We start from the raw sequence: 57,671 nt of genomic DNA on the forward strand, positions 1-57,671 counted from the left end.
TATCATTATATGGAATTGGAGAAACTGCAACTTTTAAGTCGAATGGAATTTCTTGTCCAAACATAAATCTTTTACTTATATCAATCATAGTTTCAACACCAATTTTTTGAACTTGATCGGCAAAATAAGCATTTGAAGATTTTACTAATGCTTTTCTTAAATCTATATTTCCATTAGCTTCTTTAGCATAGTTATTAATCTTATAGTGGTCAATTGTTGTTGAACCTTTATCATTGTATTTTAATTCGCTTGGGCTTAATTTTTCTAATAATGCTGTACCAGTTATTAGTTTATAAACAGATCCTGGTGGAAAAAGCCCAGCAATGCTTCTAGCAATAAGCGGTGCATTTTCTTCATCAGCAATAATATTTGCCCAGTTTGATTCAATTTTATTTGGATCAAATGTAGGTCTATCAGCCATTGCAATTATTGATCCCGTTTGTGGATTCATTAAAATCATTGAGCCTTTATGTCCTTCTAAAAGAGAAAGAGCATATTTTTGTAATTCTGTATTTGTTGTCAATTTTACAGAATTACCCTCTTTTTGTTCAATTAATATTTTCTTTAACTCTCCTATTGGAGTTTTATCTTGTTTGTTTAAAAGAGTTGCATTGAATTTTTTCTCAATTCCAGTTTTTCCATATTTTTTACTGTTGTATCCAACTATATGAGCATAAACTTCTCCATATGGAAAAAATCTATATTTTTCGCCACTATCGTCAGTTTTAGTTTCAGCTAAAATATTTCCCTTAGAATCTAAAATGTTTCCTCTTTTTAATTTATTGTCATCAACCCAATTTCTTTTATTATCTTCAGAGTTTTTAAGTTTATCTGCTTTTACAACTTGAAAATAAGTCATATATGCAAGTATTAAAATAAATAATAAACTTATAAATGTTAAAACTCTTTTATATCTTTTAGTTTCAACCATATTACCCTCCTAAATATTTTCTTCAGAGGCATACTGTAAAATTCCCAAAGCAATGAAACTTGAAAGAATTGAAGAACCTCCATAACTTACAAATGGAATTGTAATTCCTGTAAGTGGAATAAGTTTTAAAATTCCTCCAAACATTATCAATGATTGGAAAGCGAAAATTAATGATAGGCAAAAAGCTACATATTTATAGAATCTGTTATGTTGTTCCATAGATGTTTTTATCCCTCTATATGTTAGAATTAAGAACAGCATAACAACGCCCATTCCCATTAAAATTCCCATTTCTTCACAAATGCTTGCAAATATATAGTCACTTTCTGCAAAAGGAATATAATCAGGTCTTCCAAGTCCAAGTCCTTTGCCGAAAAATCCACCACTTGCTATTGCATAGAAGCCTTGAATTATTTGATAACCCATTCCATCAGCATACTTAAATGGATCTAACCAAATTTTAACTCTGACTTTAACGTGAGTAAACAAAATATATCCTAAAACAGCTCCACATGAAAGAACCAAAAGATTAATAAACATATATTTTCTATGAGGTTCATACATATATTGTGCAAACATAAATACACCTGAGAAAACAAGTACTGTTCCTAAATCTTTTTGTAAAAATAGAAAACCTAAAAAAGTATAGAAAAAGAAATGTAAACTATATTTTTTAAAAATATCTTTTTCAAACTTTTCTCTATTTTTATAATAAGCTGCAATAAGAAAAACAAAAGCAATCTTAATAAGCTCAGATGGTTGGAAAGCAAAATTTGAACCTAATCTTATCCAGTTTTTTGCACCATTAATTCTTTTACCAAATAGAAAAGTTGCAATAAATAGTAGATAAGATATTGCTGCATAAAAATAATACATTTTGCTCCATATTTTTATATATTTTAAAACTAAATATATTAGCCAAAAAGCTATAATCCCTATACAAAACCATATAATTTGTCTAAATGCTAACTTGTCATTAAGTCTATAAATTTCTAAAATCCCAATAGAAAAAAGCATATTTGCAATAAGCATTATATAGTAATCGCCCCTTGTAAACTTTTGAACTAATTTCCCTGAAATATATACAAAGCTGATTAAGGCAATCATAAAAATTAACTTTGTTCTATTAAAATTCGCAAAATCTCTAGCCATAATTAGAAATAAGCCTAATATTTGAAAGAATAGCAAAAGACCTTGAATACTCTTTGTGCTAACATAGGAATTTACGCTTAAAGTTCTAAATCTTGACTTTAAAATTTTACTAATCATCATCAACTTCCTCATTTACAAATAAGAATTCAATTCGACCAACGTCAATTAAATCTTTATCTTTAAGTTCAATAGCCTCTGTAATAGGTTCTCCATTTAATAGAGTTCCATTAGCAGAACCTAAGTCTTCAATATAATAAATTCCGTCATCCTTTATAATCCTCATATGATTTTTAGAAATGAATTTATCATTAATAACAATATCATTAGAATCTCCACGACCTAATGTAGTTTCGTCATTTATATAATAATGTTCATGAACCTTAAAAGGTAGACTCTCTTTTCTGTTAATAAGTTTCAAATAAGTATTTGAAACTTCACTCATTTCACTTGTTGTGCTAATATCAAAGTATATCATTTTAATTATATTATAAATAAAATAATAGATAATAATAACAAAAATATATTTAAAAATAATAGCCATTAAATCATATAGCTTTAAATTTCCAAATGTTTCAACGGAAAAAATACCTTCCAATATGTCGAAAATTTTATCCATATATCCTCCTAAGTTTATGTTAAAATCCTAATTTATCAACTTTTATTTTACCATAAATACTAAAAGTAGTCAAAATTTAGACATAAAAAAATGGCAATCATTAAATTGCCATTCTAAAATTATTTTTTAGGAAGTTCAATTGTTGATGAAGATTTGATTGTCTTAATAGCTTGTTTTGCTATTTCAATCATATCTTGTTCAGTTAAATGTCTAGTTTTTCCTGATTTTGCAAATGGACCAGTAGACTTAACACTATAATCAAAATTTATTTCTAAAATTGCTTTATCACTAATTTCGTAAGTCAATCTAAATTCAGTATCCGGTTTTTCCTTTGGATTTTTTTTGTCAAAAGATGTATATGATATTGAAGCTCTATGTTCTCCACTATCTACAATAGGAATTGTAACATATTGTTCGAATTGTTTTTGAATTTCTTGAGCTTCTCCAAGATGATAATCATAGGCACTTTTATCTTTTGTTCTGTGAATTGAAATACCGTGAGTAATATGAGCATTAACTTCTTTATTTCCTATATCAAAATATCCTTCTCCGCCACCGCCGGGACTAGAAAATATATATTCATTTTCTTTAATTAAAGGTGCAACATCTTTAATTAGAAGATCAGCATTTTTATCTTTACTTGGATCAATTTGTTTTCTAACTGTCATAGCATCACTTGTATTTTGTACAATAAATCTATTATTAGTATAAGTGTCATTAGGTAGTTCAATTTCTACAGTTGCTACAAAATCTCCAGGTATAACATTTCCTGCAATATTGCCATGATAACCTATTCTAACAACTGATGTTTCTGTTTGATTAAAAGGCCATTCTTTTTCATTTTTTTCAAATGTTGAGCCTTCTTTTTGAACTTTAGCAGCATTATTAGAATTATCACTTTCTTTTCCCTTGTTATCATCTTTTTTTGTTTCTTCTTGTTTTGTAGATGTTTCAGCAGGTTTTTCTTTTGATTTTGAACAACCGGCAAATGCTAATAAAGCTAAACTACAAATAAGAAATTGTTTTAAATTTTTCATAATATCCTCCGTTTTTTTATTTTAAAAAATCTAAATTTACTTTTATTTATTTTACCACAACTACAAAAAGAAGTCAAAATTTAAGCAACAATACATTCAATTTTAAATTACAAGTTCCAATCCGTTTTTGTTAAGTTTATATACCTTATCACAAACCTCATTAATATATTTTTTATCGTGAGAAACTGAAATTATTGCTCCTTTATATGATTTTAATAATTTTCTTATTTCCACTGACGAAAAAGGAGATAAATTCCTTGTAGGCTCATCTAAAATTAAAACTTCAGGATTTTCTAAAATCATTTTTAAAAAGTAAATTTTTGCCTTTTGTCCTCCTGAAAGTGATTTTAAATTGTGAAACATCTCATCTGCAGTAAACTTCATTGAACCCAAAAACGTTCTAATCTTAGTAGTTTCTTCCTTTTCGTAAGTCTTACTCAAATAATCTATAATGCTCATATCAACATTCATCTTATCATCATAATTTTGTGGCATATATGCAATCTTTACATTTTTCTTTATATTTTCCAAAATTTTCTTTAAAAGAGTTGTCTTTCCTATTCCATTTTCTCCAATTATACAGATTTTATCTGCACCAAATACCTTTAATTCTATATTTTCACTCAAAATTTTAGAACCAATAATTAGTTTTTCCAAACTCAAATCCAAAATTTCCTTTTTTGAAGAATAATTAACAGTTTCATCAAATTTTACAAAAATAGATTCTTCATAATCAGGAAAATCAAGTAAATTCTCCTTTTCTTTTTCGAGTCTTCTACCAATTGACTTTACAGAATGCATTTTATCTTTAAGGTTTTTTCCAGCATGATCATCTTTTGTACTCCTTATCTCATGTTGCACTCTTTCATAAACTCTCTGATATTTTTTTACTTTCTTATCAAATTCTTCTTTTTGTTTTTTTGCATTTTTTTCCTGTCTTTCAATAGCATTTCCCCTGTTTTCAACATAATTTTCATAATCCAACTTTTCAATTGAAATCTTTGGCTTTTGTTTTCTCATAAGCTGTTCAATATGAATAATTACATTTGCACAATTTTCAATTAAATCCTCATCATGAGAAATGAAAATTATTGGAACATCAATACTATTTATAAAATTCTTAAGCCATTCAATAGAATTTATATCCAAATCATTACTAGGCTCGTCCAATAAAAGACAAGTAGGCTCTTTCATAAGTTCACAAAGTAAAATAAATTTAATTCTTTCTCCACCTGATAATTCAATTATCCTTTGCTTTTCATTTATTAAATTTTCATCAAAATTTAACTCTTTTAATAATTTATAAAATAAATTATAGTCAAAAAATTCCTCTTTAATTTTATTTTCAAGATATTCCTTTGTTGAAAAATCTAAAATCTTTGCTTCCAAAATCTGTGGTAAATATCCAATAACTTCATTTTTCTTATTTATCTCTCCACTTATTTCAGCATACTCTTTTAAGCCCTCATCATCTACTATCGCTTTTAAAATGCTGGATTTTCCGTTTCCCTCTTCTCCAATTATACAAGCTTTCATTCCTCTTTCTAAAGAAAAGCTGAAATCATCAATTACTGTTCTTAAATCTTTCACTAAATATATCGTTAAATTTTTTATACTAAGCATATATCCTCCTAATTTAAGCCACAAAAAAATGGCAACCTACTTATTGCCATTTCAACATTCACTTTACAACTCAAAAAGGAGTCCTAAAAAGAACACAAAAAGGAATGCATAACTAAAATGGCAACAAAAAACTAAGCTCTAAAAAGCTATTAAATTTCTGTCTCATAATAGTTATCTTATTAACATTCCTTCCTCCTGAATTTCTAATTAATTTTTGATATCTCTATATCACTTAAATTCTAACACAAACAAATTAAAGTGTCAAATTTTAATTAAAGTAAATAAGTATTCCTACTATTATAATCAATAAAAGCATTACCAAAAGAATATTTTTTCTTTTTATTCTTTTATCTTCGTATTCATCTGCAGATTTTTCAAAATCTTTAAGTATATCTTTAGGAATTGAAACTCTATTTACTTCTTTTTTTTCTCCGTCTTTATAAATATAATAAAGTTGTTCTCCGTCACTCATTTTATACGAATAGTTTCCAATACTATAACCACTTTCAAAATTAGATGAATTAGAATTTGATGTAGAAATAATACTTTTTTCTGTAAACATCTCCGGCTCTAAAATATCAACCATAGCTTTTTCTTTTTCTAAATCAAAATTATATTTGTCTTTTACATATTTTACAGCTTCTTCTTTTCTATTTTCTCTTATCAGTGCATATAAATCATTATCATATATCCTAGAAATAATCGAATTTTTAAACATATCGGGAAAATCTTCTTTTGATAAACCACGGTTTTTTCCTTCAAAAAATTCCAATGTTTTTGTCATCTTATCAACTGTTTCTTTTGCGTCTTTGAAATCCATATCATATTTATTTTTAACATACTTTACAGCTTCTTCTTTTCTTTTTTGTTTTAATAAATCATATAATTCTTCATCCATCGCTTACTCCAATATAATATGTAGATTTCAATTTTTCTAGTTCGTATGAATTATTTTAGTTTTGACTTATCCCAAGTCAAAAATCCCATTTCTTTAAAATGTCAAACTTTAATTAAAGTAAAAATATATTCCTACTATTAATGCTACCAATACAATTCCCCAAAAGAAATTTTTTGTTCTGGATTCTTTATCTTCATATTCATCTGAAGCTTTTTCTCCAGCTTTTTCAAAATATTTAAGTATTTCACTAGGAATTGCCGTTCTACTTACTTCTCTTTTTTCTCCGTCTTTATATGCATAGTAATGTTGTTTTCCATCAATCATTTCATAAGAATAACTTTCGGTACTATAGCCACTTCCATATTTAGAAAAATTCGTTTTTGACGCAGAAATAATATTTTTCTCTGTAAACATCATAGGAGATTCAACATCTAGACTATCAACTATATTTTTTGATGTCTTTAAGTCAAAATTATATTTATCTCTAATGTACTTTACAGCTTCTATTTTTCTATTTTCTTTTATTAAAAGATATAAATTATCATCAGATATTTCTGATGTGCTAAAATCATTATTTATATTTGTATTGTTATTCATAAGTTCTCCTTCAAAGTAATCAAGCTTTTCAATCAGTCTATCTACTGTATCTTTTGAAGTTTTATAATCCATTTCATATTTATTTCCAACATACTTTATAGCTTCTACTTTTCTTTTTTGTTTTAATAAATCATATAATTCTTCGTCCATTATTTACTCCAATGTAATCTATGTAATTCTCCAAACTTTTCAAGTTCTGAAAAATCTTGTTGTCTTAATGCTTCATATAATATTATTGAAGCTGAATTTGAAAGATTAAGTGAACGAATTTCTCCCCACATAGGAATTCTTACACAATGTTCTTCGTTTTTAACTAAAATTTCTTCTGGAATTCCTTTACTCTCTTTTCCAAACATTATATAGTCATTTGGTGAATAATCTACCTTATCGTAAGTTTTTTTCGCCTTTGTTGTTGCAAAATAAATATTTGCATTCGGATTTTTTTCGTAGAAATCTTCAATGTTTTCATAGACAAAAAGTTTTAATTTATCCCAATAATCAAGTCCTGATCTCTTTACCATTTTATCATCAAGTGAAAAACCTAATGGCTTAATTAAATGTAGTTTAGTGTCTGTTGCTACACAAGTTCTTCCAATAGCTCCAGTATTGAAAGGAATTTCTGGTTCTAATAAAACTATATTAAACAAAATATCTCTCCTTTTTTTCTCTATCTATAAACATAATAAATACACAAATAATAAGCAAAAAAGCACTTAACAAAATAGTTTTTAATCCTAAAATATTGCTAAATTTACTTCCTATAATCGCTCCGATAATAAAACATAATATAATTCCAAAGTACATTAAACTATATTCTAAAAACTTTTTATTTTTTGTGTAAAAATACTCTGCCAAATTATGAGTTCCACCTCTTAAATTCCCGATACACATTGTTGTAGAAAAATCTATTCCACATACTTTTTTAAAACTTTGAACTTGTATTCCACAAGCGAAAGATGTCATTACATTTGCTGTTTCATTCATATTTTCAGGAATAAAAGCCACACAAATAAGTAAAAATATCTCAAAAATAACGGCATTTTGTCGCCAATGTAATTTATAATCTCCCTTTTTTCTAAATAAATCAGCTAAAAAAATTCCAAGAGTAAAAAATGATATTGGAAAAACATATTTCAAACACATTGCCCAATTTCCTTGAGAAGCGTGAACTCCAAGTAATAACATATTTCCGGTTTGAGCATTTGCAAAAACCTGCCCTCTTAAGAGATATGAATATGCATCCATAAGTCCACCACTTAATGCTAAAAATATTGCAAGTTCAATAGATTCGGACATTTGCATTGCCTTTTTCATATACAAAACTCCTTATTAAATCTTCACAAGATAGTATAAACCAAAAATCTCCATTTTACAAGTTTTACAGTATAATATTTTTACAAAAAAGATTAGACTTTCGTCTAATCTCAATTATTTTGACAAATCTTTTGTAATTCTGTAAATGTATCAAATAATTTATTTTCATTTACAAGAATATTTATTACATCACCATTTATTATTACAGTTTCACCATTTGGAATTATTTCTTCAACACCTCTATCGATATTTGTAATTAACATTCCCTTTGGAAATTCTACTTCCTTTATTTTTTTATTTTCAATTTCACTTCCAAGCTCGACAACAATACTCATAGTCATTTTTTCTCCACATTTTGAAGTAGAAATATGTTCTTTTTCCATTAATCTCTCTAGTAAATATTCGTAAATTGGTAGAGATTTTAGATAATTTGGTATTGTATAAGTAATTAGACAAACAATTGAAAGTGGCAATAGATATGAAAGATTTCCTGTCATTTCAAAGATTAGAATTATTGAAGTTATAGGCGCTCTAACAATCGCTGTTAAATATCCTGCCATTCCAAGAATAATAAAACTATTTATATAAATTGGATCTATGATTTTTCCAAAAATTGTTCCGATTGTAGCTCCTAAAACTAATATTGGAAAGAAAATTCCACCTGGAACTCCTGAACTAAAACAAATTATTGAGAATAGTAATTTTACTATAAAAAGTAAAATCAACATATAAATTGAAAAATCAACAGTTTGTAATTCTTTCATCAAGAAACCGCCACCACCTAATAAATTAGGCATAAAAGCTAATATAAATAAAGGTAGAACAAAATATGGAATAAGTTTAAACTCTTGTTTTAATTTAATTCTATCTTGAACTTTCATAAAAAATTCCATCAAAAATATATAGAAAACTCCTAAAAGTGATAATACCACTGCAAATAAAATTAAAGTCCAGTAATTTACTAATGGCAATTTTTCAGACAAATTAAAATTAAAGACAGTTTCTGTTCCATATAGTATTTTTGAAACTAAATCCGCAGTTATTGTAGAAGCCATACAAACTACTAAAAGTTTTTTACTAATATGCCTATGTACTTCTTCAACTGCAAATAAAATTCCTGCAACAGGTGCATTAAATGCAGCAGTAAGTCCTGCACTTGCTCCACAAGTTATCAAAAACTTTTCAATAGTTTTATTTTTCTTTAGTTTTCTTGAAACTAATTTTCCACTCATTGCTCCAATTTGTATTGAGGGACCTTCACGACCAACAGAAAAACCAGATAGAGCAGTTAAGCCTCCTCCAACAATTTTTGCAAATAAAAGTTTTTCTGGATTTGGATTGATATAACCTTTTATTTCTGCCTCAACTTGGGGTATTCCAGATCCCCCACAAAACTTTGACATCTTCTTTAATTTTGAAACTAAAAAAGAAATGAAAATAAGCGCAACAAAAAGTAGTGGATAAATATATAAATGCTCTCTACTATAATTAATTATTGCTGCTAAAATTCCTTCTATTCCGTGGATTATGTAACGATATAAACTTGAAAAACTACCAGCTACTATCCCTACTAAAACACCATAAAAAAGTAATTTTAAATCCTCATCTCTTTGAGTATTAGTAATATTTTCTAAATTTTTCATAAAAACTCCTAAAAATTAATATCTTATAATTATTTTATCACAAAAATTATAATAAAAAAAGTTTTGATTATAATCAAAACTTTATTTAAAAATCTCTTCTAATTCAGTATTTGTAATTTCTCGATATTCTCCAAGTTCAAGTTTTTCATCCAAACTTAGATTTCCAATACTAACTCTTTTTAGCTCTATAACTTCATTTCCAACATATTCTAACATTCTTTTTACTTGATGGAATTTTCCTTCAGAAATTGTAAGGTAAATTTCTCTTTTTGAAATTTCTTCAACCTTTGCATTTTCAGTTGTAAAATCTTCTTTTTCAAAATATATTCCGTTTTCGAGACTTTCTATTTGATTTGATGAAATATCATCTCTTAAAGTAACTAAATATTTTTTATTTACTTTTTTCTTAGGATTTGTAACATTGTATGAAAATTTTCCATCATTTGTTAAAATCAAAAATCCAGTTGTATCTATATCAAGTCTGCCAACAGGAAATAATTCCATGTTAGAGTATGGAAATTCTAATAATTCTAAAACTGTAGGAAGTTTTGGATCAAATGTTGCACTAATATAGTCCTTAGGTTTATTCAACATGAGATAAGTAAATTCCTTATATATTACTATTTCATCATCAAATAAAATTTCGTCTTTATCAATATCAACCTGTGTATTTGGACTTTTTTCAAACTTTCCATTTAGCTTAACTCTACAAGTTTTTAAAAACTTTTTTATTTCACTTCTTGAGCCAATTCCCATATGGCAAAGAAATCTATCAATTCTAATTTTCATTTTATCTAGTGATTAACTTATTGCTATCTGAAATATTCTTATATTTTAAAGCATATCTTTCAAATATACCATTAACAAATGCTTCTCTTATTTCATGATATAAAGAAACTTCTAAATTAAATTCATTGAAATATTGTTTGTGTATATCATTATAAAGAACAAATTCTAATTCATTTTCTTCTTCTCTAGCTACACTTATTGAAACATCACATGGAAGTCCATCAAGTAATATATCCATTAATAATTCATAAGCATCCTTTAAAGATGAAACTTCTTGTTCTGGGAAAGTTTTTCCATATTCAAAAGCAACTTTTTTTATTTCTTCAAGTGAAATTCCTTTATCTAAAAGAGTTTTTACAATATATGCAAATCTTATTTCAACATTTGAAACAGCTATATGTAACCAGCCATGAATATTACTTTGGTCTATTACTTCTTCTAAATCTTTAGAATATAAGCCTGGAAATAGACTTTCAACCTCTTCCCTTTCTTCTTTATTTAAAAACTTTTCTTCTAATTTAAAAGTTAATTCTTGTGCGATTAAAATTTTATCATACATCCAAAAATGTATTGGTGCTAAAAATGCGCTCATTATTTTTTTCTCCTTCTACCATCACTATTTATTGACAATAATAATACTGCCAATATTATTAAACCACAACCTATAACTTTAAAAATTGTCATAGATTCGTTAAGGAATATTATACCCAAAATTACACTTGTAATTGGTTCAAATGTGCATAATATTGAAGCTGTTGTTGCTCCACAGTATTTAACTCCAAGTTGTAAAAATGCATTACCAAAAATTGAAGTTAAAAATGATATTAAAATTGTAAGTATCCAAGCCATTGGTGTAAGTGCAAAAGTAAGTTGTCCCATTACTTTTCCTAATGCATAAAGACCAACTATGTTGAATAAACTTATATAGAGAGTACATTTAAATGGATCCATATGTTTAAATCCACTTTTATCTAAATATACTAGGAATAAACTGTAAGTTACACCTGATAATGCAGCTAAAAATATACCTAAAGCACTTCCTCCTGTAACTTCATCAACTAACAATACAATACCTATCATTGAAAAAATAAGAGCAGCCATCTTTTTAAAAGTAACTTGTTCTTTAAAAAATAAGATACAAATAAAATAAACTACACAAGGATAGATAAAATGTATAGTAGTTGCCATTCCAACAGAAATATAATTATATGATGCATAAAGTGCTGTTGTAGTAATTCCAATTCCTAAAAATGAAAGTGCTATAAAATGAAGAAATTCCCTTTTTGTTATCTTCATAGGAGTTTGGTTTTTTCTCATTCCCGCATATAAAAATGGCAATCCCAATAAAGCCCTTAAAAAAGTTAAGGTAATAGCATTATTTCCTCCGTCATAAGTAAGCTTTGCAAGTATTGGCGTAAAACCGAAAACAAAAGCAGAAATAATTGTATAAATAATACCTTTTATAAAATTCATAATTTCCTCCTATTTTTATTATTTTAAAAGAATTCTTCCAATTCTATTTCATCATTTTTATTCCATCTAATCATCAATTCACTATGCTCATCATTTAGATATAAATCAAGAATTTTATCTATGCTATAGCTCTTTCCTTCAGCTTTTTTAAAATCTTCAATATCCATCCAAAAGAGTTTTCCCTCAACATTATCTTCTATTAATTTTCCTGAAAAATCTTCTGTATAATATAAAAAACCTAGTTCTCTTGTATCATTACTCTCAGCGACCCATGTAACAGTTCCCTTTAATTTTAAATTTTTAACTTTTAATCCAGTTTCTTCAAAAACTTCTCTAACACATGAATCATATAGAACTTCACCATCTTCAACATGTCCACCAACAAAAGTAAGTCCTTCCCAACCATGTTTTTTTACTTTATCTAAAACTAAAATTTTATCTTTTTCTCTATCGTAAATCATACACATATTTACTAAAACTGTTTCCATAAATCCTCCGAATTTTTTGGCAAATAATTTTCCTTATATTATTATACCATTTAAGCCATTGAATTTTCAATACAAAACTTTATCGAATTATCTAAATTCTAGTAAAATGAGAAGATAAAAATTATACTTTGTCTTTGCTCTGAATTTATTGTAGATACACATAGAAATTATATTTTTTATTTCTTTCAGAAATACTATTGCTTGTTTACAAGCAATAGTTGAGATCTCTCCACTCCGTTTCGCTTGGCTCAACTCCGGTCGAGATGACGTGTTTAGGGGTACTTCTTTTCTAATTGCTATGACGTGAACTATTTTGTTTTATAGCCTATATTTTTAAATAAGTTATTATATTTTTTTATTATGCTTTTTCTACTACATTTATACAAATAATTTGAAGTATATTTGCTTTTAACGTCTGGCTCTTAAACAAAGGTACTTCCTTTATACGTCATCTCGACCAATGCGAATCTAGCCCTAACTTTGTTTACTTGTAAACAAAAGTAGGTCTGACGCAAAGATTGTTCAAATCTTTGATTTGAGTACAATCGACTGTGGAGATCTCATACTTTTGCTTTAGCAAAAGTAAATGTATCGTAGATACATTGAGTGCCCGCTACACAATAAAAAAATCCGATAATTTATCGGATTTTTAATACATTGTTTAAATTATGGTAAAACTGTTTCAACTACTTCAAAAATTGTTTTGATAAGTCTTACAGTTCTACTTAATAGTCCAGCTTTGGAATAGTCTTCTTTAGCTACTAAGTCAACTGTAGCGATTACTTCATTAGAGTTTTTAATTAGAATTTCTCCAACTTTATCACCTTTTTTCAAAGGTAATTTCACTTCTCCAACATTTACTTCAGTTGTATAGTTAATACCCTTCATTGAAACTCTTTCAAGATCTTCTTTAGGTACTAATTCTACATAACCATTACTTGCAGATTTCACATCTACTTTTTTAGTAAATTTTTCTATATCTATAAGTTTTCTAGTTTCTATATTTTGTTTCGCATAGTTAAGCATATCTTTCATATATTGTGCTCTATCTGCTTTAGTTTTAGCTCCCATTAGAACAGAAATAATTCTAAATTCACTTTCACCTTTTTTGATTTTCATTGTAGAAACTAAACAGTATCCAGCTTCGTCAGTATGTCCAGTTTTTAAACCGTCAACTCCTTCAACTTCTCCAACTAGAGGAATTGTACTCTCTTTTTTAAAATTTCTTGAAGGTTGTTCTAAAACCGTTGTTTTTGCATATTCTAAAACTTCTGGATATTTTTCTATAATAGTTTTTGAAAGTGTAAAAATATCTCTTGTTGACATTTTATTGTCTTGGCCATTTTTTGTAAGTCCTGAAGCATTTGTAAAAGTTGCATTTTTAAGTCCAAGTTCACTTGCCTTATCATTCATCATTGTTACAAATTTACTTTCAGTTTCTCCAACTAATTCAGCAAGTGCAACCGCTGCATCATTACCTGAAACAATCATAAGACCGTCAAGTAAATCTTTAACGCTAATTTCTTCTCCTGCTTTTAAATCCAAACTGGATCCTTCTTCTGAACTTGCAGTTACTGATACTTTAACTTTATCTTCTAATTTAAATTTACCTTCAGCAATCTTTTCTTTTACTAAAAAGAAAGTCATTAATTTTGAAATACTTGCTATTGGTAGCGCTTCATCTATATTTTCAGCAATAAATAAAGCTCCTGAGTTAGCATCTCCAATTAAAGATGCTGTTGTTTTTTTTTCAATTCCGAAAATTGCATAGGACTTTGCTGTTCCCACAAAACAAATCGAAAATATTAATGCTAAGCTAAGTAGCGTTTTTCTTAAATTCATAATATCCACCTACTTTCTTATTTCATCTAATCCCATATATTTTCTTAAAACATGTGGAATTTCAATACTTCCGTCTTCTCTTTGATAATTTTCTAAAACAGCTGCAAAAGTTCTTCCAACTGCTAAGCCTGATCCATTCAATGTATGAACAAATTTAACTTTTCCATCTTCATCTCTAAATCTTATATTAGCACGTCTAGCTTGGAAGTCTTCAAAATTTGAACAAGAAGAAATTTCAACATATCTTCCATAACTTGGCATCCAAACTTCTATATCATAAGTCTTTGCACTTGAAAAACCAATATCGCCAGTACATAAACAAACAACTCTATAAGGAATTTCTAAAAGTTTTAAAATTTCTTCAGCATCATTTGTAAGTTTTTCTAATTCATCATAACTATTTTCAGGATTTACAAATTTAACCATTTCAACCTTGTCAAATTGGTGATTTCTTATCAAACCTCTTGTATCTCTACCAGCTGATCCAGCTTCTTGTCTAAAACAATAAGTAAAAGCTGTATAATATGTTGGAACTTTTTCAAATTCTAAAATTTCATTTGATAAAAGATTTGTAACAGGTACTTCTGCTGTTGGAGCTAAAAACATATCCTTTGAAGGAACATAGAACATATCTTCTTCAAATTTTGGCAATTGTCCTGTTCCATACATTGAATTTCTATTAATTAAAACTGGAACAGAAACTTCATCATATCCTTGTTCACTATGTAAATCAAGCATGAAGTTTATTAATGCTCTTTCAAGTTTTGCTCCCTTGCCTTTAAAAACTGAAAATCTTGAACCAGAGATTTTTACTGCTCTTTCAAAATCTAATATGTCTAAATCAACACCTAAATCCCAATGCGCTTTAACTTCAAAATCGAATTTTTTAGGTTCTAAAAACTTTCTGATTTCTACATTGTCTTCATCACTTTTTCCAATAGGAATTTCTTTGTTTGGTGTGTTTGGAATACTTAAAAGTTCTTTTCTAATTTCTTCATCTAAGTCTTTTACTTTTACATCAAGTTCTTTAATTTCATCAGAAAGTAATTTCATTTCTTTAAATAGTTCGGAAACATCTACTCCTTCTTTTTTTAATTTTGGAACTTGTTTTGAAACCTCGTTTTGTCTAGCTTTTTTATTTTCAACTTCAAAGATTATTTCTCTTCTTTTTTCGTCAAATTCAATAACTTTGTCAAGATTATAATTTCCAAATCTTGAATTTAAACTTTCAATAACTTCCTCTTTATTTGCTCTAATTCTCTTAATATCTAACATAATTAAACCTCTTTCTCTTCAAACTCTACAGCTGGGTTTTGTGTGGAATATCCCTTTTTTTCAAGTCTATCTTCTATACTTTCCTTAAGTGTTGTATAAATTACAACAAATACTGGAACGGAAAGTAAAAATCCAATAACGCCAAATAAACTACCACCAAGTACAAGTGCAAATATAACCCAAAACGAGCTTATTCCTAAACTTTTACCAGAAACTCTTGGAGATATTACATTTGCATCCAACATTGCAACTACTAAAACTATAAATATAAACCATAAAACAGTATTAATTGTTGAAGTGAAAAGTAATACTACAACTATTGGAATAGCCCCAAGATAGCATCCAAACCAAGGTATAAGATTTGTAAAACCAAGTATGAATGCAAATAGAAGAGCATAATCAATCTTCATAAACATTAAAATTATATAGAATATAACTCCAACTATTATAGCTCCTATTCCTTTTGCTAATATATATGATCTTAATGTAGAGTCAAATCTTTTTATAAGTTTAAAAGTAACTTTATTTGCTTTATCTGGAAATACTGCTATCATAAACTTTTTAGAAATTCTTGAAAAGTTTTCTTTATCATATAGTAAATATCCAGATATAATTATAGCTAAAATAATATTTAAAAACAATGACACTACTCTAGTTGCAAAAGTTGCAACCCAAGGAATCATTTGTGTTAAAACAGTTGTTGAATATGTTGCAAATTCAGTTAATTTTCCACTTATAAAAGCTCTAATCTCTGAACTTAATTCAATATTTTGCAACATATATTTAGCATTTTCTACTCCCAAATCAATGAAAGCAGGAGTTCTCTCTACAAACATTTGAATATTTGAGTAAAACTGTGGAATTATATATCTTAAAAGTAAAATTATAAAAGCAAAAAATATAAAATATGTAATCAACATAGAAAGAGTTCTTATAGTTTTATTTTTCATTTTTTTGAAAATTTCTAATTTCAAAAAACAGTTTTCAAAAAATTTTACGAAGAAGTTTAGAATATAAGCAATAGCTCCCCCTAAAATAAACGGCATCAATACATATTTTATATTAGTAGTATATGAAATTATTGATTTCATATTTGAAAATATAAAATAACAAAGTATTGAAATTGTAAATATTAAAACACCAGTTATTACATTTACTGTATTTTTTTGTTCCCAATTAAATTTCATAACTACCTCCTATAATTTAATATTTTTGCTAATTTTTTCTCTTAAATCAAAAGGTGGAAAAACAAAAAACTTGAAATTTCCCCTTATTCTACTTGCTACTCTAGAATCATAGCATTCAGCTAAGTCGTATTCTGAAAGATTTGAACTTATAACTGTATTTAATCCTTTTTCAATTCTATAATCCAAAAGTGAGCTTAAAAAACTGTTATTGTTTTTATTCGATATTTCATTTCCAAGATCATCAAGTACTAGAAAATCAACATTTCTTACAAAATCTATTCTATCTTGTAATTCTTTTTTATCTCTATAAAAACTATAACTATAATTTGCCATAAGTTCAAAAAACTCAGTTGCAGTTATAAAACAAGCTCTTTTTCCCCTATCCAACATGTAATTTACCATTGCTGAAGAAAAATATGTCTTTCCTGCACCACTTTTTCCAAAAAAGAATAGTCCATAGTCTTTATTTTTGAACTCATCACAATAATCTTTTGAAAAATTTATAAGTTTTTCAATATATTCTCTAGAATTTACTAGTCTATTAGCATGCTCGAAATTACCTTCAAAAAGTGAAAAATCAAAATTTTCAAAATTTTGCTCTCTTTTCTTATTTGAAAAGCCACTTTCTAAAACTCTATCTTCAACTAAGTCATGCATTATACAACTGCAAACAGTCCCATTAAAATATCCTGTATCTTTACATTTTTCGCAAACAAAATAATTACTTAGATAATTTTTTGAAAAGCCGTTTTTTAAAAGCAATTCATCAATATTATTTTGCAGTTTTTCAAATTCTTTTAAATCCCCTGAACAGTCAGTATTCGACAACTTAGATTTCATAATTTTAGTTGCTAATTTATCTCTATTTAATATTAAATTTTCAAAATTTTCAATAGAAGAATAAACTTCTTCTCTTCTTCTCTCTTTTATTTTCTCTCTAATTAACGGTCTTTTTCCAAGACTTTTTAAAACTAATTCATCTAAATTCATAATTAATACCTATCAAGTAATTCTGATGTTGCCGAATTGTTATTTTTAAGTTTTTCTATTTTTTCGTCATCTGTTAAGATATGTTCTTTTTCAATATACTTTTTAGTATTTTTGCTATATCTTTTTATTTTATTTTTATCTTTGTTTTCAAAATAATTTTGTAAATCTTCAACCGTTGAAATATTATTATCTCTCTTCCAAGCTCTTAAAATTCCTATAACATATTTTGCAGACATACTTTTTCCAGTACTATTTGCATATTCATAAGCCTTGTAAACTAAGTCCATACCATGACCAGTTTCCTCTATATGTGCCATAATTTCTGATATTTCATGAGGTTTTAAAGTTAAACCTGTTATCTGTTCTATTTTATTATAATATTCCTTATTATCTATCAACGGTTTTTCTTTTTCTTTTACTTCTACATTGTTATCATAGATTCCACCTGCATAAAGAGCAAAATTATTAACAAATTCAATTCTTTCAACTTTTCCATTTTCATCTAAAGAAAAATCTAAAAGTTCGTTGTTTTTCCAGTATTTAAGCGCATTAATAACTTGAACTTCGGAAAATCTAAGTTCCTTTGCTATACATTCCATTGTCAATTCGCTCTTATATGAGCCAAAAAGTCTTTTATATAAAAATAAATAAACTTTTAAAGAAATCTCATCTACGATTGGCAAGTAATTATCTAAAAACATATTCTCAATAGGAGTTACTCCGGGCTGAATTATTGACTTTTTAAAACTTATTTCCACTCCTATCCCACCTTTCTAAAAATCTTAATCTATCTAATTTCATCGTGAAAATTTTGGAATAAATTATATTATTTTTTTCTTCAAAATATTCCTTAGTTTCTTTATATCTTTTTAATTTTTGCATTCTTTGAACTTCAAAATCTCCTAGAAACTCACTTATTTTCTCAAATCCAATTTTTTCATATAATTTTATTGCTCTTTGATTAAAAGCATTTACATTAAGCCAAATAGAATATTTATCAAAATTTTCAAAATAGTATTCTAAAAATAGTCTAAGTGATTTAAACCCGTATCCTTTAGAACAGTATTTTTCATCTAAAGACAAAGACAATTCATAATTGCTATTTAAAAAACTAATCCTACTAATTCCAATATATCCAATCATAATTTCATTTAAAAATACTGCAAAATAATAATTCTTTTTTGACTTAATTTTCTTTTCCCATTTCTTTATTTCAGACTCTTTCAAAAAACAAAGATTATAATCTGTGAGCAAAATATCATCATATGCAGAAAAATTCTTAAAGTTTTTTAAATCATTTTTTTCAAATTTTTTAATTTTAATATCATCATCTTCAATTAAAAAATTATCCATTGAAAAGCTCCTTATCCATATTAGTTTCAAGGTCGATAAATCTTGTACACTCTTTGATAAAGTTTAGTTCAACACTTCCTGTTTCACCATTTCTATGCTTTGCAATAATCAATTCAATTTGATTTTTTACTTCAGCTTCTTCATTTTGATAATCTTCTCTATAAAGCAATATTACAACGTCAGCATCTTGTTCGATAGCTCCTGATTCTCTAAGGTCACTTAGTTTTGGCTTTCTACCACTCTTTTCACTATCACGAGATAACTGACTTAACGCTAAAATAGGAACATCCAACTCTTTTGCTAGAGCCTTTAAATTTCTTGAAATAGTTGAAATTTCTTGTTGTCTATTTTCATTTCTTCCTTCAGAAGTCATAAGTTGCAAGTAGTCTATCATTATAAAGTCAAGACCACCTTCAGCTTTAAGTCTTCTACATTTACTTCTAAGCTCAGTTATAGAAATTCCTGCTGTATCATCAATATAAATAGATTTTTCAGCTATAATAGAACTCGCTTGAAAAATATCTTCCCATTCATCTATATCTCCACTTATCAAATTTTTTAAATTTATAAGCGAAAGAGAACTTAACATTCTTTGTGCTAATTGAGCTTTACTCATTTCCAAAGAGAAAATAGCAACTCTATGATCATTTCTTGCTGCATTTAAAGCAATATTTACAGCTAAAGCAGTTTTTCCTACAGACGGTCTTGCTGCAAGTAAAATCAAATCTTTTCTTTGCATCCCAAGTAATATCCTATCTAAGTCTCTAAAACCTGTAGGAATACCTGTTAATGAACCTTTGTTTTTACTTCTTTCATCAAGTATATTTATAAGTTCTTCAAGTGTATCTTTAACATGAGTCAGTCCAGATCTATTTTCATTTTGAGATAAATCAAAAATTTGTTCTTCAATAGATTTTAAAACATCTCCATAGTCCTCATTTTTATATGCTCTATTCTTAATATTATCAATTATAAAAAGTAAATTTCTAGTATCTGACTTATCCTTAACTATTTTACAATAGCTTTCAATATTTGATGAAAAAGCTACTGTATTAACAATTTCAACAACTCCTCCAATACCATTATTTGATTCTGTATCAAAGCCCATTTGTTCCATTTTATTTACTACTGTTAAAGGATCTACACTATTATTTTCTCTTGATAATTCCAAGATTGCACTAAATATATCTTTATGCCAACCTAAAAAGAAATCTTTTCTCTTTAATTTTTCAAAAACAAATTCTCTTTTAGTTTGATCTGTAATCATTATCGACAAGACGCATTTTTCAGCTTCTAAGTCGTAAATATCATGCATAAATTACTCCTTTTCAATAGAAACCTTAACAGTTGCTACAATTTCTGGATAAACTCTTACTGGCACTGTCAAAGTACAAAGTGATTTTATATTTTCCTTTAATTCTATTTTTCTTTTATCAATTTCAATATTATGTTGTTTTTTCAAAGCATCACTAATATCTTGAGAAGTTATTGAACCGAATAGTTTATCTCCATTTCCAGTTTTAGTTTTAATAACAACTTCTAACTTTTCTAAAACATCTTTTAATTCTTTTGCATTTTTTATATTTTCAGCTTCAATTCTCTTTAATTCTGCTTGTTCTTGTTCCCAAATTTCAAGATTTTCCTTAGTAGCTTCTTTAGCTAAACCATTTGGAATTAAGAAGTTTCTTGCATATCCTGTCTTAGCATTAACAAGTTCTCCCGCTTTTCCAAAGTTCTTTACATCTTTAATTAAAATTACTTTCATCTATATTTTCCTCCAATAAATAGTCATCAATTGCTTTTTTCAATTTTTCAATTGCTTCATCCATTGTACAATTAAGTCTTGCACCTGCAGAAGTGTAATGTCCACCTCCACCAATTTTTTCTAGTATTAATTGTACTGAGATTTTACCTAAACTTCTTCCACTAATATGGATTTGTCCTGAAACAATTGTCAAAACAAAACTACATTCTATATCTAAAACTCCAAGTAAATCATCTGCAGCTTGTGCAGCAATTAACATGGATTCATCAATTTCTTCTGGAAAAACTCCTATACCTATAAAATTTCTATATGAAATTGCATTAGATAATACATTTGATTTTAACTTAATTGTATTGAAATTATCCTTGAAAAGATGTTTAACAGCAATACTATCAGCTCCAAAACGTTTCAAGAATGACGCCATTTCAAATGTTCTTGCTCCTGTTTGATAGTAGAAATTCTTTGTATCAACTGTAATTCCTGCAATTAATGCCTCTGCTATCAATTTATCCAAATTAGCTTTTTCAAACATATAGTATATTATTTCTGTTACAAGCTCACAAGCTGATGACGCATATGGTTCAAGATAAGTAAGCATTGCATTTTCAACAAAATCTTTACCTATTCTATGATGATCTATTACTACAATTTTTGAAGTAACATCTAATAGATATGGAGCTTCTGTTGAAAGTTTTCTAGAATTATCAACTAGAATTACAACACTTGTATCCTTACAAATATCATAAGCTTTTTCAGGAGAAATCATCCTATTTATATACTCAGGTTCTCCAACTCTTATCCTATCATATATATTTTTTATTGTAACTGGAACATCTTCTAAAACCATATAACAATCTTTTTGTAACTCTTTACAGATTGCCATAACTCCAAGACCAGCACCAAAACAGTCCATATCTGGATTTTTATGTCCCATTACAAAAACTTCTGAAGCCTCTCTAATTATAGTTTCAAGGGCTTGAGAAATAACTCTGGCTTTAACTTTATTTCTTTCAACACCTTTACTGTTCTTTCCACCAAAAAATTCTAAATCTTCTCCGTTTTTAAATACAATTTGAGCTCCACCACGTCCTAATGCCATATCAAGAGCAGTTTGAGCTTCTTTATATTTTTCAAAAGGATTATTTCCACTAAGACCAACACCAATACTCAAAGTTGGCACTATATTTCTAGATATCTCTATTTTTTTCAATTTTTCAATAATTCTAAATTTATCAACTTTAATCTTTTTTAAAATTGAATTTGACGTTATTACAATATACTTACCAGTATCATATTTTCTAATAAGCGCACCATAGTTTACAAAATAGCTTATAATAATTTTATCCATTTCTGCAAGTAGTATTGTTTTAAAATCATCCTCTATACTGCTACGAACGTCTTCATAATTGTCTATATAAACTAACATAGTATTTAGAGCATCATCTTCATATTTTTCTTGAAGTTTTGAAAACTCTAAATTGTCTATCAAATAGATAACAGTGTTAACATCGCCATTATCTTTATCTTTTACAACATTATAATAAACTACAAAATTAAATTTATTAGTTACCCAATTAACTTTTCCAGAACCTGATTTTAAGGCTTCTGAAATATCGAAATTTGAAATTTCTGAATTAATATCAATTCCAATAATATCATCTCCTGAAAAAAGTTCAGAAAATTCTGGACTATACCATTTTACTCTGCCTTTATTATTAAGAACAGCAACAGGAAATGGCATTTTATACACCACTTCACTCGCTATATTATCAAGTGAATCTCTATACTTCTTTACATCTTCTTCGTATTCTACATTTTTTGCCTTTACATAGTATAAAACTAAAACTAAGGTAATAAAAGTTAGTAAAAAAGATATTAAACCAAAAACAAATTGAAAATAAAGTACAAATGCCGAGATTAAAGTCATAAACAAAAATACAATATAAAAATCTGAAAATTTAATTATTTTCTTTCCCATTTCACACCTCTCCTAATAGTACACACAATACCGTATATAAAATATAATAAATATAAGAAAGTAAAAAATATTGAAATAAAAGTAATTAGATTTGACAAAAAAGTACTAATTCTAGACTTCAAAAATGTATTAAATTTTATAAAGCCTTGAATTACCATAATTTCAACAATCATCATCATTATATTATATATAATCAAAAAAACTTGATATTTTTCTTCAAAATCAAAGATGCTTGCAATAAAAATCACTATTGAAATAATCGTAATAAATGATAGATATTTAGAACTATATGCTATAACATAATCGTCTGAATCTCTATTTAACTTGTAAATCCTTTTTGATAAAAACGAATACCCTAATGCACAAAAAACATATGACATTCCAAATGAAACTGCAGGGTAAATTTTCTTCATTGCTTCAATAAAAGATTCTACACTACCTATACTTAAAACTTCTTTATAGGATTTAAAATTTTCTAAAAATTCTCCCAAATATTTTACAAAAGCTTCGTATGAATTAGCATTTAATTCTAAAAGTATAAAATCACTTACCAGAAGCATTGCCATAGCAACCGCACTTCCAAGCATAATTTTATATCCATCTACACCATTATCAAGTCCTTTAATCATAATAAAAGAAATAATTACGGGAATGAATGCGGTAAAACTTCCTAAAATCATTAAAGCAAAAATCGAATACATTCCAACTGATAGAAGGTATATTCTGAAATTTGATTTTTTATACAAAATTACCATTGGTACAAAACTTAATAAATTTATAATAGGAAATATTACAATTACCATACTTAAAAAATAATATATTACAAATTTTCTATCTTCCATAACAAACCTCTATTTCTACTATATCTTTAAATGAATTTCTATTCATTAATTATCTTACAAACAATACTGTTTTTAATAAACAATATAACCTTTTTACAAATGCATAAAGTTACTAATATTATACCATATTTGAAGTTATAAATAAATGAGTTGTAAATTTAATTTTGACAAAGAAAAACAGCAAATCAATTTGAATTGCTGTTTTAAAATTTAAAAAATTTCAACAAATAAAATATCTTCTTTGTTTAATTCTAAACTTTTTTCAATTTTTCCATTTTTAAAATAATACGCTCCACCAACGCTTATTGGCTCGTCTTTTGTTACTGAATTTACTAAAAGCACATTTTCCGATGCTAATTTAGATTGACTTGCATAATCATATTGTTCAGTATTTTCCCATTCATCCTTTGTAAAATTACAATAAACAGGCCAAAGCAAAATTCCATTTATTTCAAACTTTTCAGGGCAAATCCACATATCTCCACATAGAGCAATTTTAAATTCTCTATTTTTGTAAATAAATGTATCTGAAATATCTCCTTCACAATAATGTTCATCTGTAATTGAATATTCTTTCCAATTTTTAGTAATTCTTCTATAATTATGAATTATTTTCCCCTTTTCAATCACTACAAAAGAAGAAAATATCTTTTCTTTTTCTCTTTCAATATAACCAATACCTAGATCAATTTTATATTTTTTACTAAGATTTTTTAATTTTTCCGTTACTACAGAATCCTGTGTAATTGCAATATCTTTATCTATTTCATAATTCCAAGAAAGAGAGTCGAAGCCTTGTAAAAATGTTTCTCCAAACAAAAGTAAATCAGCTTTTTCTTTAGAAGAAATAATTGCCTTTTCAATTTGTTCAATATTAAATTCAATTTTCCCGTTTTTAAATTCGTAAGAAACTAGTCCTATTTTCATAATATCTCCATTAAAATATTTTTGACATCATATATTCATCAACATATTTCCCATCCACATACATTGTTTTTTTCTTTTTTCCCTCAATAGAAAATCCACTTTTTTCATAAAGTCTTATAGCGCCTTTATTTTCACATACTACAGTTAATTCTAATCTTACAATTTTATTTTGTAATGCCCAATCATCTAGCATTTGAAATAATTTTGTTCCTAGCTTTCTATTACAAAAATTTTTTTGAATTCCAATTACTATATAAGCAGTATGTCTGATTCTTCTAAAAACTCCTCTTTGAGCAGTTAAAAATCCTACTATTTTTTCATCATCAATCACGCCCAAAACTAGATTGTTTTCATCTTTTAAATTTTTTGATATTCTTTCCTCGTTCCAAACTCTTTCGTCAGGTTCAAACATCATAAAATTAGTTTCGCTATCAATAATTTTTAGACAATCATAAAATTTCCTAGCATCTGTATATATTAATTTTCTAATTACCATAAATTCCTCCATTTTTAAAATTTCATTTAATATAAATATTTTATCATAAAATTAGAGTTTACCAAAATTTATTTTTTGTAATTTTTTGCTTTTGTAGTGTAATCAAATTGCAAAGATTATACATTTTTCGCATTTAAAACTCGCATCTGACTGATAGGAATTAAACACATAGAAAGACTTAAAACAACTGCTGAAATTTTTTCTTCATATAATCCTCCAATATATTTTTTGATATATCAATTTTTAATATCATTTAAAATGATATTATATACTATTATTTTTAGTCAAATATTTTAAAAGAAATTTTTGTTCATTTTACTTTCTATTGAATAATAAAAAGAGTGAGTTGAAAATCAACCCACTCAACATTTGTCAAAGAACCAACAATATAATGCTTGCAAATAGCAGAAAAAACCAGCATTTTTATGAAGTTGCTGGTTTTGTTTATATAATTTTTATAAAGAAGTAATAAAAGTTAAACCGCCTAATATCACTCCCGCTGCATTAGGAATTATGAGAATCCAGTCTTTTTTAGGTTCTTTTGTCCAACCATAGGTTACCCAAATTAAACAAGAAACTGCTGCGAATAGTGGTTGGAATGGTTGAGCTTTTTCTCCTTGTAAGTTAGCGATAATTTGTGGAATATATGCAACAAAGACAAGGATTCCAATAAAAGCTCCAATAGATCCGACAAATTGATTAATTTTTTGTTTAGACATATAATACCTCCTAATGCTTTATTATATCAAAAGGAAAAGATACTGTCAATAATTATGTGTAAACACTCAAGTAGAGTTACGGAGTGTTGATCAAATAAGCTTTCAAGTGTGTCAGAACATTGGTCAAATCCTTTATGGATTCGTTGACTTTAATTGAAATTATAATCTTCAAATAAAGTAACTAAGTAATGTTCCAAAGCCTCCTCGTTACGAAAAAGAACCTTCTTTTTCGTTTGACGTTTGATTTCTTTGTTAAGAGACACAATAAGATTTGTCGAATAAATGCTGTGCCAATTATATTAGTAATATAAAACTATAAAAAATCATAAAAAGAGTGGGTTGAAAATCAACTCACTCCAACATTTGGCAAAGAACCTAATTAACAATCATAAAATTCTTTAGCATCTTTATATATTAATTTTCTAATTTCCATAAATTTCTCTATTTTTTAAGTTTCATTTAATATAAATATTATATCCTATAACTAGAGTTTACCAAAATTTATTTTTTGTAATTTTTTTGTTTTTGTAGTATAATCAAATTACAAAGATTATACATTAGAATAATTTAATTAATATAAATCTTTGTGAATTTAGTTCAAGGAGGCAATATGAAAAGTATAAAAATTGATGAATTTAAAAACTTTAAATTTTTAGGTAATTTACATTTAAGTAAAGATGAAAAAAATCTATTCTATACTGTTTCTAATATGAATTTAGAAAAGAATTCTTATGAACACAGAATTTATAAAATGGATTTAGAAACTAAAAATACAATTGTTTTTACTAATGGCGCTAAGGAAAGTTCTTTTATCGAGCTTTTAGACGGTTCTATTCTTTTTGCCAGTGATAGAGAAGACAAAAAAGAAGATTCAGAAGTAACTAAATTTTATAAAATTTCTTCTTTCGGTGGCGAAGCTGTTTTAGACTTTACTATTCCTGCTTTAGTAAATGCAATAAAACAAATTAATGAAGATGAATTTTTAGTTTTAGCTAATTTCAACAGGACAAAGGAATTAGAAAAAATAGAAAAAGAAGCTAAAAAAGATGAAAACAAAGAAAAATTATATGATGATTCTAAGGATTATCTAGTTGCTACTGAAATTCCTTTCTGGGGAAATAATGTAGGTTTTACAAACGAAAACAGAAGCAGACTTTATCTTTTCAACAAAAAAACTTCTGAATTTATTCCATTAAGTGATGATATTACTGATAATTATTGTCTTCAATTAAATGAAGATAAAACAAAAGCAGTTTTTATTGCAAACTCTTATGTTGGAAAAATGCCACTTGTAACTGAAGTTAGAATTTTAGATATTAAAACTAAGGCTGTTGAAGTTTTAGCAAAAGACTATTCTTTTGAATATGTAAACTTCATTGACTCAAGAAATATTATAACTATAGCAACAGATATGAAAGAATATGGATTAAATGAAAATTTAAATATCTATATTATAAATATCGAAAGTAAGTCCTTTGAAAAGATAGTAAATGATAATTTTGATATGTGTATGCATAATTCCGTTGGAACTGATATTAGATTAACTGGTGGAAAGAGTATTCTTGTTAAAAATGGTTTTATGTACTTTACAAATACAGAAGTAAATAGTGCATATCTTTATAAGATTGATAAAGATGGAAATCTTGAAAGATTAAATGAAAAATCTGGATCTATTGAATGTTTTGACGTTTCAAAAGACGGAAAAATTTATGCAGTAGCTTTAAAAGATTCTAATTTACAAGATATATATGAAATAAGTATAGAATCAGAAAATAGAATTTCATTCCATAACGATACATCAGATTATACTCTTTCAGAAGTTGAAGAAATTAATTTTACTAATGATGGAATTGGTTTTATCGGATATGTTATGAAACCTACAGACTATGACCCAGATAAAAAATATCCAGGTGTTCTTCATGTGCATGGAGGTCCTAAAACTGTTTTTGGAAAAGTATTCCATCACGAAATGCAATTTCTAGCAAATAATGGATATTTTGTATTCTTTACTAACCCAAGAGGATCAGATGGTAGAGGAAAAGAATTCGCTGATATTCGTGGAAAATATGGTGAAATAGATTTTGACGACTTAATGAAATTTACAGATGCTGTTATTAAAAAATACCCTGCACTTGACGAAGAAAGTCTTGCAATTATGGGTGGAAGTTACGGTGGTTTCATGACTAACTGGGCAATTGGACATACAAATAGATTTAAAGCTGCTTGTTCTCAACGTTCAATAGCGAATATGACTACAGAATTCTTACTTACAGATATCGGATATTATTTCATTGATGATCAAATTTCTACAACTCCATGGAATAATTATGATAAAATGTGGTATCATTCTCCATTAAAATATGCGAATAAAGCTAAAACACCAACACTTTTCATACATTCTGATGAAGATTATAGATGTTGGGTTCCTGAAGGAATTCAAATGTTCTCTGCATTAAAATATCATGACGTACCAGCAAGACTTGTTATGTTCAAAGGTGAAAATCATGAATTATCTAGAAGTGGTAAGCCAATGCATAGAATAAGAAGATTAAAAGAAATATTTGATTGGTTTGAAAATTATTTAAAATAATTTATAAATTAAAAAGAGGAGATTCTATTTTGAATCTCCTCTTTTTTTAAGTCCAATTTTTTTCAAATTCTCAACAGAAATTGTCTTCATTTTATAGTCAAATTCTGTTGTTGTATCAAAATATTCTTCATTTGTTAAAGGATCATAAACTAAAACTGTTTTAATTCCCCTTTTCTTTGCAGTCTTTAAAGGAGCTTGTGTATCATCAAAGAAAATAATGTCATCAACTTCTTCATTATGCTTTTTAATGGCCCAATCATAATATCTTACATCATCTTTTAAATATCCACAATCGTCACAAGTTTGAATATAGTCAAAATACTTTATAAGTCCTGTTCTTTCAAGACAATTTCTACAAAGTCCAATATTTGTAGCAGTATTTAAAGAAATCTTATATCCCTTTTCTTTTAAATAATCTAATGCTTCAATTACATTTTCTTTTGGTTCATAGATATCATCATAACCTTCTTTTACATATTTTAAATTCTTTGCATAAATTTCATCTGCTGTTAAATCAAGATTGTAATATTCTTTTATAGCAATTCCTCTTGCATAAAGTTTTTTTCCTTTGAAAATCTCTTTTAATTCATCAGTTTCTTCTAAATTCATATCTTTAAGAAAATATGAACAACTTCCAAACCATCCCCCAATGGAATCAATCAATGTGCCATCCATATCGAACATTATACACTTCATAGTTTCCCTCCTTTAAAAAAATTTAAAAATTCTTATATTTATTTTAGCATATTTTTATTAACTTCTCAATTATTGGGTAATAAATTGACTAATAAATAACTATTTTTTAATCTTGAAAAATTTTTTAACAATTTTTTAAAAAAAGTGTTGACATTAAATTTTTGTTATGCTATAATTTAGCAACAATATTAAATAACACTTATCCAGAGAGGCGGAGGGACTGGCCCTGTGAAGCCCAGCAACCTGTTTTATAATAAGGTGCTAATTCCAGCGAATTATTCGGAAGATAAGAAATTTTCAGAATCTCTTATCAGAGATTTTTTTTATACCTAAAAATGTATTAGATTCCGAAAATATTGAAGAAGGAGGTTTGTATGATAAAAATTGAAAATTTAGTCAAAGTTTATGACAATGGATTAAAAGCTGTTAATAATATTAGTTTAGAAGTCAAAAAAGGAGAAATTTTTGGTATTATCGGTATGAGTGGTGCTGGTAAATCATCTTTAATTAGATGTATTAACCGACTAGAATCTCCCACCGAAGGTAATATTTTTATAGACGGTAAAGATATTGTTACAATGAATAAAAAAGAGCTGAAAGAGGCAAGAAAAAACATGGCAATGATATTTCAATCTTTTAACCTTTTTTATCAAAAAAGTGTTTATGATAATATCGCTTATCCATTGAAAATAAACAAATGGAAGAAAAAAGATATCGATAAAAGAGTTAAAACTCTTTTAGAGTATGTTAACTTAAGTGATAAAATCCATGAATATCCTGCAAATCTTTCCGGAGGACAAAAACAAAGAGTAGCAATAGCTAGAGCTTTAGCAGTCCAACCAAAAATTTTACTTTGTGATGAAGCCACTTCAGCACTAGACCCTCAAAGTACAAAATCTATTTTGGAATTACTTTTAAGAATCAGAGATGAATTTAATCTTACAATTGTTTTAATAACTCACCAAATGGAAGTTGTTAAATCAGTTTGTGATAGAGCAGCAGTTATAGAAGACGGAAAAATAATTGAACAAAATTCAGTTTTAGAACTTTTCACTTCACCAAAAACTGCAACAACAAAGAAATTTATCGAAACTCTACCACAATTTGAAGATTATGTAGATTACCCAGAACAAGATTATCCTGGTTCTATTCTAAGACTTGGTTTTACCAAAGACACTACAACAAGTCCTATCATTTCCGAACTTATTAGACAGAAAAACATTGATATAAATATAATAAGTGGAAACATCGATAAGATAAAAGAAGGAAAAGTTGGTCATTTGATTGTAGAAGTTTTTGAAAAAGACAAAGTTGAAGAAGTTAAAAGCTTCCTTGAAGAGAGAAAAATATTAGTTGAGGAGGTAAATTAAAATGTCGAATTCATTATTAAAAGCAACATTTCAAACAATTTACATGGTGTTCTTTTCATCACTATTTTCAACTATTATTGGTGGCTTTTTAGGAATTGTATTGGTAGTTACAGATAAAAATGGAATAAAGAGAAATAAATTTGTTTATTCAGTTTTAAGCTTTTTTGTAAATCTTTTTAGATCAGTCCCATTTTTAATTTTAATAATTTATATTTTACCAATATCAAAAGCTTTAATAAATAAAATGACTGGTCCAACTGCTGCTATTATCCCATTAACAGTTTCAGCAATACCATTTGTTGCAAGAATTTTTGAAAATGCTTTAAAAGAAGTTGATTACGGAACTCTAGAAGCAAGCATTTCAATAGGTTCAAGCGATAAGGAAATTATTAAAGTAATGCTTTCTGAAGCTTTACCAACTTTGGTAAATGGAATTACTTTAACAGTTATAAACTTAATTGGATATTCAGCTATGGCAGGAACTGTAGGTGCTCAAGGTCTTGGAGACTTAGCTATCACTTATGGTTATCACAGATTTGATTATGTACAAATGACAGTCCCAGTTGTCATTATAATATTATTAGTTCAAATTATTCAACTTTTAGGAAATTATATTTCCAAAAGAATTAACAAAAAAATAAGTATATAGGAGAGAGAAAAAAATATGAAAAAGAAATTATTAGCATTAGCATTAGGCTTAGTTGTTGTTTTAACAACAGCATGTGGAGCAAAGAGCTCAGATAACAAATCTTCAGAAAAGAAAGAAGAAAAAAAAGTAGAAACTAAGGTTGTAAAAATTGGTGTATCACCAGAACCTCATCAAAAATTAGTTGAATTAGTTAAAGAAGATTTAGAAAAAGAAGGAATTAAACTTGAAATTGTTACTTTCACTGATTATGTTCAACCTAACTTAGCGTTAGATGGAAAAGAATTAGATATTAACTTCTTCCAACATAAACCATATTTAGACAAATTCAATGAAGAAAAAGGAACTAAAATTTCACCACTTGGAAATGTTCACGTTGAACCAATGGGATTATACTTAAATGGACAATCTGAAATTAAAGATGGCGCTAAAATTGCAATTCCAAATGACCCATCAAACGGAGCAAGAGCATTAATCTTACTTGATAAAAACGGAATCATTAAATTAAAAGACAACACTAACATTTTATCAAGTGTTAAAGATATAGCTGAAAATCCAAAGAACATTCAATTTACAGAAGTTGAAGCTGCTCAATTACCAAGAGTTATCAAAGATTTTGATGGTGCTGTAATTAACGGAAACTATGCAATTGAAGCTGGTCTTAACCCTACTAAAGATGCAAAATTAATAGAAGGAAAAGATTCACCATATGCAAACTTCTTAGCAGTTAGAACTGGTGATGAAAACAACGAAACTTATAAAAAAGTTTTAAAAGCATTACAAAGCGAAAAAGTTAAAGAATTTATAAACAAAACTTACAACGGAGCTGTTGTTCCTGCATTCTAAGACTTATAAGTCATAACAATTCAACTTAAAAAGTGTAGATAAAATCTACACTTTTTTTATTTTAATATTTAGATTACTGGATCGATAACTCTAAAGAAATAATCTGAAATTTCTTCTGGACTCTCCTCCATTTTATTACCTATCCACCATTTTACTGTTTCAACAAAAGTAGAACAAATATGATTTTTCAAGAATTTTTCGTATTTTTCATCTTTATTTTTTTCAATAAAAATATACTCATCAATAATCTTATAGATATACTTTTTAAAATATTCTATAAATTATTCTTTTTTACCAAAGAAAAATGATACTACAGCAATAACAATTACTGCTCCTAATACAGATGGAACTATTGCCATACCAGCTAAGTCAGGACCCCATGTTCCAAATACTGCTTGTCCAACGTATGACCCTAACAATCCTGCTATTATATTAGCGATTATTCCCATGGCTCCACCTTTTCTTGTTATTCCTCCAGCTATAAAACCTATTAACCCTCCAACTATAAGTGACCAAATCATAAATTAACCTCCTCTAATTTATATTTAAAAATAAATTATAATACTAAACAAACTAATATTTTAATTATATCTATTTACCTTATTAATACCATGCTTTATTCATAATAAACTAAAAAATTAATTTTGCTTATTTTTTTTCATTGCAAAACTTTTGAATATGTGATATTATTTTTAAATATAATGTTATTTTAATTTTTTGGGAGGATATAATGGTAAAAAGCAATGAAGTTGATATGATAAATGGAAAAACCTTAAAAAAAATGATACTATTCTCAATTCCTATTATTTTTACAAGTGTTTTTCAATTACTTTTTAATACAATAGATATAATAGTTGTTGGTCGTTTTTCCGGAAGTACTGCACTTGCAGGAGTTGGGGCTACTTCATCTCTAATTAATTTACTTATTAGTTTGTTAATTGGAATTTCAATGGGAATAAGTGTTGTTATGGGAAAATATTGTGGTGCAAGAGATTATGATAATGCATCAGACACTGTTCATAACGCAATTGGTCTTGCTCTTATTTCTGGAACTATTTTACTTTTTGTTGGTATTTTAGTTTCAAAGCCAATGCTACATCTTATGGGAACTCCTGATGAAATCATTGACTTATCAGCACTTTATATGAAAATAATCTTCTTGGGAAGCCCCGCTGGAGCAATTTATAATTTCGGTGCTGCCCTTTTAAGAGCAATCGGAGATACAAAAAGACCACTTTACTTTTTAATTGTATCAGGAATTTTAAATGTAATATTAAATTTATTTTTCGTTATAGTATTAGATATGAGTGTTGCAGGTGTTGCTATTGCAACAATAATTTCTCAATATGTATCAGCATTTATGCTAATTAATTTTTTGAAAAACAGTGTTGGATATATGCATTTAGATTTTAAAAAAATTAGATTACAAAGAGATAAAGTTAAAAATATTTTAAGAATAGGACTTCCTGCTGGTCTTCAAGGTATCATATTTAGTATATCAAATGTATTAATTCAATCTTCAATAAATACATTTGGAAGCCTTGTAATAGCGGGAAATACAGCAGCTATTAATATTGAAAGTTTTGTATATATGTCAATGAATGCAATTTACCAATCCACTCTAAGCTTTACAAGTCAAAATATGGGTGCAAAAAAATATCATAGAATAGATAAAATACTTTTACAAGGTCTTGGAATTGTTACAGTAGTAGGATTTGTAATGGGTGTTGGAGCATACTCTTTAGGAAATATCCTACTTGGAATATTCACCGACAATCCAGAAGTTATTATGTATGGACTTAATAGAATGAAAATTGTTTCAGCTACTTACCTACTATGTGGACTTATGGACGTAACAGTTGGATCTCTAAGAGGTATGGGCTATTCTATTTTGCCAATGATTGTTTCATTGACAGGAGCTTGCCTATTTAGAATTATTTGGATATTTTCAATTTTCCAAATATATAGAACTCAAGAATCACTTTATATTTCATATCCGATTTCATGGGCATTGACAACCACAGCACATATCTGTTGCTATTTAGTAATAAGAAAAAAATTATTAAAACAACATGATGAAAATATAAACGAAACATACGCACAATAAAAAAGCAGACTAAAATGTCTGCTTTTTTGTGTAAAGTTTATATTCATAATTTTTTAAAAAATAATTTTACTGTTTAGGTAGTTGATGTATCTACGATACATTTTACTTTTGATTGTTCACAATCAAAAGTATGAGATCTTCACAGTCGATTGTATCCAAATCAAAGATTTGGACAATCTTTGCGTCAGACCTACTATAGATTATTTACAAGTAAATAATCTAAGTTAGGGCTAGATTGTCAACGTTTCACTTCGCTCAAGATGACGTATAAAGAGATATCTTCGATTAGTAGCTAGACGTTATAAGCAAATAGACTTATAATAATATAAATATAAAATCAAAAATTTATTTATCCATATTGCCTGACAGCTCTATTAAAAATACAATTCCTATTTCACTTTTCTCTACTTTGTATTTTATTCCGTAGTTAAATAGAATATTTTTCACGATATACAAGCCTAAACCATTGCTATTTTCTTTATTTAGACTGAAATTTATTTCAAATATTTTATTAATATCTAAGTCTTCATTGTCCTTGTATGAATTTTCAATATAAAGCCAATCATCTTTAGTTCCAATGTTGATTACTCCACCTTCGTCAGAGTATTTTACAGCATTGTTTATCAAATTAGATAGTACGATTTTTAGTGCAGTTATTCCTATATAGATTTTTTCTGTACTTAATTCATTTTTTATCTCTATATTCTTTTGATTTGCAAGTAATTTATACTGTTTAAGCACATCTTCTAATATATCATTTACAACTATTATTTCTTCATCATTTTTCAAATGTTCAAAAGATGAAACAGATAACATCTGTGAGATACTTCTTGTAAGATTGTCAACTATATCAATACAATTTCCTATATATAAGTCTCTGTCCTTGTATTTTCCAATATTGTATTTCATATTTTCTAATATTATTTTCAAACTTGCAAGTGGAGTTTTTAACTCATGTGATGAACCTCTAAAAAAGTCGTATTTCAACTTTTCTAATTTAATTATCTCTTCATTTTTTATTTCTAAATCGTCAATTAATTCTAATAGAGTGCTATATAAATTATTAATATGTTCCTTTAATTCTCCAACTTCATTTGTTGATTTAATCTTCAAATATGCATCTCTATCTAATTTCATCATTTTTTTAGTAACATTTTTTATTTCTTTTATATTGTTTGTTATCGCCTTTGCATAGATAAGCGAAACTATAATTGAAAATAGAAATGAAATAGACAATGAATATGGCAAGAATTTAAAACTCAATTCTTTTGCATCTTTATTCATATCAGCAGTAGAAATAAATTGAATCGAGATTTTTTCGCCATTTTTTAATTCGACTTCCCTTTCTTCAATTATTAAGGAATTATTTTCACTTTTTAAGTCAATATTGATGTCATCACCAATCTTAACTTCATTTTCTCTATTTTGTCCCTTTATAAAGACTTTTATATCACTGCTTTTTGAATAAAATTCTAAAGACTGTTCGACAAAATTCAAATCCTGTCCTTTAACATTCTTAGAAATTTCATCAGCTTTTGAATAAAGTTCTTGCTTTCTAGTCTCTAAATAAGTTCTTGGAAAAATAAAAAATACTAACAAATGTATTAAAATAATTACTGTTCCAAGAATTCCAAAAGTTTGTAAGAACATTTTTGGAAATATCTTTAAATTCTTCATTTTCTCTCCAATTTATATCCAACATTTCTGATTGTTACTATACAATCTAAGCCTAGTTTCTTTCTTAACTCCTTTATATAGACATCAATTACTCTATCAAAAGGAATTTCATCTGTCTCTTTCCAAACATTATCTATTATCTGTGTTCTAGTAAGAGCTTGCCCTTCATTTTCTAATAAATATTTTAAGATTTCAAGTTCTTTTGCATTAATATCAACATCTTCTCCGTTAAATTTTGCTGAATAGCTTGTAAAATCTACTTCTGCATTATTATATTCAAATTTTTTATGATTTCCGAAATGTCTTTTTATTAAAGAATCTATTCTAACCTTTAAAACTGGCAATGAAAATGGTTTTTCCATATATCCATCAGCTAAACTTGAAAAAGCATTTATCTTGTATTCCTCATCATTAAAAGCTGTTAGCATTAGAACCGGAAGTTCACTTTTTTTCCTGATTTCTTTTAAAACCTCTAATCCGTTTAAAAACGGAATTTGAATATCTAAGATTACTAGATTAATTTCATATCTATCAAAATTTAACAAGGCTTCCTGTCCATCTTTTGCTTGAACAATATCATAGCCGAATTCAGATAAGTATTCAGAAATTCCTTCTCTGATAATTTGATCATCTTCGACAACAAGTATTCTCATAGATCCTCCTTTTTAAAATAAATAACTATAATAAGTATACCATATAAAATAAAAATTATCGATGAAAACATCGATAATTTTTACGGAAAATAATATTATGAAATCGTCCAATTAAACTATTTAGTGTCTATCAATAGATCTTTTGGTTTCTTTCGTAATATATTTAATGAAGATATTGCTAACGCGATTACAAGTATTAATGACATGAATAATACTACATAAAGAAGGGATTTCGGATTAATAGTAACATTCAAGCTAGTAAGTGTCTTATTAAATCCATCAACTTCAGCCCCTCCTCCCAATTTAGTTGAAGTTGATTGTTTTGCAATTTGTTTCGCAATACTTCCGGTAACTCTTTTTAAAATACTATTTCCAAGAATTTTTCCTGTATATCCGGCCAAGAAATATGAACCAATAAATGCTGGTATTGTAACTAAAATTAATTCAATAGCAAATTGTCCAAATATTTTTGTTTTAGACATACCTATTGATAATAGTACTGCTATTTCTTTCTTTCTGGCATTCATCCACAAGAATAATAGTAAAGTAACTACTATGCCTGCAAATATTAAGGATCCTGCAAACAGTTGATTTGCAATTGCATAAATACCTGATATTGATTTTTGCAATGCAGGGAAGTTTGAAGAACTCTTAATTAAATTATATGCTCTCCAATTTATATCTAATTTCTTAAGGTCTTTTATAACATCATCTAAATTTTTATTTCCTTTTACAAAGAATGTAGCATCTTGGTATGTTGCTGTATCTTCTGTATTTCCATATACTTTCGCTGCAGTATGAATATCTGTAATTATTGTATTTTCATAAAGTTCTTGTGAGTAAGTTACTCCACCTTTATTATGTCCATCAAAAAGTCCTTTGATTTCTACTTCTACAGTTTCATTTGCACCCTTTTCATTATCTGCATCATAGATATTAGATTTTAATTTAATCTTATCCCCAATTTTTAAATTGTTTTTTGCAGCTAAGTCTTTATGCATTAATATTTTATTTTTATCTTCGCTATTTAAATGTTCCCCTTCAACTAGTTTATATACACCTGAAACAAATTTTGTTTCTTTTGTTGAATTATTAACACCAGTTAGCATTACCGTTCTTTTGAAATTTTTCGCCCTTTCAGCAGATTGATTAGCTTCTGTTCCAGGCGCTTCTACGATACTTAAATTATCATCTAAATCAGCAACACTATTTATTCTTTTAACATAATTATCAACATATCCCGAATCAACGATTTTTTTAATATCTTGACCTCTTACATTACCACCACCTCTTGGTGTACCTTGATTTACTCTTCTATTAATCTCCATTGTAAAACTATTTGTAATATTTCCAAAAGTTTCTTCTGAGGCCTTATTTGTAGCATCTTTTATTGACAAACTAATCAAGCTAAGAGTTGACATAGATAAGATAACTAATAATATAATTAAAGATTTTAAACTCTTTCTAGTTACATATGCAAAAGCATTTTTTAACATGGTTTACCTCCTAATTACTTTTCTTAACTTCTTTTAACTTTTTGTTATTAAGTTCTAGTATAATATCAGCTGCACTTGCAACTTCCTTGCTATGAGTTACAACTATTACACATTTATTTCTCTCTTTAGCAAGCTTTTTCAATACATCTATTATTTCTCCAGCTGTTGCTTCATCTAAATTTCCAGTAGGTTCATCAGCTAAAATAACAGGTGCTTCTGATACTAAAGCTCTTGCAATGGCAACTCTTTGTTGTTGCCCACCAGAAAGTTTCATAACATTTCTTCTTGTTTGACTTCTATCAAGTCCCAATTCAAGTAAAATATCTTCAGACGCCTTACTATTTACAAGTCTAATATTTTCTAATGGTGATAAATAATCAATTAGATTATAGTTTTGAAAAACAAGAGAAATATTGTTTTTTCTATGGTTACTATAACCTGTTTTTTCTATATTTTCATTATTAAATAAAATTTCTCCACTATTTGGTTTATCAAGACCAGCCATTAATGAAAGTAATGTTGACTTTCCTGTTCCAGACTTTCCAATAATTGCATAGAATTTTCCAAGCTCAAAGCTTTGATTTATTAAAGATAAAACTTTTTCTTTTGAATTCGCATAACTATATGTTACATTTTTTATTTCTAAAGTATTCATTACTTCCTCCTAGCTAATTTGTGATAATATTTCTTTTGGTTTTTTTATTAAAATTAAACCTGATGCGAAAACTACCGATAAAACAATAATTAACAATAAAATTCCATAACTTTGAACAAAAGTTATTAAATTTTCTACACTAAATCCACTACTTGCAAAACTTGAAGGAATTGATGCAGTATCTTCCGAACTAATCAACCCACCAATAATTTGATTTACAACTATATTTCCAGTTATTAAAGAAACTACAATTGCAGGAATAGAGATAAAAACTAATTCTAAAATAAATTGAGTAATTATTTTAAATTTATTTACTCCAATAGATAACAATATTCCAATTTCATATATTCTTTCTCTTAGCCATAAAATCAAAATCAGTGAAAGAACTACCGAGCCACCAATCATTATTGAATAAGTCATTATTTTAATAATATGCTTAACACCACTTAAAGATTCTAACACTTCCTTAAAAGCATTTGAGTCTTTATCAACAGTGTAATTGCTCCAATTAATATTAAGTTCCTTAACCTTATTTATAGCATCTTCCATTTTTTCAGGAGTATCTGTAAAAAATGTTATCTTATTTACAAGTTCTTTTCCTTCAATATTCAAAGCCTTTTGTGCCGAATCATAATCAGTAAACATCATATTTTCACTTAAATCAGAAGACAAGCCTGTTTGATTTTCCTGTTTCTTTCCAGTAAAAATACCAACTATTTCAAATTCAGTTTTTTTATTGCTTTTAGACATTTCATTTGTATTAACAAATTCTAAACTAACTTTATCACCAAGTTTTAAATTGTTATGTTCTGCAAATTCTTCATGAACTAAAATTTTAAACTTATCATTTTTTTCTAAATTTCTTCCCTCTTTAATAGAAAACACTCCACTACTAAACAAAACATCTCTTTTTACATTACTTGTAGATTGAATTGCAACAATATTTTTAAGTTCATTTGGAATATCATCTCTAGTAACTTGTTGACCACTTTCAACAACATTTGCATTATGTAATCTAGCCAATCCCTCATAATGATTAATAGTTTCTGCAATTTCTTTAATATCATCAATTTTTTTAAATTCATTTCTATCAAAATAACCATTGCTATCTTTTCTAGTTATAGATGAAGAAGAATTCGATGATTTGTATAAAGACTTCTCCATGCTAGTTCCAGATTTTAGTATATTTAAACAAGCATATAAACAAGAAAGTACAACTGTTAAAATAATAAAAACAATTAATGTTCTATTCTTTTTTCTTAAAACATATGCTATCGCATTTTTAACCACTATCTTATTTCGCTCCCCTCTTATTACAATGATTTTCTTCACAAAAGATATTTTAAACTGGATTTATGAAATGTTTATGAAATGAAAATGAAATATTTATGAAATGAAAAAATTTTTTTATTTTTAATAAATTTAATGGCAGGGTGCTTTAGAAGATCTCTCCATTTCGCGTTGCTCCAGTCGAGATGACGTGTTGGGGGATTTACTTTGCTTTTTGCTATGACGTGATTTATTTTATTTTTATATAAAATTTTCAATAATTTTTTTGATACCTTTTATATTTTTTTAAATATTTCTTTTGAAATTTGATGCTTATTTACTTTTAACGTTAAGCTCCTAAGCGAAGATTCTTCCTTATACGTCATCTTGAGCGAAGTCGAGAAATCTCATACTTATTCTTGTTTACAAGAATAAGTGAATGTATCGAAGATACATCAACAAAAAAAAGAATACTCTTTTGAGTATTCTTTTTATTTCATAATTTTCTTTAACACATCTCCAATATCACCGTCAATGCAAATACTTCTATCTTTTATTTGGGTTGGACAGAATGCTTCGTTATAGTTAATACAAGCATATACTGCATTTTTATTTTCCATTGTCATTTGCCAGAAAGGATATTTTATAATTACTGGTGTGTTATTTCCAACTCCTAATTCTAAAAAGAGTATATGTTTATCTTTATATTTTTCAAGAAAATCAGAATATGCTTTAGATGCTCTATGCCAACCTTCATCCTCTACAAAATAACTATCCACACGAAGATTCATAGTTACATCCGAATCATCGGGACATTTTGGAATTAACTCAGTCGGAATTTTCATTGAAATCTCATTATTTTTCGGAACTTCAAAAATACCTTCTGAATTTTTCTTAAAACCTTGAGCTTCGATGGCTTTAATAACCCAATCTTCATTATCATAAGTATTTTGGTTTTGTGGATTTACACTTTGGAATAAGCCATAATCACCTTGAGTATAAAAAAGTCTTTTTTTATCAAAACCTGCTCTTTGGAATTGATGATCTACATTTGTTGTTATAACAAAATATTCTTTATCTTTTACAATAGAAAGTAAATCTCTATAAACTGGTTTTGCAGGTTCTATATATCTATTAAAATATATATGTCTTGCCCACCAAGCCCAAAGTGTTTCTTTATCTGGAAATGGATAAAATCCACCTGAATACATATCACTTATACTTCAAATTTTTCAGAAAGTTCATTTGCTGTAACTTTTCCCTTTTCCAAAACATAATATAATATTCTAAATAATCTACTATCTCTCATTTCTTAACATCACCTATGACTATTATATCACAACCTGACATTAATTGTCATATTATAGAATTTGAAAGAAAAAAAACAGTAAATATTTTTCAATTTACTGTTTCTTAATTTACTGTAATTTATTATTTTATATTGGCAAAAAGATTTATCTAAGTTTTAATCCATCTTTATATGCTTCGCCAACTCTTCCACTTACTTTATAATAACCATTTGTATAAGGATCAAAAGCAATTGCTTCTAGTGAGTCAATATCCACCTTATCTCCCTTTAAATTTGCTTCTTCAACGGAAGTTCTAACTACTTTTCCAATAACTCCAAGACCAGTAGTATCGCTTTGATATTCTACGAATTCACATTCTATTGCAATTGGAAATTCATTGATAATAGGAGCATCCACAATTTCTGATTTTGTAAAAGTCATACCTGACTTTGCAAACTTATCTTTTTCTTCTTTTCCACTAACTACACCAAACCAATCTGCTTCAACCACATGTTTTGCATCAGCTATATGAATGACGAATCCTTTACGTTTCTTTATGTTTTCTACAGTTTTATGACCTTCACTTAAATTTAAAGCTACCATATCATAAGAAACCATAGTTCCCCAAGCTGCATTCATCACATCAACTGTACCATCTTCATTAAAAGTAGATACCATTAATACTGGCATAGGGAAAATAGCATGTGTTGTTTTAATTTGTTTTTTCATTTTGAATTCCTCCTTATACTTTTTATTAAAAAATTCAAATTTTTTAATAAATTTTAAATTACTTATTCTTTTCTACTAATAGTTAAAGCAAACTTATTAGTTGTTCTTACTTAATAAATCATATTATTGTACTTTTTCTATCATTTCTTTAGGAAAAAGTTCAAAAAGTTTTTCCATAAATAACTCTAAATCTTTTATATCATTACTTTTTACAATAATACTATCACCTTTACAATTAAATATATACCCAAAATATTTACCCTTTACAAAAAATGAATTAATCAGTATTGGCTCTATCTCATTTATTTCAGAAAAATATAACTTCTTTTCCTTATTATTTATTTTAAATACAATGCCGTTTTCAAAAAGAACAATCTCAGTCCATAGGTCAAATTCTGTTGGTAATATAAACTTTCTACTACTTTTTGCTATAAACAGCTCGTTTCCAAGAGTTTTACAAGAAAAATTATTTTCATTATTAAAAGTTAACCTTTTTAAATTATATTTTTTTCTTTTTGGCGGATTAAACATTAAATATAAAAATACTAATCCAAGTAAAATTAATATCCCTAAAATAATAAACTTGTCCATAACTTCTCCATTAATTTAATTTCAAATGAATAACCTTTGTCCTATTCCACTTATCTGAAAAATACATAAATAGTTTAGTTATTATTTTTGCATTTGAACAGATTTTCAATGCTCTAGCAAAAAAGCCTTGAACATCTATTAATTTTGTATCTGTTAGCTTTGTAAACTCAGTTACATTATCTATACTAAAATACATTTGTGCATTTACATTACCAGTTTTCTTAACATATCTATTTGCAATTTTAAGTCCTTTTGTGTTAGTCGCATCAAAGATCAACTCCCCTTTAGGAAGAAAAGATTTCATTTTTTAATCATTTCCACAATTTTTTCTTTATAAAAATATTGATAAACTCCAGAAACTGCAATCATAGTTAGTAACTTAGTATCAATTTCTTTTATCCATTCAAGAGTAAACATATCTCCTGAAATTATTTTTTCATTCTCTGCTTTTCCAATTAGTAAATTATTCTTACTCATTCCTTATTTCATTAATTGTATCTATTTTCATATATAATTATAGCACTTTTAAAAATAAAAAGGAGAACATATCTAATGTTCTCCTTAAAATTTTTATTAAAATCCAAGATATAGTAAATATAATCCGATTAGTAAAATAATTATTCCAAAAACAATTTTTACTATATCAGAAATTTTTCCATAAGATTTATTTGACATCACTTTACCAACAAATCCTGTACTTGTTCCTGCAACAATAACTAAAATACTATTTCCTATTGAATATAATAAGAATAATAACACTCCCCAAAGCAAACTTCCTTTTGAAGCAACAATTGCAAGTAAAGCAACTAAAATTGGTGTTGAACAAGGGCTAGAAAATAATCCTGCCATTATTCCAACGATCAAAGCTCCTACATAGCCTGTCTTTTTACTTTTATTTGTCAAAATTTTACTTGGAATTACATTTATTACTTCCCAAGTTTGTAATGCCATTAAAATCATTACAGTTCCTAGAAATAAATTCCAAAATTGTCCTGATTGATTGAAAATTTTACTTAACAATGCCGCTAAAACTCCAAGTGTTGTATAAGTTATAGCCATACCGATTGCAAATACAACGGAAGTTTTAAAAGCTCTTTTTGTATCATCTTCTTTTGTGCCAGTCATATATCCAATAACTAATGGAATTGAAGCAAGTGAGCATGGTGAAATAGAAGTAAGTATCCCTCCAAGTAAAGCTAAAATTGGAGCAAAGATACTAAATGATTTTAAACCATCACCTATTAAGCTCTCTAAATTATTTAGCATTTTTTAACATCTCCTCAATAACTGCCTTTAAATCTTCGTATTGAACAACTCCCTCTGAACCACCGAATTTTAATTCTCCAGATTTTTTATCTTCATAAGCAACATAGTTAATTCTTGATTCTAATTCTTCTGGGCTTTTAAATGGTGTTCCATCTGCATTAAAGTAAAATAATGTAGGTGTTACTCTTATAGGGAATTGTGACGTAAAGTCCATTTCTTTTCTAATATTAATAGTTTGTATAATTACTCTATCTTTATATTCTTCTCTTAGTTTTTCCAAAACCTTATGCTGTATAGCACAAGCATGTCAACCATCTTGGCTAAAATCTAAAATCATTACTTTCTTTTGACTTTTTAAACTTTCCAAAGTAAGTTTTTCATTTGACTTAGACTCATTTTTTGTTTCTTCTTTTTTGCTAGAGTCATTATTTGTACTTGATTCTTTTTTAGAATCTGTATTTTTATTTTGGTTTTCAGTAACTGCATTATTGCTTGTGTTTTCATCTTTATTTTTTACAAAGAAATTTTTGAAAACAAAAAGACCAATAACTAATACAAGTACTGCACCAAGTGCAATAATTTTCTTTTTCATAGTTCTCTCTCCTATCTATATTATTTTGAATATACCCTTTAATTAAAATAAATAATCATAATCAAAAAGAAGTATGATAATTTAATTGCAAAATACTTTTAATTTAGTTCAATTGTCCTTGATAATCTTATTAAATTGTTTAAAAATTATGGTGCTTAGGAGATTTCCAGAGTCTTTGAATCTTAAGATACAATTAACCCGTCAGACCTACTTTTGTTTACAAGTAATCAAAGTTAGGGCTAGATTCACTACGCTCAAGATGACGTGTTTGAGGCTTTTCTCTACATTGTGCTATGACGTGAAGTATTTTTTTTTAATATAAAATTTTCAATAATTTTTTGATACCATTTATATTCTTCAAAATATTTCTTTTAAAATTTGAAGTTTGTTTACTTTTAACGTCTTGCTCTTAAATAAAGGTATTTGTCTTATTCGTCATTTCGTTTTTTCACAATAAAAAATAGGCTATAAGCCTATTTTAAAGTTTTCTAATTGTATTTCATTTAAGCCATCAAATTTTTCTTGATTTTTTATATTTTCATATAATAAATCTTGAATTTTATCAATTGATTTTTCTAAATTTTCATCTTTCAATAACTCATTTGTTACAAGAGATGATAAAGCATCTCCAGTTCCAGAAATCTTTATTTCAATCTTATCTTTTTCAAACCATTTTGAATTTTTTTCTGAAAGATAAAATGTATTTAGCTTGTTATTTTCTTCAAAACTTTTAATTAAAACTTGTTTTGAACCAATTTTTTTTATTTTTTTCGCTATTTCTTCTACATCTTCTCTTTTAATTTCAGAAAAGTTTTTATTGTAATCTGTAAGCAAAATTGCTTCTGTAAGGTTTGGAGTTACTACATCTGTATATTTTAAAAATTCTTTGTAAAATTCAATTTGTTCAACTTTTGTTCCTGAATATTTCACTCCATTATCTCCAAGTATTGGATCTAAAATTACTTTTCCTTTAAAATTTTGCAAAATTTCTTTTATAAAATTATAATATTCTCTATTGTCAATAAATCCAATATAGATTGCATCAACATCTTTAATCTCAAAAACTTTTTTTGTTATTTCTGAAAAATTTGGCATATCAAAGCTAATATAATTTTTATAGCTCATATTTGAAGAAAATATTTTTGTTGGAACTCCAAATACTTCATGTCCATTTTGTGTGAGAACTGAAATATTAACTTTTAAAGCACAGTTTCCAACACAACAATAGTCATTTAGAACTAAAATTTTCATCTATCTTAAAACCTTCTTTAAAATTGGTTGTAATGCTTTTGTTAAAACAATAGCTATTACAACTCCTGCGATAGCATTTGTTGTTGAAGCACCAAGTCTTTGTAGTCCTTTTGCAATTGCTCCAGCTTGAGGTAAGCCCTTAACATAAATATCAGTAATATAACTCTTTGAAAGATATAAAATTACATAAGTAAAAGCTCCTACTATTGAGCCTATTAAATTTTTATTTAAATTTTCAGCTTTAGCTCCTTGTGAATAAGCAATTTTTCCACAGATGAAAGCCATTAAAAATTTGAATGCAAATGTAAATGGTGCAGAAGGTAAATAAACAGGATCAAAAAGGTCAAAAAGTGCTGAGCCAAAACCTGCTGCAAGTCCACCTGTTACTGGTCCTAATATTAAACCACATAATAGGCAAAATCCATTTCCGATATGAATTCTAGTTTCACTTCCTCCAAGAGGTATACGAATTTGGATTTGTGATGCGACAAATACTAATGCTGCCATTACTCCTATTAGTGTTATTTTCTTTATAGTTAGTTTGTTTTCCATATAAAACACTCCTTTGATTATTTTGTTCAAATATAGTATAATACATTTATTGATACTATTTGTAGTATCAAAATAATCTTTTTTTATGGTGCCAGAATGTTAATATTAAATAATGGAGTTCTCTATATTCAGATTTATGAATATTTTAAAACTGAAATAATAAACGGAACTTATAAAGCTCATACAAAGCTTCCAAGTAAGAGAAATTTAGCAAAGGAATATAAAATTTCATTAAACACTGTGGATAATGCCTATTCAAAACTAATAGAAGAAGGCTTTATTTACTCTAAAGAAAGACAGGGATTTTTTGTTTCGGATGTTGGAGAGCTTTATATTTTAGATAATAAACCAATTTATATAAAAACAGAAAATGAAAATATAGACTATGACTTTTCATATAGTGGTGTAAGCGAGGAATTTCCTTACAAGATATTTAAAAAAATCTCTTCAAATATTTTTGATAATAAAGACGTATTAGAAAAAGTTGAATATCAAGGATATCTTCCTCTTAGAATTCAAATAGCTGAATATCTAAACAAATCAAGAGGTTTTAGGACTGACGCTTCTCAAATTGTTATTTCAAGTGGTTCAGAATACCTTTTTCAAATTATTTTCAAATTAATTTCTGGAAAATTTGGAATTGAAGATCCAGGTTATAGTATGCTTTCAAATATAATGGATACAAATGATATTAAGTATAATCTTATTTCTGTTGATGAAAATGGAATGGATTTAAAAAAATTGAAAAAATCAGACTCAGATTTTTGTGTTCTAACACCTGCACATCAGTTTCCAACTGGTGTTATAATGAATATGCAAAGACGAGTTGAGCTTTTAAATATGAAAAAGATAAAATACATAATAGAAGATGATTATGATAGTGAGTTCAAATATTCAAAAAGGCCTGTCCCCGCTTTAAAATCAATTGATATCAATGATAAAGTAATATATATTGGCTCTTTTTCTAAGTCAATTTCTCCTAGCTTCAGAGTAAGTTTTATGGTTTTACCTTTTGATTTAGTCGAAAAATATAATAAGATTTTTAAATATTTTATCTGTCCTGTTTCAATTATGGTTCAAAAAATGCTAACAACTTTTATAGAGTCTGGAGAATTTGAGAAACATTTAAACAGAATGAGAAAAATTTATTCCAAAAAAAGACAATTATTAATGGATATGCTAAGTGAAAGAAAAGATATTACAATAAGAGGTGCAGATGCTGGACTTCATTTAGTTTTAGAGTATCCAAAATATTATAATGAAGAAGATATTGTAAAAAAAGCAAAAGAAAAAAAGATAAAGGTATATGGACTTAGCTCATACGGAACAAAAAGAGAAATTCCATCAATTTTATTAGGTTTTGCAACACTTAGTGACGAAAAACTAAGAGAGGGAATTAAATTGCTTTTAGAAATTTAGGAGGATTTATGGAATTAAGAAAATTCGATTTTAATGAATATTTAGAAGATATTAAGAGAATTTATAAATCAGCAAATTGGTTGGCATATCTAAAAGATGACGAAAAACTAAAAAGAGCTTTTAAAAATTCAATTTATCTTTTAGGTGCTTTTGAACAAAATAAATTAATTGGTTTTATTCGTTGTTTAGGAGATGGCGAGCATATAGTTATTGTTCAAGATTTGATTGTAGATTCCGACTATTACAGACAGGGAATTGGAACAAATCTGTTTAAAGCAGTTTCTGAAAAATATAAAGACGTAAGATCTTTTTGTCTTTTTACGGATATTCATGATATTAGAGATAATGAATTTTATAAATCTCTTGGAATGGTAAAAATTGAAGAAAGAGAAATTGTTTCATATATTAGATAAAAATAAAAGCTGTGAGTAATCACAGCTTTTTTTAAATCATCAGTTATTTTTTAGTCTATTATTTTTCATTAACTTTGGCAGATTTATAATTTAATTTGTCTAAGAAAACATCCAAAGTCTGATCTCCTGCCACTAATTTATATCTTTTATTTAGTCTAAAATCTTTTGTACTTAATATAACACTTTTATATTCAGAAGTTGGCTTATATTCAATTAAGGTTCTTCCAAAATCATCTATTAATTTTAAATTTTCTTTGGTGCTTTCAGGAAAATATAGTAAAACACTTCCTTGAGTTGATAAATCTCCAAAAGATTTAATTTTTGACTCACCACCAATTCCAACAAATGTTCCACCTGTTATTTTTGCATTGCCTTCATATCTAATTGCTGAATATTCATTATTTGAACCTTCAACAAAAGTTTCTCCACCTTCAATAGAGATGTCTCCCTTTGAATTTAGTCCATTTTTTTCAGAATAGACATTAACTTTTCCACCATTAATTCTTATATATAAAGTGTCTGTTTTGGTATCTTCTTTGCTACTAGCTAAAACCCCATCATCTTTCGAAACAACTCTTGTGTTTCCGCCTCTTATGTCTATGTTTTCACTTTCAATACCATTATCTTTACTTTTTATATTTATATTACCGTTATTTATAGTAATATTGGAATTTGAATTAATTCCATCTTTTCCGGCAAAAATATCAAAATCTCCATTTTGAATATACACTCTACCTTTATTTTCTTCACCGTCAACTTTTAAAGCAGTTCCATTATCTCCTGCTTTGATATAATATTTTCCATCAGCTATTGCTACAGAATTTTTAGAAGTTACAGAATTGCCTGAAGTTTCAAGTGCATATTTTCCATCTACAAAGACAACTTTATCTTGAGATACAATTCCTCTTCCATAAGATGAGAAAAGATTTAAAATACCTGTACCATTAAAACTTAAATCACTATTTGAAAAAATAACCGAATCCTTATTTTTATCTTTACCAAAATCACCCTTTAGTTCTAATTTATTATTAGTATTTGATGCAAGAGTTATTATAGTTTTACTAGCATTTTTTACTAAAATGGGACTTCCCTTTGAAGAAGTTATGGAAACTTCTTTTAATACCAGTCTAACTTTATCTTCATCCTTTGCATTAACTATAATTTGTCCTTCTTCAAGCACTCCAGTTAGAATGTAAGTTCCTTCCGAAGAGATTGTAATTATATTTCCAGATATACTAACATTTTCTGCTTTTAAATTATAAATATCATTTAAATCTAAAACTGTACTATTTTTTTCATCAACAATCGCATTATAATCATCATCGGTAAAAATATTTGACTTTGAATTTGACTTTGTTGTATTTATTTTCATATTTTGCATTGACTGTGGCTTTGAATTACTTGCATTTTTGCTACAAGCTACCAAAGAACCTGACAGTATTGCTAAACTAAATAATTCAACTACCAATTTATTAGCCCTCATATTTCCTCCTTATATTTTATACAAAAAATAATTTTATTCTTTTGTGTAAATACATTTTACTTAAGCAACCTTTAATCAACCTTAAATATATTTTTCTTAAAAAATATATTTGAATAAAAAATGATGTATAAGAAAAACACCTTTGTTTAATCAAAAAAGGAAAAGTAAGTATCAAAAACTTTTTTAATTATATAAAAAAGAGCTATTAATTTAATAATAGCTCTAATAAATACTTAATTTTATTCTTTTAAAATTTAACTGAAAAAATAATCTTTTTCCCGTCAAAACTATCTGCTGAAATTCTTCCTCTATGCTTTAAAACTATTGATTGAGCAATTGATAGCCCTATTCCATAACCACCAGTTTTACTATTTCTAGAACTATCTGATCTGTAAAATCTTTCGAAAAGCACATTATAGTTTTTAATTTCTAAATTATCTGCTTCATTTTCAATTGTAAAGACAATTCTCCTATTTTGTCTTGAAAGATTAACATTTATATCACTATTCTCTTTAGCATATTTAATAGAATTATCCAGTAGAATATTTATAACTTTTCTAATTAATTCTTCATTTCCCTTAAAAGAAATTCCTTTTTCTATATTAGCAACAATATTCTTATTCAAACTTAAAGCATAATCTTTAACATCAGTTACAGATTCACTTAATATATCAGAAAAAGAAAATTCAAATTTTTCTAATTCATCTGATTCATCAAGTTTAGTAAGTGAAATTAAATTACCAATAAGTTCATTTAACCTATTTACCTGTTTATGTATATTACCTGTCCATTTACATTCGCCATTTTCCATTTCAAGTACATCTGCACTCGTTTTTATTATTGCCAATGGAGTCTTTAGTTCATGACTTGCATCTGTAATAAAAGCATTTTGTTTTTTATACGCTTGAACCATTGGTCTAACAGCTTTTTTAGATAAAAGAAACGAAAATAATGCAACAAGAAATAAAACGACAATACCTATAATTATACTATTTCCTAGGTTTGAATAAATAACACCATAATCTTTTACAACATCTACAAAGGCAATAAGTTTTCCCTTACCTGTATCTTCAATTAAATATTTGAAACCTTTATAGAAACCTCTACTTTGACCTTTTGATAGAACAGTTTTCGCATATTCAACCGCTTCTTGGGCACTTGTAAAAAATACATCATCAGTATTAACAGTTATAATATTTTTTTGAACATCTGTTCTAACTGTAAAAAATCTATTTGAAATATTTTTTAAATATAATACCCTTTGATCATAATCACTATTTTCAACCATTGCAATCTTTGGCATAACACCATTATTTTCAACCAAAGTTTTTAATAATTCATCTGAATTTCTATTCAAATTATAAAAAATAGCAAAATTTACAAATCCGATAATTATTATAGTTACAATTGAAATAATACCAACTGAAAAATAGATAAACTTCTTCCTAAGTTTATTTTCCATTTATCTCCTCCAAAGAATATCCAACATTTCTTGTTACTTTTATTTCTACATCAGCTTCCATTTTTGCAAGTTTTTTTCTAAGATATGAGATATAAACCCAAACAACACTTATATCTGAATCTGAATCATATCCCCAAATTTTATCCATAAAAGTATCCGCTGAAATTATATTTGAAGGTGTTGACATTAGCATTTCCAACATTTGAAATTCCTTATTTGTAAGTTTAAAACTTTCTTTTTTAGAAGATAATTCAAAAGTTGTTCTATTCAAAGTAATATTTCCAAATGTTAAAACATTATCTGTAACATTGTCTTTTCTTCTAGTTATCGCTCTAAGTCTTGCAAGAAGTTCCTTAACTTCAAATGGCTTAGTAAGATAATCATCAGCTCCACTATCAAGTCCAATAATCTTATCATCAAGCTGTGATTTTGCTGTAAGCATAATTACTGGAATACTATTTCCATTTTCTCTAATTGTCTTTAAAACTGTGATTCCATCAACTTTCGGCATCATTATATCTAAAATAACGGCATCATAATTTTCAGCTTCTAAATAATTAAGAGCTTCTTCTCCGTCATAAACAACATCAACAGAATATTTATTTCCTTTTAAAATAGTACTTAGACCATCTGCCAAATCTATTTCATCTTCACAAATTAAAATTCTCATAAAATCACCTCGTGTTTTTATCTATACTATAACAGTATAACCTTAAAATAAATTAAAATCAAGTAAAAAAATCACTCGATTGAGTGATTTTAAAATTATATTAATTTTAATTTACTTCTTACATAACTTTCAAGCATAGCTGCTTTTTCTTTATTCATTGCAGGAACATCTTTAAGTTGATATTCTTTTCCGATTTCTTTGTATTTTTCAACACCCATAACATGATATGGTAATATTTCAACTCTTCCAATTTTATCCTTATATGGTTCAATTATCTCAACAAGTTTATCCATAGATTCCTTATTATCCGTAAAACCAGGAACCATAACATGTCTAAACCAGATTTTACCATTAAAATACTTATCAATATATTCTAAGAATTTATAAAAACCATCAATTTTTTGTTTTACCATTTCCATATAACCTTGATTGGAAAAACTTTTTACATCTAGTAAAATTGTATCTGTATTTTCTAAAATTTCCTTAAAATACTTTTCATTTCCATAACCACTAGTATCAATACAAGTATTATATCCATTTTCTTTTAATAGTTTTAGACTTTCTGCAAGAAACTCTCCTTGTAAAAGAGGTTCTCCCCCTGAAAAAGTTACTCCTCCATTACCCCTATAATATGTTTTGTATCTCATAGCTTTAGACAGCACAAAGTCAGGCGTTATCTCAGTACCGCCTTGCAATGCTTGAGTATCAGGGTTATGACAGTAAAGACATCTTAAAGGACAACCTTGTAAAAAGAAAATTGTTCTTATGCCCGGTCCGTCAACAAGCCCCATTGTTTCAATTGAATGCAACCTGCCTATTACCATAAAATCACCTTTTTAAAAATAATGTAGAAAAAACAAAGCAGGACAACCTGCTTTGTTTTATTTATCTAATTAGCAACTTATTAACAACCTTCATGGAATGTTCTGTGAATTACTTCCATTTGTTGTTCTTTAGTTAATCTGTTAAATCTAACTGCATATCCAGAAACACGAATTGTTAAGTTTGGATATTTTTCTGGATGTTCATAAGCGTCCATTAATGTAGCTCTATCAAGTACGTTAACATTTAAATGGAATGCTAATTGTTCAAAATAACCGTCCATTAAATTTGTTAAATTAACTTTTCTTTCATCTTCACTCTTTCCTAATGCTGTTGGAACTATTGAGAATGTATTTGAAATACCATCTTGACAACATCCTGCAAAAGGAATTTTTGCTACTGAGTTAAGTGATGCAATTGCACCTGTCTTATCCCTTCCATGCATTGGGTTAGCACCCGGTGCGAATGGTTCACCTTTCTTTCTTCCGTCAGGAGTAGTTCCTGTCTTTTTACCATAAACTACATTTGAAGTTATAGTTAAGATTGAAAGAGTATGTTCAGAATTTCTGTAAGTAGGAGTTTTTCTAAGTTCTTCCATAAATCCTTCGATAACTTCTACTGCAATTGAGTCAACTCTGTCATCATCATTTCCGTAAGTTGGGAAATCTCCTTCAATTTCAAAGTCAATAGCTAATCCGTTTTCATCTCTTATTGGTTTAACTTTTGCATATTTAATTGCACTTAATGAGTCTGCCACAATTGAAATACCTGCTACACCAAAAGCCATATATCTATGAACAAAAGTATCGTGTAGAGCCATTTGTCCAGCTTCATAAGCATATTTATCATGCATGTAGTGAATTGTATTCATTGTATTTACATAAAGTTTTGCAACTTTTTCTAAAACTAATTTGTAATTAGCATAAACTTTGTCAAAATCTAAAACTTCATCTTTGATTGGTTCAATTCCATCTAAAACTTTGATTAAAGAACCATCTTTTGCTCTCTTCATTTCATCAACGCCACCATTAATAGCATAAAGAAGTGATTTAGCAAGATTTGCTCTAGCTCCAAAGAATTGCATTTGTTTACCAATTACCATTGAAGATACACAACAAGCTATTGCATAGTCATCTCCATGAACTGGTCTCATTGCATCATCATTTTCATATTGTAATGAACCTGTTTGAATACTCATTTTTGAGCAATAATTTTTCCATCCTTCTGGTAAATCTAAACTCCAAAGAACTGTCATATTTGGTTCTGGTGAAGAATCTAAATTAGTTAAAGTGTGTAAAATTCTAAAAGCAGTTTTAGTAACTAATGTTCTTCCATCAACTCCCATACCACCTAGTGATTCAGTAACCCAAGTAGGATCTCCTGCGAATAATTCATCATATTCTGGAGTTCTTAAATGTCTCATCATTCTAAGTTTCATAACGAATTGATCTATTAATTCTTGTGCTTCACTTTCAGTTAATGTACCTTCATCAATATCTCTCTTAATATAGATATCTAAGAATCCGCCATTTCTACCAAGGCTCATTGCAGCTCCATTATTTTCTTTAACAGCTGCTAAGTAAGCAAAGTATAACCATTGAATAGCTTCTTTAGCATTTTTAGCTGGAACAGAAATATCATATCCATATTCCATAGCCATTTTCTTCATTTCATCTAAAGCTCTATATTGTTCAGAAAGTTCTTCTCTTAGTCTGATTATATCTTCTGAAGCTAATTCTTTTTCTAATTTTTTGTATTCATTTAATTTATCTTCTCTTAATCTGTCAATTCCATAAAGAGCAACTCTTCTGTAATCTCCGATGATTCTACCACGTCCGTATGCATCTGGAAGACCAGTTAAAAGACCAACAGTTCTTGCTTTTCTCATGTCAGAAGTATAAGCATCAAATACTCCTTGGTTATGAGTTTTTCTGAATTGATTGAAATATTTTTCAATTGTTGGATCCATCTTTAATCCATAAGCGTCTAAAGAATTAGTAACCATTCTATATCCACCGTAAGGATTTACAATTCTCTTCATTGGTTCATCAGTTTGAAACCCAACGATTAATTCATTTTCTTTATCTAAGTAACCAGCTGGAAAATTATTAATTCCAGAAACTCTTGTAGTATCAACTTTAACAGTTTTTGTTCTAACTTCTTCTAAGATTAAGTCTTCAGCTTTTTTCCATAAGTTTTTAGTTCTTTCTGTTGGTTCAGCTAAGAAACTTTCATCTCCTTCGTAAGGTGTATAATTTAATTGAATGAAATCTCTAGTGTCGATATTTTCACTCCAGTTTCCTTTTTTAAAACCTCTCCATGCGTCCATAAAATCATCTCCTCTATTTTTTCATCATTATGTAAATATTTTTGGTTTCTATATAAATAGTATATACCCAACATAAGTTTCAGTCAGTGATTAAAATCACAAAAACAAATATTTTTTGACTTTTTCAATCATTTTCATATATTTTCTTTAATTTCAATAAAATTATTTAAATATAGCTAAAAACCTAAATAGTATAGATTATATAAATTTTGAACATCGTTTTCATAAAAAGGTAAAAACATATTGATATTTTTAACAATTATGCTATATCGCAATATAGTAAATACATTATATTTATTGCTAAAACAAATGTTTAATTGTATTTTAAAATTTGTACAAAAAAAGAGGCTTATGCCTCTTTTTTGTTCTTTATTTCTTACATTTTCATATCAATAACCATACGTCCTGTAATTACTCCATCTTCCATTTCTTTGAAAATTGCTGGAGCATCTTCTATTGGACGTTTTTTAACAACTGGAACAACTAAACCTTCAGCACCAAATTGGAAAGCTTCTTCTAAGTCTTTTCTTGTTCCTACAAGAGAACCTATAATTTCAATACCGTCAAGAACAGTTTTAACGATAGATACATCCATAGTTTCTGAAGGTAAACCAACAGCCACAACTATACCTGCTGCTCTAACAGAATCAATTGCTTGGTTGAAAGCTACTTTTGAAACTGCAGTAACAACTGCTGAATGACAACCACCTGTTTTTTCTTTAATTACTTCAACTGGATTTTCTTTAAGTCCATTGATTACTATATCAGCTCCACATTCTTTAGCAAGCGCAAGTTTATCGTCGTTAATATCTACAGCGACAACATGAGCATTAAAAACTTTTTTAGCATATTGAACTGCTAGATTTCCAAGACCACCTGCACCGTATATAACAATCCATTGACCTGGTTTTAATTTAGCAGCTTTTATAGCAGCATAGCAAGTAACTCCTGCACAAGTAATACTACTTGCTTGAGCTGGATCTAATCCATCAGGAACTTTAACAGCATAATCAGCAGTTACGATACATTGTGTTGCCATTGCGCCGTCAACAGAATATCCTGCATTTTTAACAGTTCTACAAAGTGTTTCTTTTCCAGTATTACAATATTCACAATATCCACATCCTTCAAAGAACCATGCAACGCTTACTCTATCTCCAACTTTTAAGGATTTAACACCTTCGCCAAGTTCTTTTACAATACCAATTCCTTCATGTCCTAATACACGTCCTGGAACTTTCCCAAAATCACCTTTTGCAACATGCAAGTCAGTATGACAAACACCGCAGTATTCAATGTCAATTAAAGCTTCTCCATAACCTGGTTTTCTAATTTCTCTCTCAACTACTTCAACACCAGTACCTTCTTTGTTAACAACTACAGCTTTCATAAAAAACCTCCTTTTAAAATATAATTAATGACTCATAAAAATTTAATAATTACATAATAATTATAAAATTTTTGAATTATTTCTTTTTACAGGCTTATTATAACTCTACAAAAAATTCTTGTCAAGATATTTTAACAAAATAATTTAAAGATTTTTTTATCTATCGTAATTCTATTAAATAATATATACTAAGAGATAAAAAAACACCTACTAGATTGTTATCTGTAGGTGTAATTTATTATAACATAAATGCCTTATATGCTTTGTAACTCATATAAATATCTACTTTACTTGTAACTTCATAAGGTGAGTGCATACTTAATGTAGCAGGACCTGCATCTAAAACTTCTGCCCCATATTTTGCAAGAAGTAATGCGATTGTTCCACCACCACCTTGGTCAACTTTACCAAGTTCTGCAGTTTGCCATACAACATTATGTTCTTTAAATACATTTCTAACTTCTGCTAAAAATTCAGCATTAGCATCGCTTGAACCGAATTTTCCACCACTTCCAGTATATTTGCAAATTGAAATACCTGAGCCTATTACAGCTGCATTCATTGATTCACAAACATCAGGGAAATCAGGATCTAATCCTGCTGCAACGTCAGCTGATAATACTTTTGAATTTTTTAATGAACGATTAACTTTAAGTTGACAAAAATCTCCTTCTAAATTTACAAGTTCAGTCATTGTATTTTCCCAGAAATATGAAGCCATACCTGTATTACCCATTGAGCCAATTTCTTCTTTGTCCATGAATAATCCACAAGCTGTTCTCTTTGGATTTTCGATTTCGAAAATAGCACGCATTGTTGTGAAAGCACAAACTCTATCATCTTGACCATATCCAATAACCATTGATCTATCAAGACCTAAGTCTCTAGCTTCTCCAGCAGGTACGATTTCTAGTTCAGCAACTCTGAAATCTTCTTCTTCAAAATTATATTTTTCTTTTATTAATTTTAGAATGTTTTCTTTAACAGCATCTTTTTCAGTATCTTTTAAAGGAATATTTCCTATAAGAATATTCATTTGTTCTCCAACAAGAGCTTCACGAGCTGTTTTAGCTAATTGATTTTTAGATAAGTGAATTAATAAGTCTGTTACACAAAATACGGGATCATCCTTATCTTCACCAATGTGTACTTCTATTTTTTCTCCAGCTGAATTATAAATAACTCCATGAATTGCTAGAGGAATTGTAGCATATTGATATAATTTAACTCCACCATAGTAGTGAGTTTTCATTTTTGTTAAATTATTTGCTTCATACAAAGGATTTTGTTTAATATCTAAACGTGGGCTATCAATATGTGCTCCAACAATATTTAATCCATTTTCTAATGGTTCACTTCCCATTACAAATAAAGCTACTGATTTATTTTTATGGTTTAAATAGAATTTATCTCCTGCTTTGAATTTTTCTCCAGACTTAAAAAGTTCTTCTAAATCTCTAAATCCATGTTCTT

At 27.5% G+C, this 57,671-nt stretch carries 59 protein-coding genes, 1 pseudogene and 1 riboswitch (2 of these 61 running past the window's edge); of the genes and pseudogenes, 7 read left to right on the plus strand and 53 right to left on the minus strand.

Annotation, left to right across the window (positions count from 1 at the left end; translation table 11 throughout):
- The 28 genes and pseudogenes from ACLGL0_RS04895 to ACLGL0_RS05030 all read right to left on the minus strand — a co-directional run.
- Nucleotides 1–931: the 5' portion of a peptidoglycan D,D-transpeptidase FtsI family protein gene (locus tag ACLGL0_RS04895; RefSeq protein ID WP_411013846.1), read on the minus strand. It extends 470 nt beyond the left edge of the window; the window shows 931 of its 1,401 coding nt (coding positions 1–931); the start codon lies at nt 929–931; its stop codon lies off the left edge, out of view.
- Nucleotides 932–940: 9 nt separating this feature from the next.
- A complete protein-coding gene (locus ACLGL0_RS04900) occupies nt 941–2,200 on the minus strand; it encodes an FtsW/RodA/SpoVE family cell cycle protein (RefSeq protein WP_411013847.1) in 1,260 nt (419 codons plus the stop codon).
- Nucleotides 2,193–2,699, minus strand: a complete 507-nt coding sequence (locus tag ACLGL0_RS04905) for an FHA domain-containing protein (protein WP_233056509.1) — start codon at nt 2,697–2,699, stop codon at nt 2,193–2,195. Before ACLGL0_RS04905 ends, ACLGL0_RS04900 begins: the two co-directional genes overlap by 8 nt.
- A 119-nt stretch (nt 2,700–2,818) precedes the next feature.
- Nucleotides 2,819–3,736: an EexN family lipoprotein gene (locus ACLGL0_RS04910; protein WP_411013848.1), complete on the minus strand. Its 918-nt coding sequence runs from the start codon at nt 3,734–3,736 to the stop codon at nt 2,819–2,821.
- 102 nt (nt 3,737–3,838) lie between these two features.
- On the minus strand, nt 3,839–5,359 hold the full coding sequence (locus tag ACLGL0_RS04915) for an ATP-binding cassette domain-containing protein (RefSeq protein ID WP_411013849.1): 1,521 nt from the start codon (nt 5,357–5,359) through the stop codon (nt 3,839–3,841).
- Between the two features lie 268 nt (nt 5,360–5,627).
- The gene (locus ACLGL0_RS04920; protein WP_411013850.1) at nt 5,628–6,257 is read right to left on the minus strand and encodes a hypothetical protein; all 630 of its coding nucleotides are present in this window, start codon (nt 6,255–6,257) and stop codon (nt 5,628–5,630) included.
- A gap of 108 nt (nt 6,258–6,365) precedes the next feature.
- Complete coding sequence (locus ACLGL0_RS04925; RefSeq protein WP_411013851.1) at nt 6,366–7,004, minus strand: hypothetical protein; 639 nt, start codon at nt 7,002–7,004, stop codon at nt 6,366–6,368.
- Nucleotides 7,004–7,501, minus strand: a complete 498-nt coding sequence (trmL, locus tag ACLGL0_RS04930) for a tRNA (uridine(34)/cytosine(34)/5-carboxymethylaminomethyluridine(34)-2'-O)-methyltransferase TrmL (RefSeq protein WP_411013852.1) — start codon at nt 7,499–7,501, stop codon at nt 7,004–7,006. Before trmL ends, ACLGL0_RS04925 begins: the two co-directional genes overlap by 1 nt.
- Nucleotides 7,494–8,168, minus strand: a complete 675-nt coding sequence (locus ACLGL0_RS04935) for a YoaK family protein (protein WP_411013853.1) — start codon at nt 8,166–8,168, stop codon at nt 7,494–7,496. The genes trmL and ACLGL0_RS04935 overlap by 8 nt, the downstream gene beginning before the upstream one ends.
- Nucleotides 8,169–8,278: 110 nt before the next feature.
- Complete coding sequence (locus ACLGL0_RS04940) at nt 8,279–9,811, minus strand: ClC family H(+)/Cl(-) exchange transporter (RefSeq protein ID WP_411013854.1); 1,533 nt, start codon at nt 9,809–9,811, stop codon at nt 8,279–8,281.
- Nucleotides 9,812–9,892: 81 nt separating this feature from the next.
- On the minus strand, nt 9,893–10,600 hold the full coding sequence (locus ACLGL0_RS04945; protein WP_411013855.1) for a pseudouridine synthase: 708 nt from the start codon (nt 10,598–10,600) through the stop codon (nt 9,893–9,895).
- Between the two features lies 1 nt (nt 10,601).
- Nucleotides 10,602–11,192, minus strand: a complete 591-nt coding sequence (locus ACLGL0_RS04950; protein WP_411013856.1) for a hypothetical protein — start codon at nt 11,190–11,192, stop codon at nt 10,602–10,604.
- Nucleotides 11,192–12,073, minus strand: coding sequence for a DMT family transporter (locus ACLGL0_RS04955; protein WP_411013857.1), 882 nt, complete (start codon nt 12,071–12,073; stop codon nt 11,192–11,194). The genes ACLGL0_RS04950 and ACLGL0_RS04955 overlap by 1 nt, the downstream gene beginning before the upstream one ends.
- Nucleotides 12,074–12,096: 23 nt before the next feature.
- Entirely contained in the window at nt 12,097–12,561 is a 465-nt protein-coding gene (locus ACLGL0_RS04960) for an 8-oxo-dGTP diphosphatase (RefSeq protein WP_411013858.1), read from the minus strand.
- Between the two features lie 666 nt (nt 12,562–13,227).
- On the minus strand, nt 13,228–14,403 hold the full coding sequence (locus tag ACLGL0_RS04965) for a D-alanyl-D-alanine carboxypeptidase family protein (RefSeq protein WP_411013859.1): 1,176 nt from the start codon (nt 14,401–14,403) through the stop codon (nt 13,228–13,230).
- Between the two features lie 9 nt (nt 14,404–14,412).
- Complete coding sequence (gene serS / locus ACLGL0_RS04970; protein WP_411013860.1) at nt 14,413–15,678, minus strand: serine--tRNA ligase; 1,266 nt, start codon at nt 15,676–15,678, stop codon at nt 14,413–14,415.
- Nucleotides 15,679–15,680: 2 nt separating this feature from the next.
- The gene (locus ACLGL0_RS04975; protein WP_411013861.1) at nt 15,681–16,865 is read right to left on the minus strand and encodes an AI-2E family transporter; all 1,185 of its coding nucleotides are present in this window, start codon (nt 16,863–16,865) and stop codon (nt 15,681–15,683) included.
- A gap of 9 nt (nt 16,866–16,874) precedes the next feature.
- The gene (locus ACLGL0_RS04980; RefSeq protein ID WP_411013862.1) at nt 16,875–17,855 is read right to left on the minus strand and encodes an ATP-binding protein; all 981 of its coding nucleotides are present in this window, start codon (nt 17,853–17,855) and stop codon (nt 16,875–16,877) included.
- A 2-nt stretch (nt 17,856–17,857) separates the two neighbouring features.
- Nucleotides 17,858–18,613, minus strand: coding sequence for a DnaD domain-containing protein (locus ACLGL0_RS04985; protein ID WP_411013863.1), 756 nt, complete (start codon nt 18,611–18,613; stop codon nt 17,858–17,860).
- On the minus strand, nt 18,597–19,208 hold the full coding sequence (locus ACLGL0_RS04990; protein ID WP_411013864.1) for a GNAT family N-acetyltransferase: 612 nt from the start codon (nt 19,206–19,208) through the stop codon (nt 18,597–18,599). Before ACLGL0_RS04990 ends, ACLGL0_RS04985 begins: the two co-directional genes overlap by 17 nt.
- The gene (gene dnaB, locus ACLGL0_RS04995; RefSeq protein ID WP_411013865.1) at nt 19,201–20,523 is read right to left on the minus strand and encodes a replicative DNA helicase; all 1,323 of its coding nucleotides are present in this window, start codon (nt 20,521–20,523) and stop codon (nt 19,201–19,203) included. Before dnaB ends, ACLGL0_RS04990 begins: the two co-directional genes overlap by 8 nt.
- Nucleotides 20,524–20,526: 3 nt before the next feature.
- Nucleotides 20,527–20,973, minus strand: a complete 447-nt coding sequence (gene rplI / locus ACLGL0_RS05000) for a 50S ribosomal protein L9 (RefSeq protein ID WP_314557803.1) — start codon at nt 20,971–20,973, stop codon at nt 20,527–20,529.
- Complete coding sequence (locus ACLGL0_RS05005) at nt 20,954–22,951, minus strand: DHH family phosphoesterase (RefSeq protein ID WP_411013866.1); 1,998 nt, start codon at nt 22,949–22,951, stop codon at nt 20,954–20,956. Before ACLGL0_RS05005 ends, rplI begins: the two co-directional genes overlap by 20 nt.
- Nucleotides 22,936–23,793: a DUF2232 domain-containing protein gene (locus ACLGL0_RS05010; RefSeq protein WP_411013867.1), complete on the minus strand. Its 858-nt coding sequence runs from the start codon at nt 23,791–23,793 to the stop codon at nt 22,936–22,938. Before ACLGL0_RS05010 ends, ACLGL0_RS05005 begins: the two co-directional genes overlap by 16 nt.
- Nucleotides 23,794–24,003: 210 nt before the next feature.
- Nucleotides 24,004–24,720: a carbon-nitrogen hydrolase family protein gene (locus tag ACLGL0_RS05015; RefSeq protein WP_411013868.1), complete on the minus strand. Its 717-nt coding sequence runs from the start codon at nt 24,718–24,720 to the stop codon at nt 24,004–24,006.
- 10 nt (nt 24,721–24,730) lie between these two features.
- Nucleotides 24,731–25,216 carry a GNAT family N-acetyltransferase gene (locus ACLGL0_RS05020; protein ID WP_411013869.1) on the minus strand — a complete coding sequence of 162 codons (486 nt, stop codon included), beginning with the start codon at nt 25,214–25,216 and terminating at the stop codon, nt 24,731–24,733.
- 455 nt (nt 25,217–25,671) lie between these two features.
- Nucleotides 25,672–25,935 (minus strand): SemiSWEET family transporter, encoded by a 264-nt coding sequence (locus ACLGL0_RS05025; protein WP_233056536.1) that lies wholly within the window; start codon nt 25,933–25,935, stop codon nt 25,672–25,674.
- An 89-nt stretch (nt 25,936–26,024) separates the two neighbouring features.
- Nucleotides 26,025–26,228: pseudogene (locus ACLGL0_RS05030) on the minus strand (transposase); the annotation flags it as partial.
- 317 nt (nt 26,229–26,545) lie between these two features.
- Here ACLGL0_RS05030 and ACLGL0_RS05035 point away from each other — a divergent pair.
- A complete protein-coding gene (locus ACLGL0_RS05035) occupies nt 26,546–28,525 on the plus strand; it encodes a S9 family peptidase (RefSeq protein WP_411013870.1) in 1,980 nt (659 codons plus the stop codon).
- Nucleotides 28,526–28,549: 24 nt separating this feature from the next.
- Here ACLGL0_RS05035 and ACLGL0_RS05040 read toward each other — a convergent pair whose 3' ends face one another.
- Nucleotides 28,550–29,221, minus strand: coding sequence for an HAD family hydrolase (locus ACLGL0_RS05040; RefSeq protein WP_411013871.1), 672 nt, complete (start codon nt 29,219–29,221; stop codon nt 28,550–28,552).
- Nucleotides 29,222–29,417: 196 nt separating this feature from the next.
- A riboswitch (SAM riboswitch) is annotated at nt 29,418–29,514 on the plus strand.
- Between the two features lie 81 nt (nt 29,515–29,595).
- On the opposite strand from ACLGL0_RS05040, the gene ACLGL0_RS05045 reads away from it, so the two are divergent.
- Genes ACLGL0_RS05045 through ACLGL0_RS05055 form a run of 3 tightly spaced genes read left to right on the plus strand, consistent with a single transcriptional unit; the run spans nt 29,596 to nt 32,083 of the window.
- Nucleotides 29,596–30,591, plus strand: coding sequence for a methionine ABC transporter ATP-binding protein (locus tag ACLGL0_RS05045; RefSeq protein WP_411013872.1), 996 nt, complete (start codon nt 29,596–29,598; stop codon nt 30,589–30,591).
- Between the two features lies 1 nt (nt 30,592).
- Nucleotides 30,593–31,240: a methionine ABC transporter permease gene (locus tag ACLGL0_RS05050; protein WP_411013873.1), complete on the plus strand. Its 648-nt coding sequence runs from the start codon at nt 30,593–30,595 to the stop codon at nt 31,238–31,240.
- 15 nt (nt 31,241–31,255) lie between these two features.
- Complete coding sequence (locus ACLGL0_RS05055) at nt 31,256–32,083, plus strand: MetQ/NlpA family ABC transporter substrate-binding protein (protein ID WP_411013874.1); 828 nt, start codon at nt 31,256–31,258, stop codon at nt 32,081–32,083.
- 68 nt (nt 32,084–32,151) lie between these two features.
- Here the strand turns inward: ACLGL0_RS05055 and ACLGL0_RS05060 are convergent, their stop codons facing one another.
- Nucleotides 32,152–32,361 carry a TetR-like C-terminal domain-containing protein gene (locus tag ACLGL0_RS05060; protein WP_314559055.1) on the minus strand — a complete coding sequence of 70 codons (210 nt, stop codon included), beginning with the start codon at nt 32,359–32,361 and terminating at the stop codon, nt 32,152–32,154.
- Between the two features lie 3 nt (nt 32,362–32,364).
- Nucleotides 32,365–32,604, minus strand: coding sequence for a GlsB/YeaQ/YmgE family stress response membrane protein (locus tag ACLGL0_RS05065; protein ID WP_411013875.1), 240 nt, complete (start codon nt 32,602–32,604; stop codon nt 32,365–32,367).
- A gap of 209 nt (nt 32,605–32,813) precedes the next feature.
- Here ACLGL0_RS05065 and ACLGL0_RS05070 point away from each other — a divergent pair, with 209 nt between their 5' ends.
- A complete protein-coding gene (locus tag ACLGL0_RS05070; protein WP_411013876.1) occupies nt 32,814–34,190 on the plus strand; it encodes an MATE family efflux transporter in 1,377 nt (458 codons plus the stop codon).
- A gap of 345 nt (nt 34,191–34,535) precedes the next feature.
- Here the strand turns inward: ACLGL0_RS05070 and ACLGL0_RS05075 are convergent, their stop codons facing one another.
- From ACLGL0_RS05075 to ACLGL0_RS05150, 15 genes are all read right to left on the minus strand, one after another.
- A complete protein-coding gene (locus tag ACLGL0_RS05075; protein WP_233056545.1) occupies nt 34,536–35,867 on the minus strand; it encodes a sensor histidine kinase in 1,332 nt (443 codons plus the stop codon).
- A complete protein-coding gene (locus tag ACLGL0_RS05080) occupies nt 35,864–36,520 on the minus strand; it encodes a response regulator transcription factor (RefSeq protein ID WP_411013877.1) in 657 nt (218 codons plus the stop codon). Before ACLGL0_RS05080 ends, ACLGL0_RS05075 begins: the two co-directional genes overlap by 4 nt.
- Nucleotides 36,521–36,636: 116 nt before the next feature.
- A complete protein-coding gene (locus tag ACLGL0_RS05085; RefSeq protein ID WP_233056547.1) occupies nt 36,637–38,016 on the minus strand; it encodes an ABC transporter permease in 1,380 nt (459 codons plus the stop codon).
- 10 nt (nt 38,017–38,026) lie between these two features.
- Entirely contained in the window at nt 38,027–38,671 is a 645-nt protein-coding gene (locus tag ACLGL0_RS05090) for an ABC transporter ATP-binding protein (protein WP_314559030.1), read from the minus strand.
- A 9-nt stretch (nt 38,672–38,680) separates the two neighbouring features.
- Nucleotides 38,681–39,961, minus strand: a complete 1,281-nt coding sequence (locus ACLGL0_RS05095) for an ABC transporter permease (protein ID WP_411013878.1) — start codon at nt 39,959–39,961, stop codon at nt 38,681–38,683.
- Between the two features lie 470 nt (nt 39,962–40,431).
- Complete coding sequence (locus ACLGL0_RS05100) at nt 40,432–41,151, minus strand: SIR2 family NAD-dependent protein deacylase (protein ID WP_411013879.1); 720 nt, start codon at nt 41,149–41,151, stop codon at nt 40,432–40,434.
- Between the two features lie 243 nt (nt 41,152–41,394).
- The gene (locus tag ACLGL0_RS05110; RefSeq protein WP_293440335.1) at nt 41,395–41,958 is read right to left on the minus strand and encodes a flavin reductase family protein; all 564 of its coding nucleotides are present in this window, start codon (nt 41,956–41,958) and stop codon (nt 41,395–41,397) included.
- A gap of 123 nt (nt 41,959–42,081) precedes the next feature.
- The gene (locus ACLGL0_RS05115) at nt 42,082–42,549 is read right to left on the minus strand and encodes a hypothetical protein (protein WP_411013880.1); all 468 of its coding nucleotides are present in this window, start codon (nt 42,547–42,549) and stop codon (nt 42,082–42,084) included.
- A gap of 10 nt (nt 42,550–42,559) precedes the next feature.
- Complete coding sequence (locus ACLGL0_RS05120; protein ID WP_411013881.1) at nt 42,560–42,853, minus strand: hypothetical protein; 294 nt, start codon at nt 42,851–42,853, stop codon at nt 42,560–42,562.
- On the minus strand, nt 42,850–43,026 hold the full coding sequence (locus ACLGL0_RS05125; protein ID WP_411013882.1) for a hypothetical protein: 177 nt from the start codon (nt 43,024–43,026) through the stop codon (nt 42,850–42,852). Before ACLGL0_RS05125 ends, ACLGL0_RS05120 begins: the two co-directional genes overlap by 4 nt.
- Before the next feature lie 96 nt (nt 43,027–43,122).
- The gene (locus tag ACLGL0_RS05130; protein WP_411013883.1) at nt 43,123–43,815 is read right to left on the minus strand and encodes a cytochrome c biogenesis CcdA family protein; all 693 of its coding nucleotides are present in this window, start codon (nt 43,813–43,815) and stop codon (nt 43,123–43,125) included.
- A complete protein-coding gene (locus tag ACLGL0_RS05135; protein ID WP_411013884.1) occupies nt 43,805–44,095 on the minus strand; it encodes a YbbN family protein in 291 nt (96 codons plus the stop codon). Before ACLGL0_RS05135 ends, ACLGL0_RS05130 begins: the two co-directional genes overlap by 11 nt.
- 27 nt (nt 44,096–44,122) lie before the next feature.
- Nucleotides 44,123–44,407: a hypothetical protein gene (locus ACLGL0_RS05140; RefSeq protein WP_411013885.1), complete on the minus strand. Its 285-nt coding sequence runs from the start codon at nt 44,405–44,407 to the stop codon at nt 44,123–44,125.
- Between the two features lie 465 nt (nt 44,408–44,872).
- Entirely contained in the window at nt 44,873–45,658 is a 786-nt protein-coding gene (locus tag ACLGL0_RS05145; RefSeq protein ID WP_411013886.1) for a bifunctional hydroxymethylpyrimidine kinase/phosphomethylpyrimidine kinase, read from the minus strand.
- A complete protein-coding gene (locus ACLGL0_RS05150; RefSeq protein WP_411013887.1) occupies nt 45,659–46,210 on the minus strand; it encodes an ECF transporter S component in 552 nt (183 codons plus the stop codon).
- A gap of 96 nt (nt 46,211–46,306) precedes the next feature.
- On the opposite strand from ACLGL0_RS05150, the gene pdxR reads away from it, so the two are divergent.
- Both pdxR and ACLGL0_RS05160 read left to right on the plus strand, forming a co-directional pair.
- The gene (gene pdxR / locus ACLGL0_RS05155; protein WP_411013888.1) at nt 46,307–47,629 is read left to right on the plus strand and encodes a MocR-like pyridoxine biosynthesis transcription factor PdxR; all 1,323 of its coding nucleotides are present in this window, start codon (nt 46,307–46,309) and stop codon (nt 47,627–47,629) included.
- Between the two features lie 8 nt (nt 47,630–47,637).
- Nucleotides 47,638–48,042 carry a GNAT family N-acetyltransferase gene (locus ACLGL0_RS05160; RefSeq protein ID WP_411013889.1) on the plus strand — a complete coding sequence of 135 codons (405 nt, stop codon included), beginning with the start codon at nt 47,638–47,640 and terminating at the stop codon, nt 48,040–48,042.
- A gap of 58 nt (nt 48,043–48,100) precedes the next feature.
- Here ACLGL0_RS05160 and ACLGL0_RS05165 read toward each other — a convergent pair whose 3' ends face one another.
- The 7 genes from ACLGL0_RS05165 to ACLGL0_RS05195 form a co-directional block, all read right to left on the minus strand.
- Nucleotides 48,101–49,525 carry a carbohydrate-binding domain-containing protein gene (locus ACLGL0_RS05165; RefSeq protein WP_411013890.1) on the minus strand — a complete coding sequence of 475 codons (1,425 nt, stop codon included), beginning with the start codon at nt 49,523–49,525 and terminating at the stop codon, nt 48,101–48,103.
- Nucleotides 49,526–49,772: 247 nt separating this feature from the next.
- Entirely contained in the window at nt 49,773–50,987 is a 1,215-nt protein-coding gene (locus ACLGL0_RS05170; protein WP_411013891.1) for a sensor histidine kinase, read from the minus strand.
- Nucleotides 50,977–51,657, minus strand: coding sequence for a response regulator transcription factor (locus ACLGL0_RS05175; RefSeq protein WP_411013892.1), 681 nt, complete (start codon nt 51,655–51,657; stop codon nt 50,977–50,979). The genes ACLGL0_RS05170 and ACLGL0_RS05175 overlap by 11 nt, the downstream gene beginning before the upstream one ends.
- A gap of 95 nt (nt 51,658–51,752) precedes the next feature.
- Entirely contained in the window at nt 51,753–52,481 is a 729-nt protein-coding gene (gene pflA, locus ACLGL0_RS05180) for a pyruvate formate-lyase-activating protein (protein WP_411013893.1), read from the minus strand.
- Between the two features lie 80 nt (nt 52,482–52,561).
- Nucleotides 52,562–54,808 carry a formate C-acetyltransferase gene (gene pflB, locus ACLGL0_RS05185; RefSeq protein ID WP_411013894.1) on the minus strand — a complete coding sequence of 749 codons (2,247 nt, stop codon included), beginning with the start codon at nt 54,806–54,808 and terminating at the stop codon, nt 52,562–52,564.
- A gap of 376 nt (nt 54,809–55,184) precedes the next feature.
- Entirely contained in the window at nt 55,185–56,198 is a 1,014-nt protein-coding gene (adhP, locus tag ACLGL0_RS05190) for an alcohol dehydrogenase AdhP (protein ID WP_233056566.1), read from the minus strand.
- A gap of 238 nt (nt 56,199–56,436) precedes the next feature.
- Nucleotides 56,437–57,671: the 3' portion of an aminopeptidase gene (locus ACLGL0_RS05195; RefSeq protein WP_411013895.1), read on the minus strand. It continues 139 nt past the right edge of the window; only the last 1,235 of its 1,374 coding nucleotides appear in the window; the start codon falls outside the window, past its right edge; it ends in the stop codon at nt 56,437–56,439.

It is taken from the genome of Parvimonas pharyngis (assembly GCF_046569675.1).
GTDB lineage: Bacteria > Bacillota > Clostridia > Tissierellales > Peptoniphilaceae > Parvimonas.

Bases quoted from the DNA above. Each gene is read 5' to 3' on its own strand.
- ACLGL0_RS05025 (WP_233056536.1), bottom strand. From the start codon at position 25,935: ATGTCTAAACAAAAAATTAATCAATTTGTCGGATCTATTGGAGCTTTT.
- ACLGL0_RS05005 (WP_411013866.1), bottom strand. From the start codon at position 22,951: ATGGGAAAGAAAATAATTAAATTTTCAGATTTTTATATTGTATTTTTG.
- ACLGL0_RS05020 (WP_411013869.1), bottom strand. From the start codon at position 25,216: ATGGTAATTAGAAAATTAATATATACAGATGCTAGGAAATTTTATGAT.
- pflB (WP_411013894.1), bottom strand. From the start codon at position 54,808: ATGGACGCATGGAGAGGTTTTAAAAAAGGAAACTGGAGTGAAAATATC.
- ACLGL0_RS05120 (WP_411013881.1), bottom strand. From the start codon at position 42,853: ATGAAATCTTTTCTTCCTAAAGGGGAGTTGATCTTTGATGCGACTAAC.
- ACLGL0_RS05160 (WP_411013889.1), top strand. From the start codon at position 47,638: ATGGAATTAAGAAAATTCGATTTTAATGAATATTTAGAAGATATTAAG.
- ACLGL0_RS04955 (WP_411013857.1), bottom strand. From the start codon at position 12,073: ATGAATTTTATAAAAGGTATTATTTATACAATTATTTCTGCTTTTGTT.
- adhP (WP_233056566.1), bottom strand. From the start codon at position 56,198: ATGAAAGCTGTAGTTGTTAACAAAGAAGGTACTGGTGTTGAAGTAGTT.
- ACLGL0_RS05085 (WP_233056547.1), bottom strand. From the start codon at position 38,016: ATGTTAAAAAATGCTTTTGCATATGTAACTAGAAAGAGTTTAAAATCT.
- ACLGL0_RS05015 (WP_411013868.1), bottom strand. From the start codon at position 24,720: ATGAAAATAGGACTAGTTTCTTACGAATTTAAAAACGGGAAAATTGAA.
- ACLGL0_RS05100 (WP_411013879.1), bottom strand. From the start codon at position 41,151: ATGTATTCAGGTGGATTTTATCCATTTCCAGATAAAGAAACACTTTGG.
- ACLGL0_RS05145 (WP_411013886.1), bottom strand. From the start codon at position 45,658: ATGAAAATTTTAGTTCTAAATGACTATTGTTGTGTTGGAAACTGTGCT.
- pdxR (WP_411013888.1), top strand. From the start codon at position 46,307: ATGTTAATATTAAATAATGGAGTTCTCTATATTCAGATTTATGAATAT.
- ACLGL0_RS04975 (WP_411013861.1), bottom strand. From the start codon at position 16,865: ATGAAATTTAATTGGGAACAAAAAAATACAGTAAATGTAATAACTGGT.
- ACLGL0_RS05065 (WP_411013875.1), bottom strand. From the start codon at position 32,604: ATGATTTGGTCACTTATAGTTGGAGGGTTAATAGGTTTTATAGCTGGA.
- serS (WP_411013860.1), bottom strand. From the start codon at position 15,678: ATGTTAGATATTAAGAGAATTAGAGCAAATAAAGAGGAAGTTATTGAA.
- ACLGL0_RS04905 (WP_233056509.1), bottom strand. From the start codon at position 2,699: ATGGATAAAATTTTCGACATATTGGAAGGTATTTTTTCCGTTGAAACA.
- ACLGL0_RS05055 (WP_411013874.1), top strand. From the start codon at position 31,256: ATGAAAAAGAAATTATTAGCATTAGCATTAGGCTTAGTTGTTGTTTTA.
- ACLGL0_RS04910 (WP_411013848.1), bottom strand. From the start codon at position 3,736: ATGAAAAATTTAAAACAATTTCTTATTTGTAGTTTAGCTTTATTAGCA.
- ACLGL0_RS04900 (WP_411013847.1), bottom strand. From the start codon at position 2,200: ATGATTAGTAAAATTTTAAAGTCAAGATTTAGAACTTTAAGCGTAAAT.
- ACLGL0_RS04920 (WP_411013850.1), bottom strand. From the start codon at position 6,257: ATGGATGAAGAATTATATGATTTATTAAAACAAAAAAGAAAAGAAGAA.
- ACLGL0_RS05075 (WP_233056545.1), bottom strand. From the start codon at position 35,867: ATGAAGAATTTAAAGATATTTCCAAAAATGTTCTTACAAACTTTTGGA.
- ACLGL0_RS05125 (WP_411013882.1), bottom strand. From the start codon at position 43,026: ATGAGTAAGAATAATTTACTAATTGGAAAAGCAGAGAATGAAAAAATA.
- ACLGL0_RS05010 (WP_411013867.1), bottom strand. From the start codon at position 23,793: ATGGAAGATAGAAAATTTGTAATATATTATTTTTTAAGTATGGTAATT.
- ACLGL0_RS05050 (WP_411013873.1), top strand. From the start codon at position 30,593: ATGTCGAATTCATTATTAAAAGCAACATTTCAAACAATTTACATGGTG.
- ACLGL0_RS05115 (WP_411013880.1), bottom strand. From the start codon at position 42,549: ATGGACAAGTTTATTATTTTAGGGATATTAATTTTACTTGGATTAGTA.
- ACLGL0_RS05070 (WP_411013876.1), top strand. From the start codon at position 32,814: ATGGTAAAAAGCAATGAAGTTGATATGATAAATGGAAAAACCTTAAAA.
- ACLGL0_RS04935 (WP_411013853.1), bottom strand. From the start codon at position 8,168: ATGAAAAAGGCAATGCAAATGTCCGAATCTATTGAACTTGCAATATTT.
- ACLGL0_RS05045 (WP_411013872.1), top strand. From the start codon at position 29,596: ATGATAAAAATTGAAAATTTAGTCAAAGTTTATGACAATGGATTAAAA.
- ACLGL0_RS05175 (WP_411013892.1), bottom strand. From the start codon at position 51,657: ATGAGAATTTTAATTTGTGAAGATGAAATAGATTTGGCAGATGGTCTA.
- ACLGL0_RS04950 (WP_411013856.1), bottom strand. From the start codon at position 11,192: ATGAGCGCATTTTTAGCACCAATACATTTTTGGATGTATGATAAAATT.
- ACLGL0_RS05130 (WP_411013883.1), bottom strand. From the start codon at position 43,815: ATGCTAAATAATTTAGAGAGCTTAATAGGTGATGGTTTAAAATCATTT.
- ACLGL0_RS04990 (WP_411013864.1), bottom strand. From the start codon at position 19,208: ATGGATAATTTTTTAATTGAAGATGATGATATTAAAATTAAAAAATTT.
- ACLGL0_RS05140 (WP_411013885.1), bottom strand. From the start codon at position 44,407: ATGAAAAAGAAAATTATTGCACTTGGTGCAGTACTTGTATTAGTTATT.
- ACLGL0_RS05110 (WP_293440335.1), bottom strand. From the start codon at position 41,958: ATGAAAAAACAAATTAAAACAACACATGCTATTTTCCCTATGCCAGTA.
- ACLGL0_RS04960 (WP_411013858.1), bottom strand. From the start codon at position 12,561: ATGGAAACAGTTTTAGTAAATATGTGTATGATTTACGATAGAGAAAAA.
- ACLGL0_RS05090 (WP_314559030.1), bottom strand. From the start codon at position 38,671: ATGAATACTTTAGAAATAAAAAATGTAACATATAGTTATGCGAATTCA.
- ACLGL0_RS04945 (WP_411013855.1), bottom strand. From the start codon at position 10,600: ATGAAAATTAGAATTGATAGATTTCTTTGCCATATGGGAATTGGCTCA.
- ACLGL0_RS04925 (WP_411013851.1), bottom strand. From the start codon at position 7,004: ATGGACGAAGAATTATATGATTTATTAAAACAAAAAAGAAAAGTAGAA.
- ACLGL0_RS05035 (WP_411013870.1), top strand. From the start codon at position 26,546: ATGAAAAGTATAAAAATTGATGAATTTAAAAACTTTAAATTTTTAGGT.
- ACLGL0_RS05165 (WP_411013890.1), bottom strand. From the start codon at position 49,525: ATGAGGGCTAATAAATTGGTAGTTGAATTATTTAGTTTAGCAATACTG.
- pflA (WP_411013893.1), bottom strand. From the start codon at position 52,481: ATGGTAATAGGCAGGTTGCATTCAATTGAAACAATGGGGCTTGTTGAC.
- ACLGL0_RS04980 (WP_411013862.1), bottom strand. From the start codon at position 17,855: ATGAATTTAGATGAATTAGTTTTAAAAAGTCTTGGAAAAAGACCGTTA.
- ACLGL0_RS05170 (WP_411013891.1), bottom strand. From the start codon at position 50,987: ATGGAAAATAAACTTAGGAAGAAGTTTATCTATTTTTCAGTTGGTATT.
- ACLGL0_RS05080 (WP_411013877.1), bottom strand. From the start codon at position 36,520: ATGAGAATACTTGTTGTCGAAGATGATCAAATTATCAGAGAAGGAATT.
- ACLGL0_RS05040 (WP_411013871.1), bottom strand. From the start codon at position 29,221: ATGAAGTGTATAATGTTCGATATGGATGGCACATTGATTGATTCCATT.
- ACLGL0_RS04915 (WP_411013849.1), bottom strand. From the start codon at position 5,359: ATGCTTAGTATAAAAAATTTAACGATATATTTAGTGAAAGATTTAAGA.
- dnaB (WP_411013865.1), bottom strand. From the start codon at position 20,523: ATGCATGATATTTACGACTTAGAAGCTGAAAAATGCGTCTTGTCGATA.
- rplI (WP_314557803.1), bottom strand. From the start codon at position 20,973: ATGAAAGTAATTTTAATTAAAGATGTAAAGAACTTTGGAAAAGCGGGA.
- ACLGL0_RS04940 (WP_411013854.1), bottom strand. From the start codon at position 9,811: ATGAAAAATTTAGAAAATATTACTAATACTCAAAGAGATGAGGATTTA.
- ACLGL0_RS04965 (WP_411013859.1), bottom strand. From the start codon at position 14,403: ATGAATTTAAGAAAAACGCTACTTAGCTTAGCATTAATATTTTCGATT.
- ACLGL0_RS05150 (WP_411013887.1), bottom strand. From the start codon at position 46,210: ATGGAAAACAAACTAACTATAAAGAAAATAACACTAATAGGAGTAATG.